Genomic DNA, 57,671 nt, shown 5'->3' on the forward strand with positions numbered 1-57,671 from the left:
TGATTTGTGATTATTGAAAAAAACTGTTAGTATAGCCATAGAGTTTTTGTGGAGGTTCTTATTTTGATTCCTGTAGATTTTAAAGAACGAATGAAATCATATCTTGGTGAAAAAGAGTTTGATGACTTTTTTAGCTCTTTTGACAATGATGAAAGATATCACTCCTTAAGAGTAAATACTCTTAAATGCAACAAGACAGATCTAAAGTCTAAGCTTTTGTATATAGAAAAGGAAGTGCCTTGGGAAGAAAATGGTTTTTACTATGAAGATGCCCAGCCCGGTAAGCACCCATATCATGAGGCTGGTCTTTATTATATTCAGGAACCCAGTGCTATGGCACCAGTGCATTTTCTTGATCCAAGGCCCGGTGAAAAGATACTTGATCTTTGCGCAGCCCCCGGCGGGAAAACTACGCAGATAGCTTCTTATATGGATGGTGAAGGAATTCTTGTGACTAACGAGATAAACAGGGACAGAGCCAAAATCTTATCTCTTAACGTGGAGAGACTTGGAATTAAAAATGCCCTTGTGCTTAACGAGGATTCCGCGCATCTATCTGAGATTTTTGAAGGGTACTTTGAGAAAATACTTGTGGATGCGCCGTGCTCAGGCGAGGGAATGTTCAGGAAAAATGATAACGCCGGAGATGAATGGAGTCTTGATAATGTCAGAACCTGCGCAGTAAGGCAAAAAGAGATCCTGTCAAATGCAGCCAAAATGCTTCTTCCGGGAGGAAGGCTTGTATATTCCACATGTACTTTTTCTGCTGATGAGAATGAAGAAACAGTTTTTGATTTTCTTTTTAATAATCCTGATTTTCATACCGTAAAGGTTGAGAAAACAGGTGGAATAGAAAACGGAAGAATAGAGCTTATTTCTGATGAACTTTATGAAAAGTGTGCATCTATTGATCCTGTGAGAGCAGAAAAGTGCAGAGAAGAAGTCTTGAATTCTATGAGGTTATGGCCTCATAAGCTGCAGGGTGAGGGGCATTTTTTGTGTGTGCTTGAAAGAGATGGAGAACTCACAAAGGAAAGCATGAATTCCTATGTGCCCGGAGGTAGGAACGTAGCTGCAAAGCCGGAATGCACCAAGGTTTTTGAAACTTTTGTAAAAGACACTCTTGTTTTTGATAAAAAGAGCTTTGAAATAAAAAGGGGAAAAATAGCTTGTGAACTCAATGGTGGAAGGAGTCTTAACGGACTCATATACATGTTTGGTGATCAGCTGTATCTTTGCCCGGAGGATATGCCTTCAGTAAATGGACTTAAGGTCATGAGAGGTGGCCTTCATCTTGGGACGATTAAAAAAGACAGGTTTGAGCCTTCTCATGCTTTAGCGCTGTTTTTAAAGCCTGAAGATGTATGCCTTTATAAGGACTACCCTTCTGATAGCTCTGAGATAAAGAGTTACCTGAATGGCCAGACCATGAAGATCACAGATGATACGTCAGATACTGCATCTGGCCAGGTGAAAAAAGACAGCAAGGGATGGGCACTTATAACAACTGACGGCTATAGCATTGGCTGGGCTAAAGCTGCAGGTGGTATGCTTAAAAACCATTATCCCAAGGGATTAAGAATAAATTACTAAATAGATTAAGACTAACTTTTGTTGGAGAACTGATGAAAAAATTACTTGTATATTTAAAAGATTATAAAAAGGAAACAATACTTGGACCTTTATTTAAACTTCTTGAGGCCTCATTTGAGCTTTTGGTTCCGCTTGTTATTGCGGCAATGATAGATAAGGGCATCGCAAGTGGAGATAAGGGCTATGTTATCAAGATGTGCCTTTTACTGATATTACTGTGCTTTGTAGGTTGTATCAGTGCTGTTACAGCGCAGTTTTTTGCAGCAAAAGCTGCAGCCGGTTTTGCTAAAAAGGCAAAGAAAGCTCTTTTTGATAATATTCAGAAATTGTCATATTCGGATATGGACAAACTTGGAACTTCTGCAATGATAACCAGGATGACCAGCGATATGAACCAGGTCCAGCAAGGTGTCAACATGACAATAAGGCTCCTTTTAAGATCACCTTTTGTCGTATTTGGTGCTATGGCTATGGCATTCACAATCGACTTCAGGCAGGCACTTGTTTTTGTAGTTACAATCGCGCTTTTGGCCTTTGTAGTTGTTTTCATAACAGGCTGGAGCATCCCCAGGTATGAAAAGATACAAAAAGGACTTGATACGCTTCTTAGGCTTACAAGAGAAAATCATACGGGCGTAAGAGTCATAAGAGCCTTTGGACTTGAAGATAGGGAAAAAGAAAACTTTGATCAGAACAATGACAGGCTCATGGGGCTACAGAAGTTTGTTGGCTCAGTGACAGCTCTTATGAATCCTGTGACTTATGCAATCCTTAACCTTTCTGTTGTATTTTTGATCTATAAGGGAGCTTTTTTGGTTGATGCAGGTGAACTTACTCAGGGAGAGATGGTTGCATTATATAACTACATGTTCCAGATTCTTGTGGAGCTCATTAAGCTTGCCAATCTGATCCTTACAATGACTAAAGCCATCGCTTCAGGCAACAGAGTTCAGGAGCTTATGGAATACAGATCATCTATGGAAGATGGCAGTGTCACAGAGTTTTCAGATGTGGAAGATCACGTTGTCTTTGATAATGTATCCATGAGCTATCACGGGGATGCAGAAGACAGTATTGAGAATATAAGCTTCGTTGCTAAAAGAGGCGAGAGGATCGGCATAATTGGCGGAACAGGAAGCGGTAAGTCTACACTTATAAATCTTATTCCAAGGTTCTATGACGTCAGAGAAGGTGCTGTTCTTATAGACGGACTAAATGTTAAAGAGTATAATCTTGAAGCTCTCAGAGAAAGAATTGGTATAGTTCCGCAAAAGGCAGTTCTTTTTCATGGGACTATCAGAGATAACATGAAGTGGGGCAAAAAAGATGCCACAGACGATGAGATTCGACAGGCACTTAAGATTGCCCAGGCAGAGGAAGTAGTAAAGGGAAAAGAGAACGGACTTGACTTTGTTGTAGCCCAGGGAGGAAAGAACTTCTCCGGTGGACAGAAGCAGCGACTTACAATTGCAAGAGCACTTGTGAGAAAGCCAGAGATTCTTATCCTTGATGACAGTGCGTCAGCTCTTGATTATCTTACAGATAAAAATCTGCGGGCAGCAATTGCAGGAATGGATAATCCGCCTACTACCTTTATTGTTTCTCAGAGAACATCCGCGGTAAGGGATTGCGATAAGATCCTGGTGCTTGATAACGGAAGTCTTGCAGGTATTGGTACACACGAGAAACTCCTTGAAAGCTGTGATCTTTATAAAGAAATCTATGATTCTCAGTACAAAAAGGAGGGTGCAGTATGAAAAAGGGAACACTAAAAAAGGTACTCAGATATGCAGCAAGATATAAGTTTTTGATATATTTATCAATGTTGCTGGCAGTGATAACAGCTCTTTTGTCCTTATATGTACCAATCCTTGCTGGAAGAGCAATTGATCATATTATTGGAAAAGGAAATGTCGATTTTACTATTGTTGGTGGCATATTGCTTAAGATGATCGTGACTATAGCTATTATTTCCGTTTGTCAGTGGATCATGAATAAGGCTAATAACAAGATAACCTTTCAGGTTGTAAGGGATGTGAGAAAAGAAGCTTTTGAAAGACTTCAGATACTTCCTTTTGAATATCTTGATTCCAAGCAGACAGGAGATATCGTAAGCAGGATCATTTCTGATGTTGATCTGTTCTCAGATGGACTTTTAATGGGATTTACCCAGCTTTTCACAGGCATTGTGACTATTGTCGGAACTTTAATGTTCATGTTCTATCTGAATTTTAAGATTGCACTGGTAGTAGTTGTTTTGACTCCTCTTTCTTTATTTGTAGCAAGATTCATTGCTACTAGGAGCTTTAATCTCTTTAAACTACAGTCAGAGGCAAGGTCTGATCAGACATCGTTTGTGGATGAAATGGTTGGAAATCTTTCTGTTGTTAAGGCCTTTGCTCATGAAGATGAGAATATGGAGTACTTTGATTGCATAAATGAAAGACTTGAGGAGACATCCATAAAAGCTACTTTCATTTCATCCCTGACTAACCCCGGAACAAGATTTATCAATAATCTTGTTTATGCGGCAGTTGCTTTGTTTGGAGCACTTACTTGTATTGCAGGGGGCATGACTGTTGGTGGACTTACTATTTTTCTTAGCTATGCCAATCAGTACACTAAACCCTTTAATGAAATCTCAGGTGTAGTTACGGAACTTCAGAACGCTCTTGCCTGTGCAGAGAGAGTTTTTGCCCTTATAGAAGAAAAGACCGAGATTCCTGATAGCGCTGATGCTCCGGATACTTTTGAGCCTTCAGGTGATGTTAAGTTTAACGATGTTTTCTTTTCATATGACAAAAATAAAAAGCTTATCGAAGACTTAAACCTTGATATCAGAAAGGGGCAGAGAGTAGCGATTGTTGGACCAACAGGCGCCGGAAAAAGTACGCTAATTAATCTTCTTATGAGATTTTATGATGTTGATGAAGGCGGCATTTCAATTGATGGAATTAACTTAAAGGACCTCAAGAGAAGACAGATAAGAGATAATTTTGGAATGGTTCTTCAGGAGACCTGGCTGCGTAGCGGAACCATAAAGGATAATATTACCCTTGGAAGAAGCGGCTTTACCGATGAAGAGATCATTGAAGCAGCAAAGGCTTCACATGCGCACAGCTTTATAAAAAGACTTCCTGAAGGTTATAATACCGTTATTTCAGAAAATGGAGGGAACCTCTCTCAGGGACAGAAACAGCTCCTTTGCATTACGAGAGTTATGCTCAGCATTCCGCCTATGCTGATTCTTGATGAGGCGACTTCATCAATCGATACAAGTACTGAAATACGTATTCAGAAGGCATTTAACAGGATGATGAGCGGCAGGACAAGCTTTATTGTTGCTCACAGACTTTCAACTATAAGAGAAGCAGATGTGATACTTGTCATGAAAAATGGACGTATCATTGAGCAGGGAAGCCATAATGAGCTTTTGGAGAAAAAAGGTTTTTATCATGAACTTTATAACAGTCAGTTTGCATAGACGCATATTGATGGTTTATTATGGATAAAGAGTTAGTGGTTTTTATTTAGGAGAAATTATATGACAAATCAAAAGAGACCTGTATTTGTAACCGGGCACAAGAATCCTGATACTGATTCAATCTGTGCAGCAATTACTTATGCAAATCTTAAAAGAGAAATAACAGGAGATGATTACATCGCCTGCAGAGCAGGACACCTGAATGAGGAGACTCAGTTCGTTCTATCTCATTTTGGAGTTGAGGTTCCTGCCTATGTAAAGGATGTAAGAACACAGGTTAGAGACATGGAGATCCGTATGCTTGACGGAATCAAGGATGACCTCTCGCTTAAGAATGCCTGGTCAAAAATGCGAGATGCAAGCGTAGTTACTCTTTGTGTTACAGAAGGTGATGAGCTTACAGGTATTGTAACAACTAATGATATCGTTGAAACATATATGGATGTTATTGATCCAAAGATTCTTTCTATGGCTCAGACATCTTACCAAAATATTGTTGAGACTCTCGATGGAGAACTAATTGTTGGTGAGATTGAGGATACACTTACCAAAGGAAAGGTAGTTATAGCGGCTGCTAATCCCGATATGATGGAAAATGTCATCGAAGAGGGCGACGTTGTCATTCTTGGTAACAGATATGATATGCAGCTTTGCGCAATTGAGATGAAAGCGGGATGCATCATAGTCTGTGAGGGCGCAAGCGTAGCCAAGACTATTCAGACTCAGGCTAAGGACCATGGAACCAAGATAATCTGTACTCCGCACGATACATTCGTCGTAGCAAGACTTATCAATCAGAGTATGCCTGTCTCTTATGTAATGAGAAAAGACAACCTGATCACTTTCCATATGGATGATTATATTGAAGACATTCAGGAAGTTATGGCATCTACAAGACACAGATATTTCCCTGTTCTTGATAAGGATGACCATTACATCGGAATGATCAGCCGAAGGAATTTCCTTGGTGCGAAAAAGAAACAGCTTATTCTTGTTGACCACAATGAGAAAAACCAGGCTGTTAATGGTGCTGATTCTGCAGAAATTCTGGAGATCATCGATCACCACAGACTTCGCACTATTGAGACTGCAGGACCTGTGTTCTTTAGAAACCAGCCTCTTGGTTCTACATGTACTATTATTTATCTTATGTACAAAGAATACGGAGTTGAGATAAATAAGACTATTGCTGGACTTCTACTTGCAGCTATTTTATCAGATACACTTATGTTCAGATCTCCTACGTGTACGAATATCGACAAGAAGGCAGGAGAGGAACTTTCCAAGATAGCAGGAGTTGACTATGAGGAGTTTGCAAAAGAGATGTTCCATGCAGGCTCAAATCTTAGCGGCAAGACTGCTACAGAGATCCTTCACCAGGATTTCAAGAAGTTTACAGTAGATGATCTCACAATTGGAATTGGACAGATCAATTCCATGAGTGCTGAGGAACTTATAGATATCAAGGAAAAGATCCAGCCTGAGCTTTCAAAGGTTGCAGATGATGACGGACTTGATATGCTGTTCTTTATGCTTACAGATATTATCAGTGAGTCTTCTGAGGTTGTATTTGCAGGAGCAAAGGCACAGCACACGCTTAATGCGGCTTTTGGAGTGAACATCGACGGAGACAGTGCAAGGCTCCCCGGCGTGGTATCCCGCAAAAAGCAGTTGCTTCCTAATATCGTTGAAGCTATACAAAGCTGAGATAGGTAGCGTCAGGTGCAGAGAGATATTTTCGCGTGTGTGTGCACTCATGCTGACGCTCTCGCTTCGTGAAAAACGTAGCAGTACTAAGGCAGAAAAATACTCTGCCTAAGCACTGACGTTTTTCAAGACAGCACAATCACACACACACTTTCAAATATTTCTCTGCACATGCATATACGTTTCTGAGGTTGAAAGGATATGGACGAATTAAGAGCAAAACTGTTACATGAAATAATAGGAATCTATGGGCCGGGACAGGGAATGTCCATAGCATCAGTTATAGTGCCGGCGTTCATAGGAGATTTTCAGAAGGTAGTATGTGATAGTAGTTCTTTTGATGAAGTGTCAGAAGAATATATGACTGAGGATAAGAAAATTCATCTTGAATTGTATGGCCGTAAGTTAATGGGGAAGGGTGTAAATAATTTTGCAATCACAAGGTGCGTCTTTAATGGCAAGGTTATTGTTAATGATTGATGCTTGTTAACAGATAAATGGTCAGAATTCAAGTTGAGAAAGCATAAAAAAGAAATAAATTGAGGATGTAAATCATAAATAATACTATGGAAGATAATAGCAATTTAGTTTGGAGATTAAAGAAGGAAGAGCATGTTGTTCAGGATGAATGGATAGATTTCAGAAGAAATGACTATGAGCTTCCAAATGGGGAAGTAATAGGTCCTGTCTATAATTATTCCAAACATAGTTTTTCGCTTATTGTTGCTACTGATGAGAATGGAGATTTTATCTGTGTTCGTCAGTACAGGCATGGAATAGATGAGGTAACAAGCGAATTCCCTGCCGGTGCTATCGAGTATAAGGAAAAAAGTGATGTTCCTTATATTACCAGTAAGAATATAGTTGCTTCGGAGGAAGATGCCTTTAAGGCTGCAAAGAGAGAACTTAAAGAAGAGACAGGATATGTTTCTGATAACTGGAAGCATCTTCTTACAACGCCTGCCAATGCCACATTATCAAACAGCAATGTCCATATTTATGCTGCGACAAATTGCAGGAAGGTTACCGGGCAGCACCTTGATGATACTGAGTTTTTAAATGTTCTGACTTTATCAGAAAAGGAGCTTAAGCAAAGAATATTTGAGGGTGATTTCAAACAGTCACTTCATGTGCTTGCATACTATCTTTTTAAAGATATGATGTAAGTTGGAGGGAAGACAGAGGGATAAAAAAGAAGCCAAAACACTTATAATTAAAGCGTTTTGGCTTCTTAATTTAGTGCCGGCAGTGGGACTTGAACCCACACGTGGTTACCCACAACAGATTTTGAGTCTGCATCGTCTGCCATTCCGACATGCCGGCCGATATAAGGCTGAATCATATAACTGACACAGCTTTATTAGTTTAGCATAGGTATCATGGATATTCAAGTGATTTTTTGAGTGTAAACGCGCGCTTTGTGCATACATTTAAAGGGATATATGTTATAATGGTAAAGTACTATCGATAAAAAGATAACAGAAGCGCGTCTACTCATGATTGAAATGAGGTATGCATGATATATCTGGTTTGTTTCTGTATAGCACTTGTGATGCTGCTGTTCATAGTAGCTTATGAGAAAGCGATAGATGTCAATCTTATCTTACTTATTGCTGTAGTAGCAGTAGGTAATGGTGGTTATTATGCGCTTTACTCTTCGCAGAATCTTGAGGAAGCAATCCTTGCAAATACTATGTCTTACGTTATTGGTATTTTTGCGCCAACAGTTCTTTTTCTTATTATTTGTAATATCTGTCACGTATTTGTTCCCAAGATTGTAAGCTCGATTTTGTATGCAGTTCAAATTGTTATCTTTCTTACTGTAAGTACAGTAGGAAAATCTGATATCTTCTATAAAACTGTAGAATATAGTACAGATGGCGGTGGTGCTTATCTTATTAAGACTTATGGCCCGATGCACTCAGTTTTCTTAGTCTTTTTGCTTCTTTATACTACGGCTGGTATCGTAGTCTGCATGTATTCTCTTAGTAGGAAGACTGTAGTCAGCAGAACTAATGTCAACATCATTCTTTTTATGGATATGCTTGTTGTAGGAGTATATCTTGTTGAGAAATTCATACATCTTGAATTTGAGCTTATCCCTATTTTCCTGACTTTTTCCATAGCTGTAATCATGGTGCCACTTATCAGAATATCTGTGTATTCCGTTTACAATAACAAGGACATTTTTGAGGATGAGATAAATAGTACAGGATACATTATTTTTAGCAGAAAGCTAAAGTATATGGGATGTAATGACTATGCGAAAGTTCTTTTCCCTGAGCTTGATAAATGGGAGCTTGAAAAAAAGATTCCGGGTAATGGAGGGCGGTTTAATACGTTCCTTAGAAAACCGCTAATGGATTATGTTAAAGAGAATACCACAAAAAAGACCCCGGTAAAGACTTATGGGTATAAGGGACAGATTTACAGATATGAAATAGCAAAGCTTATGAGCAGCAAGAAATGGTCAATTGGGTATCTTATAAAGGTGCACAACGTGACCGAGGTCATCAGGGAAAACGCAAAAGTACCATCGGAGCAGACTGATGAAGAGAAATCTCAGATATAAGTCCAGTGAAATATTGGAAAACCTGATCAGCATAGGGCTATTGTTTGTGCTTGCACTGACAATAGTTACCATGGGTATTGCTTTTTTTGACCGAAGAAATGCTGATGAAGCTTATATGGGGTCCTTTGATACGGACAGCTTTAATCAGGGATGGACAATTTCCGGCGATGACTCAGGTAAAAAGATTGAACTCCCCTGGGTTGTGCCTTCTGAATATGGTGATAAGATAACGATCGTCAATACACTGCCAAGGCTTCTTAATAATGGAATGAGCCTTATGGTCAGATCTAATATGGAAGATGTTCATGTGTATGTGGATGGTAAACTCAGAAGTGAGTATTCTACCGAATCCATGGAATACATGTCTTACTATATCCCCAGTGCATATCTTGTTACTACCTTGTATTCTTCTGATTCAGGAAAAGAGATAAGAGTGGTAGTTAAGTTCAAAACAAACAGAATAGTAAATGACATGAGCATAAGCTATGGCAATAACGTCTGGTTCAAGGTTATTAAAAATGGACTTTGGGTTAATATCAGCGCCATAATAGTTTGTGCTCTCGGAGCAGTTTTGTTTGTGACGTCACTGTTTTTTGGAAATTCATTTAGAGTTGGAGCAACCAAAAATCTGGGACTTCTCATGATGAATATCACGCTGTGGGTTCTTAGCGAGTCTACATTAAGACAGTTCATTTTTCATAGACCCTCATTATCAAGGTATTTTTCCTATTTTCTTGTGGAACTTATAGGGGCTCTGTCATGTATGTATTTTGATGAGGTGCAGCACAGAGTTTATCATAAGAGATATCTTGTGCTTGAAGGCCTTGTCCTTGGACAGATCATTATAAACATTCTTTTGACCATGGGAGGAATTTTTGATTTGTATCAGACCATGGCCATTTCCCAGGTATTAAACGCTGTCTGTGCAATTGTCTCTATCGTAAACATCTTTACTGATATCAGAACAAAAAGAGTCAGAGAATATCATATAACGGCTGTAGGTATGATATTTTTCATATTCTCGGCAATTATTGAATTTGCAGGCTATCATTTTGGAATGTTCAGTTCATTTGGCGCTCGTATATGTACGGGGCTTTTGCTTTTGATGGCGGCAACTGTCATCCAGACACTTTATGATGAGATAAAGCTTTACAGAAATACTGAAAAGAACCGTATTTCCATGACTATAAATACTATACAGACCATCGCAAGTGCTATAGATGCCAGAGATGAGTACACAGGAGGGCATTCTGAGCGTGTGGGATTATATGCCGAGAGACTTGCAAGAGAAATGGCAGCGGACTACGATTTTAGTGAGGAAGATATATTAACAATTCATTATGTGGGGCTTGTTCACGACATTGGAAAAATAGGGGTTGCAGATAATGTCCTCAATAAACCCGGTAAACTGAATGATGAAGAATATAGCCTGATGAAAAAACATACAGAAATAGGGTATGAGATCATGAATACTCTTGGAGAGGACATGAAAGTTCTTTTGGACGGAATAAGATATCATCATGAGAGATTTGATGGAAAAGGTTATCCGGATGGCCTTTCAGATACTGATATCCCACTGGTTGCACGAATACTTGCTATAGCAGACAGCTACGACGCAATGACTTCTGATCGTGTGTACAGAAACAGGCTGACAGACGAAGAAGTAAGAGAGCAGTTTGTTAATGGGGCCGGTACGCAGTTTGATCCTTTACTGGTAGATATATTTGTAGGTCTTTTAGATGATAAAGAAATAAGTGCTGTTACCCTAAATGATGTTAAGGATAATGGGATGTCAGGTAAAAAGAATTCTGGGCTTCTTGAGACAAAGCTTCAAAGTGATCTTTTACTAGGAAAAGAAAATATTCTCAACCCTTCTCATGTCAGAATGCTATGTTATGTTATGAAACTTATGGAAAAGAAGGGAAAACAGTATCAGTTACTTTTTGTAAAACCTTTGGGATATGAAGATCAGTATAGGCAGGTTATAAAAGAAATAACTGATGCACATGACGTCAATATTCAGTATACAGAAGGTCAATATATAGTTGCTTTTTATGATAAAGAAGAATCACAGATTGAAGAATATGAAAATGCGATTAATAAAGCCTGCCCGACAGCAGAAATAAAACGACTTTCGTGAAAATGTGATACACTATATATAGTATTATTATAAACGTTTCAAAGGGGCGCTTATGAAGCTGATATCTGTTAACAAACTTGAACCCGGAATGGTGGTTTCGGAAAATATCTATACCATAGATGACAGGCTTGTTCTTCCCAAGGGAACAGTGCTGGACAGTAAGGGTATAGAGAGGATAAAGTCACATTCTCTTTATAATATTTTTATAGAGGATGAGGTCAAACCTGTTCCTAAATCTGTTCCAATAAAGCCCAAGGCAGAGCTTTCCTATTCAGAGAAGCTAAAGAATTCCGAAGGGTTTATTAGATTCAAACAGCATCTTGAAGAGAACGCTGAAAAGCTTGAAGAGTCTTTTCGTATGATCGCTAATGATACTATGCCTCTTGATGTCGATAAGCTTACAGAACCTGTTTATCATCTCTTTGTTGAAGCTGGTGGAACAGCAGGCGTTTTTGATATGCTCCATAACCTTAGGGATAATTCCGATGCAGTATATATGCATAGCCTTAATGTATCTTTGATATGCAATACCCTTGCTACATGGATGAGACTTCCCAAGGAAAAGATACATCTTGCTACAGCAGGTGGTCTATTGCATGATATTGGGAAAGTGCTTCTCCCACCGGAACTTCTTACTAAAACTACTCCTCTTACACCCTTTGAGCAGAAGACCATGAATGAACATGTGGTAAAGGGGTATGAGCTTGTTAAAGACAAGGATATTGATGTTCATATCAAAAACTGTGTTTTGATGCACCATGAACTCAGGGATGGTTCAGGCTTCCCATTCCATCTGAAAAATGAACAGATAGATGAGATAGCATCAATCGTAACTGTAGCCAATGTCTATGATGAGATGACATCTCAAAGACTGTACAGATCTCAGATATGTCCATTCGAAGTAATTGAACAATTTGAGGAAGAGGGAATTGATAAGTATGATCCCAATACTATCATGACCTTCCTTAGTAATATAGTTAATACTTTTATTGCCAATAGAGTAATGTTAAATAACGGTAAGACCGGAGATATCATCTTTGTAAATCCAAATCATTTGGCAAGACCTGTTGTGAAGTGCGGTGATACTTACGTCGATCTTGCTACAAACAAGCAACTCTCTATTGTGGCTGTGATCTAGATTTTTCCTTGCTTTAAGGTAAATTTGCACAAATAGCGAATACTAAAATTGTAAAAAGCGTTTCTTGAAGAAAAAGGCTTTTTTGTATACTATTAAGATATGGAAACTGTAATATATATTAATGGTTTCCATATTTGCAAATAAAGTTATTAGTATATAAGAAGCCTCTTTTTTTAGTGGCAGAAAAGGGAAGATTATGACTGAGAAATCTAAAGTTATTTTTGGCAATGTAATTAGTGATAAAGATTACAGATCAGCGGTTAAGTCCAAGAAAAGCTATATAAAGAAATATGGTGATGATTCAAATGTCAACTACGGCTTTGATGTTGTAGATAATGAAGTTATTGGACCACTTCTTGGGGTGAAAAATGTTGAAGTTTCATCTAAGGCTCCTGTTTCGGAGATGGACAGGGAGAATGGGATCATTGTTGGAAATATAAGAATGGGATTTGGCCATTACAGAATCTCAATGGCAATGGCATCTTATGCCCATCATCTTGGATATACACCATATTGGATGGATCTTAATTCATATAAAGAGACAACCTGCACCAAGGTTATAGGTGCTCAGAACGACTTGTATTCTCTTGGATCAAGACTCAGCAAGAACCCAATTTTCAATAAGCTTGTCTGGGAACCTATGAACTATGAGGGATTCAGAGCTCTTTCATATAATGCCAAAGACCAGAAAAATGCCGAGCTCATGGCACCTGTATATAAAAATGTGCCTAAGGATATTCCTGTTATTGCAACTCATGCATGGCCTGCACAGGCAGCAATTCACGCAGGAATGAAATATGTAGTTAATGCTATTCCTGATAACTGGCCAATGGCTCTTCATTTATCTGAAGGCTCAGTTCATACAATACAGTGTAAGAATGCATATATGGGTTACAGAGTCCTCAATGGAATGAATAAAAAGAGCGTTTCAAAGCCTATGCCAAAGGACGCACTTGTTTATACAGGGCATTACATTGACTATGAGCTTGTATCAAATATTGAAAAAGACTGTGATATGAGAATTGCCAGAAAGAAAAATGGCGATCCTATGAGATTTCTTTTGACTATTGGCGGAGCAGGCGCACAGAAAGAGATATTTGCAGAGATCATAAAGCACCTGATCCCAAGTATAAAAGATGGAAAGGCTGTTCTCTACGTTAATGTCGGCGATTACAGAAACGTTTGGGATGAGCTTGTATCCGAGATAGATGGAATGAAGGCTCTTGCAACAGAGCATATGAATGATTGGAAAGATACACTTGAGTTTGCAGAAAAAGCTCTTGATCCTTCAAATCTTATTACAGGAATCCATGGTTTTTATCACAAGAATATTTTTGAGGCAGTTTACGCAACAAATCTTCTTATGAGAAGCTGCGATGTACTTGTGACAAAACCAAGTGAGCTGGCCTTTTATCCTGTTCCAAAGCTCTTTATCAAGAGAGTTGGTAAACATGAGATGTGGGGAGCAATCCATTCAGCAGAGATTGGGGATGGTACACTTGAGTGCAGAGATATACCGCATATCCTTCAGATGGTTGACCAGTTCCTTGAAACTGATCTTTTGAATGAGATGTGTGAGAGCATAGTTCTTAACAAAAAAATGGGTATCTATGACGGAGCAAAAAAAGTTGTTGAGCTTGCTGTAAAGCTTAAGGAGGGTAAAAACTAATGGAAAAAGCAAAACTGTCAGGGGCTGCGAAGGCGTCCTATGGACTGGGTGCTGTGGGAAAAGACATGGTATACATGCTTTCAGCATCTTATGTACTTTATTATTTTCAGGATATTTTAGGGGTAAGCGCTGCTGCAATGGGTGTTATCCTTATGGTGGCACGTGTATTTGATGCGTTTAACGATCCTATCATGGGAGCGATAGTTGCCAAGACCAAGACCCGTTGGGGCAAGTTCAGACCCTGGCTTCTTATAGGAACGATCACAAATGCAATCGTTCTTTATCTTATGTTCTCAGCTCCGCCAACTCTTTCAGGAAGCGGGCTTGTGGCTTATGCTGCTGTAACTTACATAGTTTGGGGTGTTACCTATACAATGATGGATATCCCATATTGGTCAATGATCCCTGCCTTTACTGAGGGCGGAAAAGAGAGAGAGGGCCTCACAACACTTGCTCGTTCATGTGCAGGAGTTGGTTCTGCTATTATCACTATCATCACAGTAATGTCAGTATCTGCTCTTGGTAGAACCTTTGGACCTGCAGGAATTTCAGACAGAGAAGTTGAAAGAATCGGTTTTTCTTACTTTTCAATTGCTGTAGCTGTTCTCTTTGTATTATTTACAGTTATCTGCTGCATCAATGTAAAAGAAAAAGCTACAACAGATATGAAGTCAGCTTCAATAGGAGAGATGTTCAAGGCTCTTATCCAGAATGACCAGGCTATGGCAGTAACTGTAGCAATCGTAATTGTAAACTGCTCAATTTATATTACATCAAACCTTGTTATCTATTTCTTTAAATATGATTTTGGCGGAACAGGCTGGAGAGGTGACTATACTCTGTTTTCTACTTTTGGCGGCGGAATACAGATCCTTGCAATGATGCTTTTATATCCATTACTTAGAAAGTTCTTTTCATCAATTCAGATTTATTATGTCAGCCTTGGAATGGCTATTGCAGGATACATTTCACTTCTTGTTCTGGCATCAACATCTATGAGCAATGTATTTCTGTTATTTATACCGGGATTCTTTATCTTTGCTGCAAATGGTATGCTTGCTGTTATAACAACAGTATTTCTTGCCAACACTGTTGACTACGGTGATCTTAAGAACAAGCGCCGCGATGAATCTGTTATTTTTTCAATGCAGACATTTGTAGTTAAGCTTGCTTCCGGAATCTCAGCTCTTATTGCATCTTTAGCACTTCAGATCCTTGCACTTTCACAGGATGTTGAGGAAACTGCTGAAAAAATTGATTACTCACTTGGAGTAGAAGCTGCTCAGAAGATGGGACTTAGAATGACGATGACTCTTATTCCTATCGCGGGTCTTATCTTTGCAATCTTCTGGTTTAAGAAAAAATACATTTTGACAGACGAAAAACTTCAGGAAATTTCTGTTGAACTTGTAAAAAGGGAAACTGAAAAAATGAAGTAATTCATAATTATACGAAAGAAGGGTTATGTGTGGAAAATTGCCGCACATAACCCTTTTTTAAATTATAAAATAATTATAAAATCACAAAAAAATACCGAATTATGATAGATGTTATGATTAAAAACGCGTTATAATTTGTAACAGTATTGTAAGAAGTATTACAGGATTGATAGAAATGAATATTGATTCATTTCTTTAGGGCGGATCAATCAATACTTCAAGGGTGGAAAAACAGTACTATTTGGGATTTTTTAACGGCTTTTTATTTTCTTATTTAATGGGAGGGGAATTGTATGAGCCATAGTGCGGCTAAAGTTGCGTTCGTAGCGTCTTCAGGTGGTCACCTGGAGGAAATTTCCAGATTAAAAGAAATAGAAAAAAAATACGATTGTTTTCTTGTTACAGAAAAAAGTGATTTTGAGGTCAAGGATTTTTGTAACAGACATTATTATGTCCCACAGATGAATAGAAAGCAGGCACAGTTTCCTATTAAGTTTATTTATCTGTTCCTTAGGACAATACAGATATTACTTAAAGAGAAGCCTGAATTCATCATTACAACAGGAGCTCTTATAGCGTATCCATTCTGTGTGGTAGGTAAGCTCTTGGGAAAAAAGGTCATTTATGTAGAATCTTTTGCCAGGGTTAACCATCCGTCAATGACAGGAAAGCTTGTATATAACCTGTCGGATCTTTTCATGGTTCAGTGGGAAGATATGCTTGAGAATTATCCAAAATCAATGCTTGGTGGCGAAATATTTTAAATTTGCATCGTGGGGGTGTTGTCTTGATTTTTGTTACGCTTGGAACACAAAAATTTCAGATGAACAGACTAGTTAAGGCGGTTGATGAACTTGCCGGGAAAAATACGGTTGGAGAAGAATTTTTTATTCAGACAGGATCTTCAACTTATAAGCCAAAAAATTGTAAGTATGTTGACTTTATTGATTCTGAAGAATATGCAAAAAAAATATCAGAATGCAGCATACTTATCACACATGCGGGTGTAGGCACCATAATTACCGGGACCAATGCCAAAAAGCCTGTAATAGTAGTTCCAAGGCAGAGCAGATTTGGAGAACACGTGGATGACCACCAGGGAGAGATAGCAAATGCTTTTTCATCAAAAGGATGCGTGCTTAGCTGCGAAAATATTGATGAGCTTGGCGATTATATTGAAAAAGCAAAAACTTATGATTTTAAGCCTTATGTAGTAAAGGGTGGAAATATTGAAGATATAATTCTGAATTTCATGGGAATGTTTGATTAAGGGTTGGAGAAGTATGAATCGTAGGAATAAGGGAGCAAATACCAACGCTATACAGATGTGCATAGATATTTTTTTGATATCTGTCGTGTACTTCATTGAAAAGATGGTTTATGGCAACTATTTAAGAGAAAGTACATATCTTAAATGCTTTGCCCTTGTTATCGTCTTTGGAGTCGTATATATCCTGGCTAATAAAGAGGCCAGGATTTATAATGTCACATTGTTTTTCTATATGGACAGATTCTGGAAGATACTGACAAAGTCCTGGTTTTTGGCATCAATTACAACAATAGTATTTATGTATGTTTACAATCCCGGGCCGGGAGCAAGGCGATTCCATTTTCACTATCTTTTGTTCACTTATATTGCAATATGTTTGAACATGATAGTGAGTAGATTCCTGCAGATGATCACAACTACCTATAAGGCTCCAAGAGCAGCTTACGTTGGGACTTTTGAAGAGTTTGAGAAGTTTAACTATTTCCTGAATAAGACAAGCATGAAGATAGAAAATGTCGGATACATTTTGGAAAAAGGAGAACTTGAGAACAGAGTATTTAATGTTTTAGGAAATCTGTCAGAGCTTGAAAATATTATCAGAAAATATGAGCTTGATCAGGTATATTTCATGCAGCATACAGATGATAATCTGGCGCAGATCCATGAGTATGTAGATATCTGTCTTGAGATGGGAGTCACAGTCAAAGTGGTTATAGACGCTGACGGCCATCACCTTATGAACAGGCCAAACAGTTTTGTAAGTTCAGTTGGAACTTATCCGCTTATTACATATCATACAGTAACTCTTAATACTTATGAGCAGCTTGTGAAAAGACTGATGGATATATTTGTAAGTCTTGTTGGAATAATAATTACTTTCCCAATCATGCTTATTACAGCAATTGCAATAAAGCTTGATTCAAGTGGCCCTGTTTTATTCAAACAAAAAAGAGTTGGTCAAAATGGAAGGACTTTTGAAATATATAAATTCCGGAGCATGTGTATTGATGCAGAGGAAAAGAAGGAAGAACTCCTATCGCAGAACGAGATGGACGGATTCATGTTTAAGATAAAAGATGATCCAAGAGTCACAAAGGTAGGAAGGTTCATCCGAAAAACCAGTATTGATGAGCTTCCACAGTTTTTTAACGTTTTAAAGGGAGATATGAGTGTGGTCGGCACAAGGCCGCCGACATTGGATGAAGTATCACAGTACAAGAGGGAACAATGGCGAAGAATCAGCATTAAGCCCGGAATAACAGGAATGTGGCAGATAAGTGGTAGAAGCAACATCACTGATTTTGATGATGTTGTAGAGCTTGATCTGAAATATATAGACAACTGGAGTATTTTAACAGATGTCCAGATAATACTGAAAACAGTTGGAGTTTTGTTTAGGAGAAAGGGAGCGTATTAAGGGGAATATCATGGCGATAAATAGAAATGATGTTATTAAATTAAAAAAGGATCTCAATGTTACAGACCTTTCAGGAGAAAAGGTCATGATCGATTTTGATTCCGGCAAATACTTCATGATAAAGGGTTCCGGAAATGATATATGGGATCTGATTCAGAAAGAGATAACGGTGGATGAGATCATAAAAAAGCTTTTGGCAGAGTACGATGTGTCAGAGGATGAATGTGAAAAGGCAGTTCTTGAGTTTTTGGGGAGATTAAAAGAACTGGATTTTATTTGACTCGGTATAGAAAAAGTATTGATGGATTTTATTATTGCTAGTTGGGAGAAGTTAGATGTTTAAGATAATCATTAACAATTTACATTTAGAGAAGATACTTTGGATCATTAAGACAAAACTGAAATATATGATCCTTATAGGACTGATTTGTGGAATATTAGCTGGTGGGTTTACCTATGTAACAAGGCAGAACACCTATGCTTCAGAAATTTCTTTATACGTTTACAGCAATCCGGATTATATAAATGATAGTGGTATAAATTTGTCGACTGGTGAGATTGGAGCGGCTAGTAGCCTTCTGTCTTCATATCTTCATATCTTGAAGAGTCAAAGCTTTTTGGAATCTGTTATAGAGGCTGCAGAGCTGAAAGAACAAGAATACACGCCCAATGGACTAAAGAAACAAATTTCTGCATATGCTGTTCAGGGAACCGCTGTGTTCAATGTAGTTGTATATGACAGTAACCCTTATAATGCAATGTTGATAGCCAATACAATAGGGAAGCTTGCTCCTGAAAAAATTATCAGCATTGTTAAGTCAGGTGGCATAGAGGTTCTTGACGAAGCAACTTTTCCTACAACACCTTATCAGACAACAAGCGTCACAATGGTGACCCTTGCAGGAATAGTTGTTGGAGGAGGTTTATCAGCAATATGGTTCTTACTTATGGGCCTTTTGGATTCGAGGATAAGAAGGGTCTATGAGGTAGATGATAAGTTTACGATTCCGATTCTAGGAAAAGTTCCCCTGTTAGATTCAGAAAATATCGTTGTTAGTGGTGAAAGTCCATTTGTTTTGAAGGAAGCCTATAACGAGATCAGAGCGAATATGCTTTTTCTCGGGAAGGGGGAGAAGTGTCCTGTTTTTACTATTACTGGTGCTGATTATGATGAGGGCAAGACGGCTAACAGTATAAATATTGCGAAGCTGTTTGGTGCAATGGGCAAAAAGGTACTTCTTATCGATGCGGATCTTAGAAATGGTGATATAAGAGAAAGACTAAATTTACCGGAAGGAACAGGGCTGAGTGAGTATCTTGCCTCTATAGCAGATTTGAATATTCATAAGGATATGAATGATAGACTTGATGTCATTACTGCAGGAGCAATGCCTCCTAATCCAACGGATCTTCTTATAAGTGACAGGTGGAATGATCTTATTAAAGACTGTAAGGAAAAATATGACATGATAATTATTGATACTCCTTCAGCAGGAATTGTTGCTGATGCAGTTGAACTTGCCGGGGTATCAACCGCATATATTTTGGTAGTAAGAGAGTTTTTGACAAGGCTTGAAAGAGCGGAAATGGTTGTCAGGAATTTAGAGGCAGTAAATGCCAATATTTGTGGGATTATCTATAATGGGATTTCAATGAAATCAGAGGATTACAATCATAAAGCATTTGCTGATGGTGGGGATTATGGTAAGCGTAATAGTTCCGGTGTACAACACCGAAAATTATTTAAGAAGAAGTCTTGATGCACTGGTGGGGCAGACAATAGATCATTCATTGTTGGAAATAGTAATAGTTAATGATGGATCAACAGACAGTTCACCTGACATCATAAATGAATATAAAGAAAAATATCCTGATATTATAAAGGCTTTTTCTAAAGAAAACGGTGGGCAGGCAACTGCAAGAAATCTTGGCATAGAAATGGCCAGAGGTGAGTACATTGGCTTTGCAGATTCAGATGATTATGTGGATGTAACCATGTTTGAAAAAATGTACATGGCAGCCGTCGCAAATAATGCCGATCTTGTAGAGTGCCATTATCACAGCATGTTAGAACTTGAGAAGTATGACAAAAACGGATTTCCAAAGTACAAGGAAATAGGTACTAATGGACATATTTCCAATCACGAAAATGTCAGAGAATTGTTTTTGAATCCACAGGTTTCACCTTGGAACAAGCTATACAAAAGAGAAGTTTTGATAGATGGTGCTGTGAGATTTCCGGAAGGAATGATATATGAAGATACCTCTTTTTATGTCAAAGCTTTACTGTTTATTAAAAAACATGTTTACGTTGATGAAAAACTTGTTTACTACTGCATCAGGAAAAATTCTACAATGACTGGAAATGCCGGAAGCAGAGTGGCAGATATTTTTAAAGTCCTTGATGATATTTTGGTATTTTACAGAAAAAAGGGATTGTATGAAGAGTATAAAAAAGAACTTGAGTATTTCTGTGTGAAGATAGCGTTTTGCAGTAACTTGAGCAGAGTTGGAAGAGTAGAAAACGGAATAATGAGAAGAGAATTATATGATAAGACTTTTTCTTTTATTCAGAAATCTTTTCCGTTTTATAAAAGAAATGACTATTTTAATGGAAAAATAGGATTTTATGTAAAGTCTGTAAATAGGGCAAATTGCGGAGCATATGCAAAAATTCTGTCTAAGGTAATGGTTGGATGATAAAAAAGATATCTGTAGCGATGGCTACATATAATGGAGCAAAATTTATAGAAGAACAGCTTGATTCAATATTGAATCAGACATTACCTGTAGATGAGATTGTGATCTGCGATGACATTTCAAGCGATAATACAGCAGAGGTCATTACAAAGTACATATCTGATAAAAAACTTCAAAATAAAATTCACTTTACGGTAAATGATAAAAACCTTGGATATGCTTCGAATTTTGTTAAGGCTCTTCGTAAAACCACTGGCGATTACATATTCTTTTGTGATCAGGATGATATCTGGATTTCTGACAGAGTAGAGAAGATGGTAAAAGTTCTTGAAAATAATACTGAGATATGTCTGTTAGGATCTGAATTTGAACCCTTTAAATGCGATAAAGATGCACCGGATCCTCACAAATGGGAACTTAAGAAGTTTAGAAATGATGATTCAATTGAAAAGCTTTTGTTTAATTCTGAAAACATATTTATAGGGTGTCAGGGGTGCACAATGGTTATGACCAGAGATTTTATAAATCGGGTTATTGTTTTTTGGTATGAAGGGTGGGCTCATGATGAATTTGTCTGGAAGATGGCTTTGTCTGAAGAATCGTTATATTTTTACCATAGAAAAACTATAAGGAGAAGACTACACTCAAATAATGTCACACTTCATAAAGAACATGATAAGGGAAAACGGCTTAAGTATTTGAGTGATTTAGAGAAAAGTCACAAGCAGACAATTGTTTTTATTGATCATCTGTATAGGAAGAACAAGATATCTCAGCAGGAATATGAGAGAAAAACGACCTTGCTGAATAAACATATAAGGGCGACTCAAATGAGAGAGGATCTTATTGGCAGAAAGAAAATTTTTAACTCCATAAAGCTTTTGGGCTTTTTGGATTGTTATCACAAAAAACGTGCAGTACCTGTGGAACTTCTTATGGTACTGAAATAGGTTTGGAAATTAGGTATGGAAGTAAGTCTTGGTTTGAAGAAGGGGAAAAGTAAATATATAAAAGAACGAGAAACGAAATTGTTTTACAGGAGTTCTGTGCTCTTTATCTTTGCACTCTATGTATTGCCACCATATTTTGGCATTCGATTACCGGGCTTTGATATGACTGCTTTGAGATTTATGACATTGGTTATACTTTTGCTTATCTTTGCAGATCATAAGAGGGCTAATGATTTTCTTGAGCTTATAAAAGAGGAGAAGATAACTCCGTTCTTGTTATTTTACATTTTTGTTTTAGGATACACGATGGTATTCAGGGCAGATTTTAATTGCTTTTTCAATCCCTTTATAGAAATTTTGCAGTTATATTTATTGATCTATGTCATTAGAGAAAGCGTCGGTGTTAATAAAACAGTAAAAATGTTGATTGCTTATCTCTACCTTTTTGTTGTTTTGGGCATTGTTGAAGCAGTGACTCAATTTTCACCTTTTTTGTTGCTTCAGACAATACATAGGGGAACACTATATTCAGGTTCATTTGTTAGAAACGGAAGCTACAGAATAATGAGTAATGCTGGGCATTCACTGGGATATGGACTGTTTTTGGTAACGGCTATGCCCTTTGCAGGAATAGACCTGGAGGCAAATGAATACAATATTTTTAAGAGACCATTATTGCTGATAGGAACAATAATCAATATTTTTTTGACAGGATCAAGGTCAAGCCTTGGAATAATGGTGCTTGAATTTGCATTGATGTTTATATTCACTGAGAAAAAATACATTAAGATGAATATTGTTTCCCTGGTTGTATTTTCTTCTTTGTTCATGGCTGTTGTGTTTGCTACTCAGTCTACTTCATTTGGAAAATACATAATGCTTCAGATTACATTGCTCATTGATACTCTTTTCGATACTACTTTTTCCATAAAGTATGGCGCTGATCTGACTAATATGAAAGGCAGTTCTAACTACAGACGTCACATATGGAGGATTTTCTTTTTGAAGTGGCTTAATCCTATTCTGGGCCAGGGAAAAAAGAGGGGATTCATGTCAGTTCTTGACGACGGCAGCGTTATCAGATCAATAGATAATTTTTATGTATATCATTATGTTATGTATGCTTATCCGGGGTTGATTTCCTATTGCTTATTCTTGATTTCAATGGGATTAAGAATGATCATTGAATTTTTTAGAAGTAAATCTGCACTAGTGAAAATGGTGCTGATAGGAACTATTGGCTACTATATTCATTTATCAGTAGTAGATGCTTTGATGACGTTGAAGTATCAATATGTTCTTTTCGCCATTTTTATATGTCTTGATTTGCCTAAAAATGAAAAAAATCTCACAAGTTCTTATTTTGGAAAGAAAAAGTCTGTTTATATAAAGGAATGATATAGGGGTTTGGAGCTAAAGATATGCGGATGGAATTATACAGCATATTATTGTTATTTGCAGGGCAGTTAGATGGAATAAAGCTGTCAGATATATTAGTAAGTGTGTTTTTGGCTTTGCTTATAACTTTCGTGTACGAAATTACATGTATGGTAAAAAGAAAGCAAAGATCTGTTTTGTATTTAATTTTGCTTTTTCTATCGATTCTATATTTTGAGATTACAATACTGATCACTATTATACGCAGGGAACCAGGGACTTCCTACCATTCAGGTAAAATTGTTCCGTATTTTCAGTGGGGAGTTATTAATGGAGATGTTTATGGACAAAGACAATTTTTCTATAACCTTCTCAATGTGTTTTTGTTTATTCCCATAGGCTTTATGCTAAAAGGATTAGAGCAGAAGGCCAGTGGTTTAAAAGATGATGCTATGACTGCACTAACAGGTTTTTTAATTAGTTTTTGCATAGAGTTGTTGCAGATCATCACCAAAAGAGGGACTTTTGAAATAACAGATATACTCACAAATTTCATTGGTACCTGCTTGGGAATAATTATTTATGAATTATTAAAGAGGTTATTTAGGCATGAAAGAAGTAAAAAACAAAATATCAACTAAAGACAAAATAATAATCGGTCTTACGATTGCTGCGCTTATCTTACTACTTTTGCTGATTTTTCTGGCAAGAAAAAATGACAGGATTATAACTGAAACACTTGTTGAAAGTGAAAAAATGGTAAAAGAAGATATTGCATCTACTGAAGATGGGGTAATGCAAAGTGCACTTATCCTCACAGAGGTAAATGGAGATAAGTGGATTGAAATATATAATAATTCAAATGCAGATTACGATATTTCAGGCTATTCAGTTTATCTCTCAGGAGAAAAAATAGCTGAAATTGAGGATGGATCAAAAGCTTTAAAAAACGATTTCTATGTTTTAGAACTAAATGCTAATCCTGGAAAAAACGACGGAGCTTTTCTGAGTTTAAGGAATAGGAAAGGCGAAGATGTTTTATCATCGAGTATTCCTAAATTAAATGCAGGACAAAGTTATGGCAGAAGGACAAAAGATTCAAATGAGTTAGGATACGTGACTAGCTCAAAAGGAAAAGAAAATGAGAACCCTGATGATTTTGTAATGGTAAATTATGGAGGAATAGGCATTTCTTCACCCGGTGGATTCTATAATACTGAGTTTGATCTGACCCTTGAAGCCTCAGATGGTGAAAAAATATATTATACTCTTGATGGTACGGAACCCACTGTTGAAAGTACACTATATGAAGAGCCAATAAGGATAAAAAGTCTTTCTGGCGGAAAGTACGTATATGCCACAATGGCAGTAGAAGGTGCAGATGGCGTTTATCTTCCCGGCTCAATTGATAAGGGAATGATATTAAGGGCTATTAAGGTTGATGCATCAGGCAATATAACAGGTTCAACTACTCAGTCATATTATGTCGGATTACTTAGGAAAAGCGAATATGCAAATTTACCAGTTTTATCAATTGTTGCTGAGCCACATGATTTATTTGATTATTTTGATGGCATGTATATTGGTGGAAGAGCCAGAGAGGACGGTGTTACTCAGGGAAACAACTGGAATGGTAATTTCAGATTGGGATGGACCAGAAATGCTAAAATAGAATATTTTGAACCCGGAAGAGGTAAAAGTCTGGAATCAGATGTCGTTATTAATATTTTTGGAGATGATTATAAATCATATAGACAGAAGGGATTCAAGATCAAGATTTCAGAAGAAGAATACAATGGTAAATTTGCGGGTTCATCGATTTTGGATAGCATAGATGCAAGAAATTATTTGACTTTAAGCACTCATTATAATGACAGTGATATGAAAATCAGAGATTATGTCATTAATTCTCTTATTGAAGATTCTAAAGTTACAAATGGCAATTTTACGCCATGCATTGTTTTTATTGATGGTGAATTCTGGGGATTGTATTCTTTTGTCAATAGTTGGGATGAAAAGTATATAAGGAATAAATATGAAATTAATGGCGGGTTAGATATTTATAACGCAAATGACTATTCACCGGTCTTCGAGGATTTATATGAATTTGTTGTACTTAATGATATGAGTGACAGAGAAAACTATAGTACTTTTAAAAGCATGTGCGATATTGACAGCTACCTTCAATACATGTGTTTCAATATTTACGTTGGTAATTACTTATATAATTCAAAAACCGGTTTGGCATGGAGAACATCAGAAAAGGGTACAGGAACATATGATGATGGAAGATGGAGATGGGGACTTCCGGGGATGGATCTGACTATGGGAATAAAAGGTGAGAGTTCTTATAGTATTGATACATTTCTTTTTCCTAATTATGCAAATGATCCATTTCTTAATTCATTGCTTATGAACAAAGAATTCTGCGACAGCCTTGTTAAAACCATGGATGAGATTTCAACTAACTATTTTAGTGAGGACAGGTATACAGAAGTTATTGATAAGTACTCATCACTTTTGAAAAAACCTGTTATTGCATCAAGGAACAGATTTTATGGGGGATATAATGATAAAGTCTATTCAGATGGTGTTGATATCATAAAAAAATATCTTGATAACAGATATTATTATATTTCAATTTATACCAAGGAAGTTGCTGAAAAAGGTGGGGACATTAACGTGATTCAGGCAGAGAGAGATAGGATTAACGGCGTGGTTCCAGAGCAAGCTGAACAGCAACAGTAATTAGCACAATGGAGTAGGTATGATTAACACGCAATTAATCATGGTGGATACAAGTAAGCTGATCAGAGCTTGCTTTGAAAAAAAGAGTTTTAATGAGCTATCAATAGACAAAAAAGAATTATTGAATATAGCTTTGTCAGGAGATATGCAATATCTGCTGCTGTATCCATTATTAAAAAATGAAACGGACATAGAATTTGCTGACAAAATAAGAGATATTTTAAAGCACATCACCTTTATTGCATATGCACAGGCTACATGTGCAAAACAGATCACAGAGCTTTTTGAAAAAGAAAAGTTAAGACACCAGCTTTTAAAGGGGAGTGTTATCAAAAATATATATCCAGCTCCTGAAATGAGACAAATGAGTGATGTGGACATCATTATTTTTGATGAATCTCTTGATAGAGCTGCAAAGCTTTTAGAATCAAAAGGGTATGTGAACCGCGGCCTTGAGAAACATCACATGATTTTTACATCTCCTTTTGGGGTATGTGTGGAGCTTCACTGGTGCCTGTATGATCAAAATGTCGACTATGGGCAGTATCTTTATTTTAAAGATACATTCAGATCACGGCTTGTAGAAAATCTTAGCTATACCTATGAATTTGGAGTTGAAGATTTTTATATTTATATGATCGCACATATGGCTAAGCATTTCTTTGAGACAGGCTGTGGAATCCGCAATCTACTGGATATATATGTTTATACAAAAAAGTATGATAAGCAAATGGATGAAAGATACCTGACAGGTGAATTGAAAAAATGCGGACTTTATGATTTTGAAAAGAATATGAAAGTACTGTCATATATATGGATGGAACAAAGAGAATGTCCTACATTTTTTGAAAATCTTTTTGAATATATGGTTCAGTGTGGGATATATGGAGAACGAAAAAATGGAGTTTGGGGACAGCTTGCAAAAGAAACTGAAGGAAATAAGGCAATTTCTAAAATTCGATACTATTTTCCCTCTATAGATTTTATGAAAGAAAAATATCCATGGCTTTCAGATAAGTCATTCCTGCTCCCGATTGCATGGATACTTCGTGGAACTTCAGGCATGTGGAGTAGCCAAAGTGGAGAACATGCCCAGCTCATAAAAAGGGCAGATAAAAGTGAAATTGAAAAGATGCTTGAAATATATCATAGGATGAATCTGGATTTTAGAAAATACAGTAAGGAAACCAAAAGTGAATAAGGAAATATTTCGTGGTATAAAAGCGGATGGAGTAGCGCTCTTTAAGTATGGTATTTTTCGAAAGAGAATTGATAACCGCAAAGATAAAAAGAAAAAGGATTATCTGGCAATAGCATGTATTATCAAAAATGAAGGCAGATATATAAAAGAATTCATTGAGTTTCATTTTTTGGCAGGAGTTGAAAGGATATATGTTTTTGACAATGGCTCTGAAGATGGGACGCGAGATGTTCTGGCTCCTTATATTGAGGATGGAAGAGTTGTATATTTCTATTTTCCTGGTGAAAAAATGCAGTTTGTAGCCTATAGATATGCCGTCAGATATTGCAGAAAGTATACCAGATGGCTTGCACTTTTGGATGCAGATGAATTTTTGTTTTCTCCTTTGGGTGATCTGAAAGATATTTTGAGAAATTATGAGAATGAAGTGGCAGTAGGAGTCAATTGGGTAAGTTATGGACCAAGTGGACATGAAAAGCGTCCGGAGGGGCTTGTTATCGAGAATTATTACCAGACTTTTGCTGATAAAGACCATCTTTTTAACAGGCATATAAAGAGTATAGTTGATCCTAAAAAAGTTAAGAGTATAAGATCACCTCACTTTTGCAGATATATAGGAGACAAACTTGCGGTGGATGAAAATTATAAGCCAATTGATGGAAAGGTAAGAAATGCCCCTTATAAGTCAAGAGGTTTTACAGATAGAAACAGTGTAGAGAAACTCAGGATCAATCATTATATTACGAAGTCTTTAGAAGATTTACGTGAAAAGGGAAAGCGCGGTTATCCTGACGGGATGCCGTCCAATGTGTACGAGGAATCGGTGCAAAGATTTGATGTGCCGCTAGTAGAAGATAAGAGTATTGTGAGATTTATTGCTCCTTTGAAGGAGAAAATTAAATAAATGGCAGGATGGTTGTGACATGGCAGTAAGTCGTTCAAAAAGAACTGTTCAAAATATGATTTTTGGATTCATGTATCAGATTGTAACTGTAGTTTTGAACTTTGTTTCCAGAACAGTTTTTATTCATACTTTAGGAGCTGAATATCTGGGGCTAAACACAATATTTTCTGATGTATTAAGCCTCTTATCAATGGCGGATTTAGGATTTGGCCTTGCCATGAGTTATAGCTTCTATAAACCTTTGGCAGAGGGCGATAAAGAAAAGATAAAATCCCTTACGGCTTTTTTTGGGAAAGTATACAACATAATTGCTATCGCAGCGACTGTTGTGGGACTGGCGCTTACACCTTTTTTGAGATACATAATAAAAACCGAGCAACCGGTTCCTCATTTGGAAATATATTATTTCTTTGGTTTGGCAGGTGTAATTATTTCATATCTTTTTGTGTATAAGACAACTCTTTTGGTTGCTGATCAAAAAGATTACATGATCGGTAAAATAAGAATAATAAGATCTCTTGTTGGGACAATCATTAAGATATTTGTTCTGGTCGCATGGAAAAACTATATATTATATTTAGCTGTAAATGTAATTGTTTCATTTTGCGGGAATTTCGCTGCTTCGAGAAAAGCAATAAAGGAATATCCATATATCAGGGATCTTAAAAGTGCAAAAGAATTAGATAAAGAAAGTAAACACAACATATTTGCAACACTAAGATCCATTATGCTTTACAAATTAGGAATGCTCCTTTTCCACTACACGGATAATATTCTTATATCCATGCTGTTGGGAGCAGCTGTTGTAGGTGTTTTCTCCAATTATTGGATGCTCAGCACAAGGCTTATTTTGGTTGAACAGATAGTATTTGCGTCCATGGTGGCCAGCGTTGGAAACCTTATGGTAAAGGAGTCAGAAAAAAAGAGATTGGAAGTTTTTGATTCCATGATGTCTATAAGCTATATTTTTTGTGGAATACTGACATGCGTTTACGGACTTGTAGCAGATGACATGGTTCATGTATGGCTTGGCAATGAGTTTCAGGTATCTACTTCAGTGGTAATAGCAATTGCGCTTAACACATATTTTACCAGCGTACTTCATCCTGTAGCTATTATCAGAGAAGCAGCAGGTATTTACAATAAAGTAAAGTACTGTATTATGTTTGGCTCTATTCTTAACATTGTTTTGTCAATTGTTCTTGGATTAAAGCTTGGGTTGGTAGGAATAATACTTGCATCAGTCATTTCGAGAATTGCTTCATATTATTGGTTTGAGCCTGTTGTCATTTATCGTGACTTCTTTGGAGGAGGTTGCATAAAATTCTTTTTTGAGCTGTTTAAAAATTTTATATTGGTTCTGGTGGTTATTTTGGTGCTGCACTTAATTTCAAGAAATTTCGTTCCTGGTAACTGGTTTGAACTAATTATAAAAGGTGGGATAATTGGCGTGATCTGCACCATCATTTTTATGGGAGCATATATCAGAACGCCCGGAGCTCAGAATATTATCGTGAAGATTAAAAGTCTTTTAGGAAGGAACTAGTGTAATGAAACGGAAGCTAAAGGTATTTGCATTTAAGCTTATAAGAGTCATTGGAAGATTCTTCTATAGAAGACGAATATGGCTTATTAACGATAGGGCTATGCTGGCAGGAGATAATGGAGAAGCGTTTTTTAGATTTCTTTCTAATAAGGATGTTGATGCTGTTTTTGCCATAAAAAGAAAGAGTCCTGATTATGAGAGAGTAAAAAAATACGGTGAAGTTGTTGAATATGAATCATTAAAACATAAATTTTTATCAAGTGTTTGCGATTGTCATATAGGTTCGATCACTATACATATGGATGATCATGAAGAGGCACCTCAGATATTCTTGCAGCATGGGGTTATATTCAGTGATTGTTCGAGCTATCTAAATCCTGCAAGCCATGACAAATTCTATATATTAACAAGTGCTGAAAAGGAAAAAAATGGTCTATGCACTGGCAGATATACAATAAAAAATGACAATATCTGGCTTACAGGGCTGCCAAGATTTGATTACTTAAATGATAACTCGAAAAAAAAGATAGTAATTATTTTTTCATGGAGGACAGATATTCCATTGCTGACCCGTGAAGAAGTGCTGAATTCTTTATATGTAAGGACTATTCTTAGAATTTTTGATGATGAAAGAATAAACAGGGTGTTAAAGGATGCAGGGTATGAATTATATATAAAACTTCATCCTGAAGTTCAAATACTTGAAAGTATTCTTCCAGAGAGGATTAAAAACAGAATTTACAGAGAATCATTTAATAAATTATATGAAGAAGCCTCTTTACTAATAACGGATTATTCTTCAGCAATTTCTGATTTTGTTTATTTGAATAAACCTGTTCTTTACTATCATTTTGATAATGGTGAATATTATAATGGCCCATTTAAAGCAAAAGGTGATTATGACTATGAAAAAGATGGTTTTGGTCCGGTGACTTATTCATTTGATGATTTTGCAAATGAACTGGAAAAAATAATAAATAACCATTGCATAATGGAAAAAAAATATAAGGATCGTGTAGATAAGTTTTTTGCATATCATGATCGGAACAATTGTGAGAGAGTTTACCAGAACATTAAGAGACTAATAGGATGAGTTTTTATTATAAGGCGTATGGATTAAATATACATTCAAATATTGAGTTTTCTCAGTTGCTCACTGTAAATGTCACAGATGATAAAGCTGATTTAGATATAAGTGTTGAAGAAAGCGAAATTCTGTCTGTGGACGGAAAGACAGAGCTTGTAGGTAAGCCTTTTTACGGAAAGACAATATCAGGGCAATGGTTTATTAACCAGGTAGGTAAATTCCTTGTTGAAACTAAAAATGGAAAATCTAATATAAAATGTACTAAGTACAAAGACGCGGACTTAGATATTGTTAAATGTTTTGTTTTAGGAATCTGTATTGCCATAGTTTTTACGCAGAGAAAGAAAATAGTTTTGCATGGTAGTTCACTTATGTATAAGGGCTGTACTTTCATGATATGTGGAGACAGCGGAGCAGGTAAATCTACTCTTTCTACAGCATTTATAGAGAATGGAGCACTGCTTTTAGCAGATGACATATCTGTTCTTGATGAGGAAAATGGCGAAATATATACCTTTCCCGGATTCCCTGAGCAAAAGCTCTGTAAGGATGCTGTACTAAGGCAAAAATATGAAATTGAAAAGCTTAGATTTATAAATGATGAAAAGGGAAAATATGGTGTAAACAGAACCAATGTTTTTGCAGATGAAAAGAAGAAAGCAAATGTTATGTTTGTGATTCACTCTAAACATGCCAAGGACATGGATAACAGCATGATCCAAAATGGGATTGTTGCTTATGAAGTATGCGGCGCAGATAAAGTCAATGCCATAACAGATTGCTTTTTTCTCAGAGAACTCTATGGAGATATTTTACTTCTGCCACCTGATGAAATGGAGAAATGTTTTAAGATGGCAAAGCAGATGAAGATAGTTGATATAACAAGAGATAGAAATAAAGATACTTTAAAACAGTTGAAAGATATTATTATAGACAATTTGTTTTGATTTAGATAACAGGGGAGAAAAGTTTTGTCGGCGATTTGGGGATGTATAAGCAGGAAAAACAACAGAATAGATGATTTAAGCCAGAAGATGAAAGAAACATATCTTGAATGTGCAATTGACAGATATGATGAGAAGTTTTTTGACGGGGGCTTTTTTGCTTGTGGTCTTCAGTATTTTAATTGCAGGTCGAGAAAAGATATTCTTCCTATATATGATGTCCAAAATGGACTTATTTTTACCGCGGACATTATACTTAATAACAGGGATAATACAGTCTTTGAAATTTCCAATGAACTTAAAACTAATAATGGATTAAGCCTTGCTTTTTTGAATGAAACTTATAGTGAGATGTCTCTTAATGAAATACCGGACGGGGCATTAGCTTATTTGGCATGGCTGATTTGGAGAGAGAAGTTTGTTGATCATATCCAGGGGCTTTTTGCTATAGCTATATATGATATGACAAAGAAAGAATTTTTTCTTTTCTCTGACCATATGTGCAATAGAAGTATTTACTATTTCGTAAATGATGATATGCTCTTGTTTTCAACTCTTCCAAGGGCAATCTTGGAGGTGATGCCGAAGGAATTAAAGGGAATCAATGAAAAGTGGTTTGTAGCATGTGAAGCTGATAGTATGCCTCAAATGTATTATTTTCCTTCGCTTACCCCTTTTGATAATGTATATCAGTTAACAAGGGGAGAACTTTTAAAGGTAAAAATTTGTGCTGAAAATAAGGGTTTTACCAAAAGAATAGTTGATTATTGGAATCCAAAATTTAAAAGAAATAAAGGTCATGGTCTTAATTATAAAGATATATTTATAAATACTTTCACGGAATGTGTAAAAGATACTATTGATACAGATGGGGATGTTGCTATCGCTTTAAGCGGTGGCCTTGATTCTACTTCCGTTTGTGCTATTGCTGCGAGGCTTTTAGCAAAGCAGAATAAGAAAATATATTCATATACATCTGTTCCACTACCGGGGTATAAAAGTGACTATGATGCTTCTGTTGTGGTTGATGAATCAGAAGGTGTCAGAAAAATGTGCCAGATGTATGACAATATTGTTCCTGAGTTTGCTGCTTGTGAAGAAAAGAGTGCTTTTACTGAAATGGAAAGGCTTGTCCATATGCTTGCTATTCCGGTTAAAGTGTGTAGTAATGCGGTCTGGATAGATGAAATTCAGCAAAGAGCCCGCAAGAGAAAGTGCAGAGTGTTTCTTAACGGACATTTTGGAAATTCGACTGTCTCAAATGGAGGAGTCCTTGGCAGAGTATGTGATGAGATATTATGTGGAAACTTTTTTGAGGCCAAAAGACAGCTCGCATATTATGGAGAAAAGCACGGAATAACCCGAAAAGAACTTGTATGCGGTACGCTAAGACAGTTATTAAAAGGAATTTTTCTAATCCTTAACTGTGACAGGGCTTTTATTAATAGTTTCGATGACAGGTATATTAAGAAAGGCCTTGTTAATAAGCATAAAATAATTAGCTACCAAAGAAAAACATATTTAAGGCTGGGGTACTCAGAACTAAGAAGCAGAAAGAATGTTATGGCGTTTGTTTTGGATAAAGCTGCACTACAGAATGTATGTGTTTATGATACGGCTTTTAGCCTCTATTATGGGATCATAACAAGGGATCCTACCAAAGATAAGAGAATTGTGGAGCTTGTAGGAAACATGCCTTCTTGCGAATTTGCAGATAAGGGAATTGAAAGACGGCTTATAAGAAAATACATGGCTGGTTTCATTCCTGATTCCATACGTATGGAAGATAGAAAAGTAGGTCGACAGTCAGCGGATATGACTTACAGACTTGGAAAAATTGGTGAAAAGAGTATAAATACTGATCCTAAATCAAAGATTTATAAATATTTTGATATATTTGAGGTAAAGAAGTTATTTGATAGTGATATTACAAAAGACAATGCGACAGATATTGTGCGTATTATGGTAGCTGATAAATTTTTGGAAGAGTTTGGATGTGTCTGATGAATAAAAAAAGACCATGATGACCATGGCCTTGGTGATGGGTTATGGATTAATCGGATCTACGATGTCTTTTCTGTTATCGGTATTCATTCCGGTGCCGCTGAAAGAATGGTAAAGATTTCCATCCTGAGCTCTGAATGTATAGTCAGGATTAATTTGAATAGCAGAACCACGAGCGGTTTTATTTATATCAAGTTCTTCAATGATAGGTTTATTCCAAGTTTTCATAAACATTCCTCCGTACACAAATAGCTTATAAAAAAAAGCTAGCATTTTAAAGAGCTTGTGTAAAGAATTCTAACAAAAATGAAAGAATTAATTATTGCAAAGGTGTTTTATGGGACTTTTTTCTAGAGGATACAGATTTTTACGATACAACGAGCATAAAAGAGAAACATTAAAAGCATATTTTTGGTCTGGGGTTTACAGGTATCAGATTCTTTATAAACCAAGTAAAGAGCTTAAGCCCAAATGGGGGATTGCAGGTGAAGAATCATCAAGAAATGCTTCATTTGACAACTACAGATATGCAAAAAAGGTCTCGTACGCTGTAAATCAGGTGTGCAGCAAGACAAAATGGGAGAGTAAGTGCCTTGTAAGAGCACTTACAGCTCAGAAACTATTGGCGGATAAAGGTATTGATTCCACTTTATATCTTGGATGCAAGGAAGATGAGAACAAAAAAATGATTGCCCACGCATGGATTAGGTGTGGAGAAGCATATGTAACGGGTGGCAATGGTACTGCTGATGGTTATGCAGTAGTAGAAAAGTTCAGGGCTGGAATAAATAATGAGTAAGATTCAGAAACTTAAAAAGTATTGGAATAAAAGAGACGAAGCAAGAGAATACTTTAAATGGGTATTGGGGTACACAAAGCCATATGTTCCAAGGCTTCTTTTAATACTTGTTTTTGACATTCTGGCTACTTTATTATCAGTCGGAATGGCAATAATAGGAAAGGAACTGATAGACAGAGCAATTGAGGGCAGATTATCACAGCTTTGGAATATTATTGCCTTATATGTACTTGTTATATTTGGAAGTGCAGCTCTTTCTCTGGTTAGTGGCCTGTTTTCAACAGTGGTATATGAGAAGTTTGGATTTGGAATTAGAAAAAAGGTATACAGAAGAATCCTTGATACAACCTGGCTTGATATATCCAAGTATCACACGGGAGATCTGATGACAAGGCTTACCAGTGATGTCTCTGCTGTGGCAGATGGTATTTCAACTACGATTCCTACAGTACTTAGACTTTTAATAGAGCTTATAGTTACTTTTTTCACACTGGCATATTACGATCTTAAGCTCGCTCTTTTTGCACTTCTTGTGGCACCTGTAGCAATGCTTTCAAGTATGATTCTTGGAAATAAGCTTAAGTACTTACAGGTTAAGGTACAGCAGTCTGAGTCAAAATATCGCTCATTTATGCAGGAGAGCCTTGCAAATATTCTTATAGAAAAGTCCTTTTGCCTTGAAGATTTCTCTGAGGAAAAGCTTACCCAGATGAGAGATGAAAGATTTTACTGGGTATTTAAAAAGAACAGGACCAATATGTTTGCGCAGGCAGCAATGGGGATTTCATTTCAGCTTGGATATGTAGTGGCTTTTACCTGGGGAGTGATATGTGTCGCCAATAAGACAATCACTTATGGTACAATGACAGTTTTTTTGCAGCTTGTTAATAGAGTTCAGGCTCCAATTGTAAGCCTTGCGCAGGTAGTTCCCAGAATCATTTCAATGCTTGCATCTGCGGGGCGAATCATCGAATTACAAAATCTTCCAAAGGAACACTTTCAAGGAAGTTCGATACAGCCTGAAAAGATTGGAGTTAAAGTTTCTAATGTATCCTTTGGATATAGTGATGAACTTGTTTTTGATGATGCTACTACTGAAATAAAGCCTGGAGAGTTTACAGCAATAGTGGGAAAATCAGGCATTGGTAAGACAACACTTGTAAGACTCATAATGGCATTTACCAAGAATATGACCGGAAATATTGAGTTTTTTAATGATGAAGGTCAGAAGATGAAGGCAAGTCCTGATGCCAGAAAGTTCATTGCTTATGTTCCGCAGGGAAATACTCTGTTTAGCGGAACAATAAAAGATAACATCCTTATGGGAAATATGGATGCTAGTGATGAAGAAGTGATTAATGCTTTAGAAAGTGCAGCTGCATATGATTTTGTGAGAGAATTCCCAAAGGGGATTGATACTTTGATCGGAGAAAAAGGAATTGGTATATCTGAAGGACAGGCACAACGAATTGCCATTGCAAGAGCGCTTGTCAGACGAGCACCATTTATGATCCTTGATGAGGCTACTTCTTCACTTGATGAGAGTACAGAGCTTAAGGTGCTTGAAGGAATAAGAAAATGGAGACCATCTCCGACATGTCTATTGATAACACATAGAAGATCAGTCTTGCAGTATTGTGACAGGGAGATTGTGATTGAAGATAAGAAATTGAGGGATGCATGATGAAAAAAATCCTAATGATAGATGATGACAGAGAAGTGTTAGAAATAAATAAGAAATTTTTAGAAGAAAAGGGCTGCAAAGTCAAAATATGTAGTGTTGCTTCTAAAGGTGAAGATTTAGTTAAAAGCTTTAATCCGGATTGCATTTTGCTCGATGTAATGATGCCGGTAATAGATGGGATTACTCTGTGTAGAAAAATAAGGAAAATAACTGATGTACCGGTGCTCTTTTTATCCGGAAAAGTGATGGAAGAAGATAAGCTCGACGGGTTTGATGCAGGTGCTGATGATTATATTGAAAAGCCATACAGCTTAAATGAACTATATGCCAGAATTCTTGTTCATTTGAGAAGAAGTAGTAAGGGGGCAAATGCTAAATCTGAGAAGATGATAATCGATATGGGGCCGTTTTTATTGGATAAAGAAAAGCATAAGCTATTCTACAATAACGAAGAGATACTTCTTTCTATAAAAGAATATGATCTTATATTGTATCTTGCGCAGAATATAGGTAAAGAAGTTCTATTTGAAGACATTGGAGTTAAGCTCTGGGGGACTTATACAGAAAATGATCGTAGAACAGTTATGGTCAATGTATCAAGGCTTCGAAAAAAGATTGAAGCTCAAACAGGGGTGGATAATCTGATAGAGACTGTTTGGGCAAAAGGGTATAAATTGGTAAATCTTAAGTGATGAGGGGATTATGAATAATAAAAAAACGTTTGAGGAGCCATATGTAGCTTCTGATACAGTGGCTGAACTGTCTAAAAAACTTTTGGAAGCTAATAACAACCTTAAAAAGGCTGAGACAGAGCGAAAGATGATGCTTGAAAATGTATCCCATGACCTTAGGGCACCGCTTACAGCTATCAGAAGTACGGTTGATTATCTTAAGCAGCATTTCGAAAATGGAGCAGAAAAGCTTAGCAATGATGAAATAAAAAGCTATCTTAAAATACTTGATAACAGAACAAATACCCTTGAAGTACTTATACAGGATCTGTTTTTTATGACGTGCCTTGAGAGTGGAAGAGAAGAATTTAAATTTGAAAAAGTACCGCTTTCACAGTTTTTGGAGGAGCTTTTTTTTGCCACAGAAATGGATGAGAGATTTGAAAAGTACAATTTGATTTTAGATGTACCAGATAATCTTGATGTTTATATAAATGCGGATGTGGCAAAACTTAGCAGGGTATTGGATAACCTGTTTAATAATGCCAGAAAGTACTCAGAAGAAGGGACAAATATAACGCTTGGTGCATATGTTAAAGATGATAAAGCATTCTTTTATGTGAAAGATAATGGATATGGGATTCCACAGGATGCACTTCCTTATATTTTTGACAGGACATTTAGAGCTACAAAGTCCAGAACGCCTGAAATGGAATCAAGTAACGGACTCGGGTTGTCTATAGCAAGGACTATAGTGGGAACCCATGGAGGATCCATATTTTGTGAGAGTAAAGAGGGGGAAGGAAGCATTTTTACAGTTGAGATACCGGCTGTAAAATAATGTTTTGAAGTAATCAATGAATTGCGTTGAAATAAAGCGTGAAGAAAAGATAATACCGATAGTAAACTATTTAAAAGGTTATGCTATCATAACAATAGCTATAATGCATGTATTTTTTTTAATGGGGAATACTCCTTCGTTTATATTAAAACCGGTAATGTTGGGCGGAAGCGGAGTCCATGTTTTTTTCTTCTGTTCAGGGCTCGGACTCTATTATAGCTACCTACATCAAAAGACAGGATACCTGGAATTTTTGAAAAAAAGGTTTTTTAAGCTTTATCTGCCCTATATTTTTATTGTTTTCATAACATTTTTGGTACAGGGTGTTTACTATGGTGATGATAAATATCGGGTTTTACTTAGCCATGTTTTGTTATATAAAATGTTTATTCCGGCATATGATGAGACCTTTGGAGCACAGTTTTGGTTTATTTCTACAATATTTCAACTGTATTTTGTTTTTATTCCTATGTGCAAGATAAAGAATAAGACACAAAATTCAGGATTATTTTTTTCTGTATTTCTTGCTATAAGCCTGTTATGGTGGTGCATTTGTTATTTTTTTGGTGTGGGATCCATAAGGGTTTTTAATAGTTTCTTTTTGCAATATATATGGGAGTTTGCACTTGGATTTGTTATAGCAGAAAGCATATATAAGGGTAAGAACATTAAATTGCCTATTAGGGGACTGTTTGTTTCTGCTGTTTTGGGACTTGGTTTACAGTTTGCAATGAGCCTGCAAAATGGTAACTTAAAGCTGTTTAATGATATACCAGCTTTTATTGGATATATTTCACTGGCACTACTTTTGTCAAAATGCAGCATTATATATGAAATAGCAAGGAGAGTTTCATTTTATTCCTATGAATTGTTTTTGGTTCATGTTCTGATTTATTCATCAGTCCTGCATTTTATAGGAAATTGTGGATATTTTATACGTTTGGGCTGTGGTGCCTTTGCTTTTATAATATCCTTTGTAGTGGGATATTATTATAAAAAGTTCTGTATTTTTGCCAGTAAAAAAATGAGGAGTAAAGTGTTATGGAACCCAAAGTAAGTATTGTAGTTCCTGTGTATAATGCAGAAAAGTATATATCATCTTTTATAAAATGTATAAATGATCAAAAATACCATAATCTGGAAGTGATTTTTGTTGATGATGGAAGCAGTGATAATACACCGGAGATTCTTGATGAATATGTCAGAAAAGATGACAGATTCGCGATCATCCACAAAGCTAATGGGGGACCAAGCAGTGCCAGAAATTACGGTATGGACAGAGCAACTGGGGAATATATTGCATTTTTTGATATAGATGATGAATTTTCAGAATATGTCATTTCTGATAATGTGCAGATGGCAATCCAAAATGATTCAGAATTGGTTATGTGGAATTTTAAGATGGTATGTCTCGACATACAAAAAGAATACATCAGAAAAGTGGGCAATTCATTTAGCGGAGATTCAGAATCTTTTTTTACCAAATATCTGATTTCGGTTTTGGATAATGAAATGTTTAATCCGCCTTGGAACAAGCTTATAAAAAGATGTGTACTTAAGGAAAATAATATTCGTTTTAATGAAGATTATTCGATTTATGAAGATATTTTGTTTTCCTATCAGCTTATGCAGAGAGTCAATAAGATTTCTGTTAATGATAACGTTTATTACGACTATATAATTAAGGAGTCTGGAAGTTTATTAAGAAAATTTCATGGCGAATGTTTCAAAGTAATACTGGATATTTATAAGGAGTCATTAAATTATGCTGAAGGATTCGATAACAATTCTGTCCAGAAGGAACGATTAAAAAAACAGATGATTTATCTTACAAAGGGTTATATTAAGCAGGTATGTACCAATTCGGAACTCTCCTACAAGGAGAAAAAGAAATATCTGTCAGAAATAGCGAATGATCATATTTTTGTAGAGCTTAGTGCAGAATTCGATAACGGTAAAAAGGCGCTTCCTGCCAAATGGATGATGCGCCAAAAATGGTTTCTGATGTTGATTGTATTTTATAAAGTATTGCAGTATGTGAGATGAGGATACGGGAGATGGAAAAAGTAAGGAAAGTTTTTAGTTCGGTAGAGTTTCACTGCCTTTTGGCAGCAGTTGTTTTTATCACTATATGTTCAAAATCATCATTCTTTTATCCATTAAATGATTGGGGAGATGTAGACTGTTACTTCATAATAGGCCAGGGAATGCTTAAGGGCCTTGTTCCTTACAGGGATTTGTGTGACCAAAAGGGAATAGTTATTTTCGGCCTTTATGCAATAGCTAATTTTATTTCAACTACAAGCTTTTTTGGGGTGTATATTCTTGAAATAATAAGTGCATTTTTTTATCTGCTGATAACAGTGAAAACTGCGGAACTGTTCTGTGGAGTACATAGGTACTCTCTGCCACTTTGTTTTATTGTTGCAGGAAGCGTATATTCTTCTGCGTCTATCTGCCATGGAGGGAGTGCCGAGGAACTGTTATTACCTTTGTTTGCATATGGAATGTATCTGTGCATAAAACAAATTGCAAATAAAACTATTCCTTCAGGGAAAGAGATGTTTGTATTCGGGATATTTGCCGGTCTTATTTTTTTTAGTAAATTCACATTATGCGCCTTTTACCTGGCACTTATTCTGGTCATGATCATAGATGCTGCATACAACAATAATGTTGCTTTGCTTTTTAAACGGGCTGGACTGTTCATTTGTGGTTGCATTCTGGTATGTATCCCTGTCATTGCTTATTTTGCATATAATCACGCATTAGGGGATATGTTTACAGCATATTTTTATAACAGCATTTTTCATTATATTCCTGATGACCCCGATATTGATTTTCTGTTCAGAACAAGTACTTTCTTCAGAAAACGAAATATTTTACCTATAATTCTTTTGGGGCTTAGCTTTATTTATTGCATCATAGAACGTAAAAAAATGATTCTTTTTGGACATATAGTTGTTTTTCTTAGTATTTTTTATATGCAGTTTTTCGTTGGCTTTCCTCAAAAGTACTATGGAATACCATTGTATTCGCTGATAGCTGTAGGCTTAAACATTGTTGTAGATTTGTTTGACAGATGGAAAATCAATTCAAAGAAATATATAAATGCCATTATCCTTGTCGTGATGATTGCTATAGCATTTATTTTTACAAATAATAAGTACATGCTGTTTCAAAAAAAAGAAGATACGAGACAGTTCATACTTGCTGATAAAATGAATAGCTATGGATATGATGATTATCATATGCTCAGCTATAATAATCTTGATGATGGTTATTATTTTGCAACAGGAAAATTTCCAAATTTCAGAGCTTTCATCCAGTCCAATGTAGATGATGGCACTTTGATAAATGAACAAAATGCTTTAATAGATTCAGGAAGCGTTGAGTTTATTGTGACTAAAAAAATCCTGTGTGACACAAAAGACTATGAAAAAACTGTTGATAAATATGGTAAGAAAAAAGAAAAATATATCACTGCATTTGATAACTTCAAATATGAATTAGTGGATGAAACAGAACAGTTTTATGAGGATGAATACTTCCTTGTGAAATTATATAAGCTAAAAGACTAACTATACATGCTTTCTGCCTTTTACTTTGGTTTTAATAACGTAAAAGGTAACAGGCAGATGCATTCCGCTTATAGTGTAAAGAACGGGCCAGATATCTGGCATCGATAGCTTTATCACAGGAGTGTGTGCAAGATATGAAATGTCAATGCTATATATCTCAATGAATAAATAACTAATTGGTTTAAAAGCCAAAAAGTGCAGAGCCATTATCTCTAAAGAACTTTTTCCAAATAGTTTTAATACATTTAAGTTTGAAATAAGTTTAAACTGAGATATTGATATCACAAAGATGATGGATACGATCATGGATAAATAGTCCATAGGTGGATTTATTGGCCCATAGATTCCTACCATAATTGTATTTCCAATTATTATGGATATGACTAGGCTTACTAGTCCTATGATATAGAGATGCTTGATTATTAAGGCATTGATATCATATTTCCGGTACAATACTCCAAGATAGTAAATAATAAAAGAACGAAATGCAGCCGGAATATTAAAAAAATTGGGAGTGTATCCCAAATACGGCAATAGGAGAATTACTATCGCAACAATCCCGTTTATTATGTAGCGAAACTTGCCGCCAAATATTTTTGTTGAAAGTGAATCAACAAGTATGTACAAAACAGATATGATGATAAGGGAACGTAAAAACCACATAGGACCTGTAAGAGGTTGTATTTTTCCTAATAAGACTTCGATTAAGGCAAATACAAAAGACTGCAAACTGGTTAAAGAGTGGGAACTATCTAAAATATGAACTTCGACAAGTAAATTTTGAAATATAAGGAAGAATAAATTATATATAATATAAGGGATGTAATAGGCTTTTAACTTCTTTAGTATTGCAATGAAGGGGCGTTCTACACTTTTTTCGTTGTATAAAAAGCCGTTGATAAAAAAGAAAGTTGATACATTAAAGAAACTTAACCAGTTTAAGAGAATCGGATGGTTTGTTTCTAATGCATTTGATGAATTAGTAATCGCATGACTTAATACTACCGCGAGTATAGCAATTCCTTTTGCTGTATCAATATAATCAATTCTTTTCCTCATTGTTTTATCCTTTATTTTTATTACTGAATTATAATTATGAATGTATTTTGTTTTTTAATCAAGTGCTTAAAAGGGGGACTATTAGTCGTGAGTGAAAAAACTAGAAACAGACTTGGGGGATTATTATATATTTTTTCCATCATTCATATACTATATTCATTTTATTTGGCAACATCTCCGACAATATGGTTTGACGAAATATATTCTATGCTGTTTGCGTTCAGACCTGCTAAAGATTTGATTGCTTTGACTGCACGAGATGTTCACCCTCCACTTTATTATTTAATTTTGAGAGGGGCTTTATTGTTGGCAGATAAAATACTGCCATCTTTGGAGTCTGAGTATGTTGCAAAGGCAACCTCAATAATCCCATATATTCTTCTAATAATATATTCGATTACTTTTGTAAGAAAACGATGGGGCTTTTTATCGTCAGGATTGTTTATTTTTACATTATGCTTTATGCCGGAAATAATGCAAAAGACAGTAGAGATACGCATGTACAGCTGGGCGCTATTATTTGTTACAGGTTTGGGACTTCATTTTACAGATATAATAACGAGCAAATTTGAGGATGGGCGAAGACAGATTTCAAATTATATAGCAATATTTATATACTCAGTTGCTTCAATATATACCCATTACTTTGCTGCAATTGCAGTATTTTGGATCTATATAGGGGCATTACTGATAATTGGTTATGATTGCATAAAGAAATGGAATAGGGACCTTAATGTATCAAAAAAGTGTTTAACAAGCATAGTTACTATTGTGGTTGTCGGAGTAATCGCTGTGATTTGCTATATTCCATGGCTATCAGTTGTTGTTTCGCAGGTTGGTACTGTAAAAGATGACTATTGGATTTATCCGCTTAGTATTAAGGCGCCATATAGTAGCGCAATGTTCCTTCTTAGAGCTAATTTTCCAGTTTTGGTCATAGGAACATGCCTTGCTCTTTTACTTGTATTGATTTTGCTTTATTTACTGTATAAAACAATTAGTAAAGCCAAGCATGGAGATAGGGAGAGCGTGTTAGTAATCTATCTGTTTTGCATATTGCCAATGGTAGCACTTACTGGTTATTTCTTGTCATGGATAATAAGACCTATTTTTATTGACAGGTATCTTGAACCGTCAATTGGCCTGTTTTGGCTTTCTATAAGTATCCTGCTCGGTAAGACTGCTGAAAAGGAATATGAGAAAAACAATTATCAATTGAGAGCATTAGCAGTTTATGCAGCTCTTTCTATTCTGGGCATAAATGCATTTGTTGATTCATATGATTTTTATAGAAGTGAAGAGGAAATTAGGAAAAAAGGAATTGAATTCAATGATATGCTTTTATCAATAGATGAAGATACCATTATATTAACTAACTCTGATCTTATACAATCTGTAGTAACGTATTCATTAAATACTGACAGGAGAGTGTTTGGTAAAGGGGAGAGTTATAATCAGGTGGCGGATTATAATACATATATGTATATGTCAGAAATAAAAACACTCATATCCGAGATGCTTCCTGGATTTTGCTACATAAAAGATAGTGATGAGATAAAACAATTTATTGATGATGGAAAAAAAGTATTGCTAATGACTTATTCGGGAGAGAGAGAAGAGGTTACCAATAGTTTGAAAAATGAGACCGATTTGGATACTGAAATTGTAGGAACTTATTTCTATGATCATTATGATATAGATGTTTTGACGGTTAAATAGTGATGAGCTGGCTTTCTAGCCAGCTCATTATTTACATGTATTTTTTGGATTTGAGATAAATCAGCTTGAATATTATAAAAACAATAGTACAATGCGAAAATGTAAAGGACAAAGCGGCAGCATTTTTATCATAAATTTTAACTTTCCCTAATTTTTTTAATTCCTTTTTGTCAGAATATAGTTCTCTAAGATCACGCTTTTCTCTAATTATCGCTTCAGCCTTTTTTAAGTAGCAAAAAACGAGCATCTGTTTGCAGTATGATTGAAGCTTATCATAATGGTCATTTTTAATCACATTTGTATATGCGATGACTTCATTATTCCAAAACGTATAGGAGCGAGTGTGTGTTTTTGTGAGACTATCTCCATACTGCCTGTAAAAGTATAGCTTTTTGCTTGTGTAGGCTACTTTATTACAATTCCTTAGTAGCTTTATATTAAATAATCCATCTTCGCCAATGTTAATTTGTTTATCAAAGAATACGTTCTCCAAAATCTTTTTGCTATATATCTTGTTCCATAAATATCCATAGATACGAGGGACATTACTGTTTCCGCCTACTACTGAATCAATGACATTGTTATTACCTACTATGGCAGAAAATGAGCAGCTTTCGGTAGATAATCCATACTCATTGACATCGAAACCCACTTCACAGGCAGATACATCAGCTTCAAAACGAAGCATATTGTCTATCATTATACTGAACATATCTTTGTCCAATAGGTCATCGGAATCGATAAAGGAAATAAGCTCACCTGATGCTTGCTTGAGACCATAATTTCTTGCAATCTGACTTCCCTGGTTTTCTTGTGTTAAGAGACGTATTCTGGTGTCTTTAGACTTGTATTCACTGCATATAGATCCACTATTATCAGTGGAACCGTCATTTATTAAAAGTAATTCCCAGTTTTGATAGCTTTGGTTAATAACACATTCTATTGCTTGGCTTAAATATTTTTCACTGTTATAAATAGGCATAATGACTGATAAAAGAGGCTTATTCATCTTTGCTCCTGGAACAATATTTATTGTATTCTTTGATATAGATCTAATAATTCTTGCATATCATTGAAAGCATATATTCTGGCATAGTCATCTGAATAAATAAGATTTTCATCTTGCAAGGATAGGCACTGAAAATCTTCAAGACCGATTAAATCATTTGCTGTTGCGTATTCAGGATTATAAGCAATAACTACAAATTCTTTTTCTGGTAATGATTCTTTATGATATTTGACTTGGAGCAATTCAGAAATGCTTTCTAGAGGGTTTTCTGCAAAATTCTCAGTATTACTAACACTCCACATCTCCATTTTACCTGCAGTCATTTCGGTTATTAAATCAGAAAGCCATTGAGTTGCAAAACCTTGAGTGTAATTGGATTCTTTCAAAAAATTAGCGGCATCCATATAAACTGAATAATCCTTGCAATAGGGGATTCGTACATCATTTGGATGAATGTAGGTGCATAAAGAAGAAAGTGAAATATGTGCAACTACGAAAAATATAACTATTTTGCCAATCAATTGATTGAGCTTTTTTTCATTATATTTAAAAATCAATCCCCAAAATGGTATAAACAAAGGTATTATAGGAGTCCAATATGTAATTGGTGCCATTGAAAAGCTAAATGCCCCAAAAAAACAGGTAAATACTAAGTCGAAAACAGCTAACAATGTATAAAATCTTAGTTTGGGAGGAAGTTTATAACGGTTTTTTAACAGGCTAAATACAGATAAAAACATTAATCCTACTGAAAAAATGCCAAGCATATTTGCAATTCCAAATGGCTTTAATGCGAAGACATATTCATACTGACCAAATGAATCTACAAACAAAGTGAGAAAATCAAGGATCTTCGTAAATGAGAATTTTGCCCAGATAAAAGATTGACCATGGAACTGTAAAATTCTATTGATCAGGATTATGTTCAAGATTAAGCCAATTCCATAAAATACACTTGCTAAAATTGATGTTTTGATAAAACTAACAGTGTCAGCTGGTAATTCATTTACAGATACAGAGTCATTGCGTTTTAGGTTATCATATATCTCGAACAATACTGTAAGGATCAGTGGAGCATAAAGCACCATAGCCTGCCTGATCCCATAGAATCCTGATAACAGATTGACCAAAATAAAGAAAATAAACAATATTTTGGGGTGTTTAGATTTAACAGTACACTGCTTGATAATAAGACCAATAGAAATAAAAGTCAGAATAAGAACACGATCATAATAAACACCATATATTATCATGTAGCCATATACCTGACTAAATGGCAGAAGCAGTATCCATGCAGTGTAGAGCCCAACGTTATAAAGATCTATAGTATGCATCATAAAGAGATAACTGGCTACAAGTAATATGAGCATAACGCCGCTTGAAAACATGCGGATCAATAACCAGTTATCACTAAATAATCCATAGAAAAGTTTGTATAGTATTTGAACGTCAATTACTCTGATTTCAGATGAATAGAACCAGTTTTTTGAAAGGATGCCACCTTCCATGTTGAGATGTCTTCCAAGTAATATCTCAGCTGATGTATCTGAATTCATGAGCCGAAAATAGTTATGTTTAATAAAAAACATAGAAAATAAAAAACTGCATATCATTAAAATAAAAGGAATAACTTTTGTGATGCTGAAAGCTTTTTTTGGATGTGCCCCCATATAAATGATCCCCCCACGAATGCGATATGTTTTAAATGATACATCATTTTATGAGTTATGTCGATATTATAGGCTTTATCGTAGCAGTGTCATCGTAGCAGTGTTATTGCAAAAGTACATATATCAAAATTGCCATAAAACGAGTAGGGTTAGTTTCTGTTTATTGCGATAAGAAGATAGTCCTCTTCAATAAAACTATGTGGAGATTCATATACTATTGAAATATCTGAGTGCGATTCTTTGACATATTCTGCCATTCCTTTAATTTCACATTTGTCAGTTGATACTATGGCATATACTTGCTCTTTATCCATAAATTGAGAGTTTATTTTTTTAAATAAATCTGAAACTGTCATTTTATTTGAGTTTTTAGGATTTCTGTCTGTATAAGTAGATTTTTTATCATTAAATATATTATAGATAGAATGCCTATCATCAACCTGCACTATTACAGATGTATCAATATCTGGAGATAAAGACAGTATAATTGAATCTTCTGGCAGATTATTTATGGCGTCTGCAACATTTTTGCTGTAAGAATATACCATATCTTTTCTTAAATCTTTGATTAAACGATCAGAATATTGATAGTTCCAGGAAAATAGTAAAGCTATAGTAATAGTTATAATGAAAATGTTTTTTAATGAGAAATAATTGGAATTAGAATCATAGCTAACAATCAGAACAAATATAAATAAGTATATCCATGTAATCAGTCTGTTGTTACCAGTTGGGTATATATAAGCATAAATGAATGCCTGCCATATTATACCGACAGCTATTGTTATTAATGGTATACGAGACTGTTTATTAATTATAAACAAACCAAGAAATGATAGATGGATAAGCAAAAATACCGGGATAAAGGCTTTTCCGAATAAGATTTCAAAAGAATATTTGTATTCTCCAAGTGGCTTGCGTATAAAATCAAATAAAGAAATGATGTTACTTTGAGTTGTTGAGGTATATCTGAATTCCCACAATAGGAAAAGTGCACTGATAAGCAGGAACGATAATCCGATTATGTTTTTTATTATTACTTTTTTATCGGTATCTCTTTTTATTATGCTAATTAAAGTTTCTATAAACCATGCCATGCCAAGTGCTGTAACAAAACCACCCATAATCACCAAAGTCTGTAGGAGCATAGATAATAAAATGCAATATAAAATAGGAAAATCTTTATGGCGGTTGTAAGTGGCTGAAATACATATAATTAAAAGACCTGCAAGGCTATAACTTCTGGCAGGAACCACAAAGAAATATATGTAAGCAGGTGTAAGTGCGAGAGCTGCCTTGAGTAATGTGGGAAGTTTTACATTAAAGAGAAAAATAAAAAGTGAAACAGTCATGATTCCCCATGAAATATACTTTAAACCAGCAAATGGGAATCCGAACTTGGCGAAAGGCATCAATAATAAAAACCATAAAAGAGGATGGCCTTCATAGGATGTTACAGTAAAAAGAGAATCCGGTGTAAGCGAGCAGTCCCTTGCTATGAGCCATGCCTGAGCCTCGTCTCGCCAATACTCGTGATTTATGGCTAGTATAAGATTAAATATTGAAACTAATATAAAAAGAATAGTTAAGAATAAATGACTTTTTTCTTGAATGAGACGTAAAGCTTTTAATTTCATATACATTGTTGTATATCCTCTTTTTTGCCTATTCTAATTATTTGGTGAACTCAATATTCTTTTATATAGATTTATGAATTCATCCATATTGTCAAATCCATATATCCTGGCATAATCATCTGAATAAATCAGGTTCTCATCCTGACTGGAAAGAGTATTATAGTAGTTGTGATCAAACTGGATAGTTGATTCTAAATAATCATTATTGTATGTCAAAATAAAGAACCTGTTCTGAGGTAGATTATTTCTATGATCCTTTGATTGCAACCACTCATATATTGAGGAAGGCTGACTTACGTCTGTGTCTGAAATGTAGTCAGTGGTCCACATTTCAATTTTTCCTGATGACATTTCAGTGATTATATCAGAGAGCCAAAATGAAGCAAAGCCTTCAGTGTAATTATTCTCTTCCAAAAAAGCAGTAGCATTCTTATATACTGAAAAGTCTTTGGAATATTGTATCTGTGGGGCGAGTGGTTTTAAAAATGTACAAAGAGAAGACAGCACAACGTAAAAATAGATCACTATTATTGAAATGCGCCCGAATAAATTTGTTATTAGATTCTTATCATATTTGAATAATAATCCCCAAAATGGAATGGTCAGAGAGGTTATAGGAACCCAATACAATATAGGGGTTGTACTGGAGGTAAAAGCAATCAGGAATAAACTGATAAAAAAATCAAAAATCACAAATTCAGTGTATATGCTAATTATATAAGGGGCATTGTCTATATTTTTTAGCAGATTGATCACAGATGCAAATATTGCTATTACAGCGAATATTGATAAGACGCTTGATATACCAAATGGTCGTAGTAGTGAAACTTTCTCAAACTGTCCAAATGAATCAAAGAATAGACTTAATGCATCTAATAAATTTGAAATAGAAAATTTATTCCAAGGGAAATCGCGCCCCAAAGAAAAATATAGATTAGTTATTATAAGCTTATTGAATAAAAAACCAATCAAGTAGCAACAAGAAGAGAATGCGATTATCCTAAAAAAAAGAATATTTTTTTTATTTAGATTTGCGAGTGACAAAGAATTGTTTCTCTTAAGATCAATATACAGTCTTCGTAATGAAGTAAGAACGAGTGGGGCAAAACATAGCATTGCCTGTCGTAATCCTGTAAAACCTGAAATTATACTGATTAGAGCTAAAAACAAATAAATGATATTATTTTTTGAATGCTGGGATTCATTTAATAGTCTAAAAACAAGCCCTAATAAAAGAAAGGACAAAATCAAAACGCGGTTGTAAAAAACACCATATATAATTACATAGCTGTAAGTTGGACTAAAAGGAAGAAGTAAAATGAATGCAGTATATAGTCCTAATTTATATAAGCCAATGGAGTGCATCATAAAAAGGTAGCTTGCGGCTAAAAATATCAGCATAACAGCACTTGTGCACATGCGAACAAGTAACCAGTTATCATTAAAAAGCATAAAGAAAACTTTATATAGAATTTGCACATCAAGTAACTTTATTTCTGTTGAATAGCACCAGTTTTTGGACAGAATGCCGCCTTCCTGTGATAGTAATTTTCCAAGTACTAACTCAGAAGCAGTGTCGGAATTCATTAATGTATAATAATTACACTTTATAAAATACATAGAGAATAATATACTGAAGAGCATGAGTGCCCATGGAATGATGTTGATAATATATGATTTGATGTTTCTTTTCATTTTTCTCCCCCACATGATTGTAAAATGCACTAGATGTTTTTTATTATGAATATAGATATGCTTCATTTCAAGTGGAATATCGAAAAATCAAAAAAAATCTTGATGAGGATTTATAAATAAATGTATAAATTTGAAATATATGGATTGAATATAAATTCAGATATAGAGTTTGAACAATTGCGACCTTGGTGTACAGGCGATAGAGATGCTCAGAATGAGATCATTGTAAAGAAAGAAAACATAAAGGACGAAGTAAATCTGCTGCTCAAGGATACTGACATGGTGTATAAGATAACATATGAAGTCTCATGTTTCAAAAACAGTAGGGGATACTTTTTGATAAAAAATGGTAGTGAGATCTATTATGAGCCAAGAGAAAATAAATCCGTATATGAATTAAAAACCTTCATCCTGGGGTATTGTATTTCTATGGTTTTATTACAGAGAATGATAATTACTATTCACTGTAGTGCGGTATGCCCGCCTAAGGATTCACCTTCAGAAGGGGCATTTCTTATAGCGGGGATGCCGGGAGCCGGTAAATCTACTATCACCAGAAAACTTTTGGAAAAGGGCTTTCTTTTAATGGCAGATGATGTTGCCGCAATCAAAAAAGAAGAAGATGCTTTAGTTTATCCGGCTTTTCCATATCAGAAGTTATGCAGAAATGAGGTTGAGAAAAGACACCTTGATATGCGTGAGCTTGTTCATGTGGCAGATGATGAGGATAAGTTTTTTGTACCTGTAAGAGAAGCTTTTGAAAGCACGCCGCAAAGATTAAAGGGTATGTTTATTCTGATGATAACTGATGGCACAGATGTTGAAATTCAAAAGCTTTCAGGGCTTTCCCAGTTCATGACTATCAGGCAAAATCTCTTTTTACACAGACTAAAAGGTGAGTGGGAAAGCAAAAAAGAACTGATGGAACTATGTATGGAAGTTGCAAAAGATTGTCCTGTGTACGTAATAGCAAGGCCGGATGGTATAGATACAACAGATGATATCACGCATAAAATAATCGAGATAGCAGAGAGGTTTTAGATAATGTCAGCTATATGGGGACATATTGATTTTAATAGTAATACTTGCACGATGGAGACAATGGTCTCTGAGTATAAGAGGAAATGCAAGCTTGACAGAATCAGAGAAATCCATTATGAAAATACACTTTTTGGCTCGGGGCTTCAGATTATAAATGATGAAGACGAATATGAAGAGATGCCATATGTACTTGATGACGGAGGTGCTGTTATAACTGCAGATAGTATTCTGGATAACAGAAAAGAGCTGCTAAACGAGCTTGATTGTGACGAAGACATGATTCCTGATGGGAGGCTTATCTGCCTTGCCTATAAAAAATGGCATTATGATCTTGTAAAGCATCTTGAGGGAATCTTTGCTATTGCTATTTATAATACGATAGATAAAGAGCTTTTTTTAGCTGTTGACCACAGCGCCAGCAGATGCCTTTATTACTACAAGGCAGCAGGATCCTGTACATTTTCGACGCTTATTTCTCCTATAATACAAACCAATAAAGAAATTAAAAGAAATGAGGAATATTTAAAGGAGTTTCTGGCACTGCCGGGGCTTGTTAATACTGTTTCTGCAACTGAAACTCCATGGGAGAATGTATATCACTTTGAACCCGGAACATATGTGGTAATAGATACAAAAGCTTCTTTTGAAGGAGGCATTAAGTACGTTAGATACTATTCGCCGTCAAGGGTATATGAAACAAAAGATATTTCAAAGCTAAAGGATTTATTTATACAGACATATTCTGATGTGGTTGCAGGCTGTATCAGAACAAATGGTAAGGTTGGGATAACACTGAGCAGCGGCTTTGATTCTTCATCAGTGGCATCCATGGCAGCGCCTCTTTTAAAGGACCAGGGAAAAGAGTTGAATTCGTATACCTACGTTCCGTACTACAAAGAAGAAGCAAAAAAGCGTTATCCCAAGATTGCGGTTACAGACGAAACTGATTTGGTTGAAAAAATAGCAAAAATGTATCCCAATATAAAAACACATTATGAGGATAACGATGGGAAGTTATTTTTGGACTACATAGATGAAATTGTTGATGTTCTTGAACTCCCCATAAAAGCTTTTGTTAATATGCCACTTCTTATGAGCATTTACAAAAGAGGAAAAAAAGATGGTAACAAGATATTTCTAAATGGGCAATATGGGAATTTTACAGTGTCCTTTGGCGATATTGGAACTGCACTTAATCAGCTTTTTATTGATCACAGATATTTTACCTTTTTTAAATATTTCAACAATTATTGTAAGAACGCTGGAAAGAGCAGAAAGAAAAACATCTTTCCTCTTTTAAGACAAGAGATCAAGGGAAAACAAAAAGTAGATGTAAATATAGAATATATAAAGAAAGAGGCTAATGTTTTTGTAAATAAAGATATAATAGATGGATTTGACTTTTACAGTAAAGGAGAAATTGCGAGGCTATTTGAAAGTGCTTTTTCGCAAATGACAAGGAACTCATATCCAATAGAATTGTATAACAAGTCAATGCTTTCATATATTGGTGAAGCAGAGACAAAACTTGGTCTTTATGCTGGAATTGTGATAAGAGATCCTACAAGAAACAGAAAGGTATTGGATTACTGTTATTCGTTTCCGTTTGAATTCTTTAGCTACAATGGAGAGCCGAGATATCTTATCAGAGGCTTTTTAGGAGACAGGATTCCAAAAGCCATACTTTATCCCTACGTGAAGCGAGGAATTCAGGGAGCTGATTGGCTGGACAGATTAGAGGCATCAAAAGAGGAAGTGTTTGCAGAACTTGATAAAATGCTAAGGCAGGGTATGGAAGATAAGTATTTTGATATTGAAAAAATTCATAAATTTCTTATAGAGAGAAGGCCATTTGATGTCGATAATTCAGATGAATATCAGCAGCTTTTTATAACGTTTGTTTTCGTAAAAAACCTGATAAATATCCGATAAAACGTAAAGACTTACAGTTGTGATAGATTTGTTTACATGTCGTAATTTTTCTTGTACTATTTTAAAAAATCAACACAAGGGAGAGTAAAAATAGTATGAAGAATTGGGAAAAACCAGAGATCAATTGTGTAAATATATCAGATACGGAATCCAATTTGTTTGGTGCGGGCGGAGACGGAGTCGTATATGGTATTGTGGAACTTGGTGAAAATATTGTGATTACTGCAGAAGGTGGAACAAATTCACCATGTAATACAGGATCCAGAGTTAAAATATGGGTTAAACGCGATTGTGAAAGTGCAAGTTAAATCTGATTTATTAGTTACATCTATAAAAAGGATTGTAATGACAGAAACCGCGCGTGTATACTATAGATGACTGAATATTATTTGGCATAATGGCGGTGAAGAAATGGTTAATACACTGGTTTCAATCATCATGACTGTCTATAATCGTGAAAAATATGTGAGACGAGGCTTGGACAGTATTGTTGCGCAAAAGAATGTAAACATTGAACTAATCATTGTTGATGATGGAAGTACTGATGGATCACCGGCAATACTCGATGATTATGCCCGAAGGTATGACTTTATCAGGGTGATACATAAGAGTAATGGTGGACTATGCTCTGCCAGAAATGTTGGTTTAGACAACGCCATAGGAGATTATATTTTTTTCATAGATGATGACGATTTCTTGTCTGAAAATGCCATTCATGATCTGCTTAAGATTAGTCTTAATAATGATGCAGATTTAGTCATTGGAAATTATGCACGTTTTAATGATGGTTGTGAATATGATGGTGTCTTTGAAATTCCTCCAAAGTATTGCAATAAGCTTCTTACAAAGAGAGAGGCGTGTGAATTATTTCTTTTCTCTGAGAACAGTCATGTTCTTGTTGCTTCATGGGGAAAACTTTACAAAAAAAAGGTGTGGGAAGGTGTTAGATTTCCTGAAAACATACCCCAAAGTGAAGATCAGTTCATATTTCCTAGAGTAATAGAAAATTGCAATTCGATATACTTTACTGATGAGATTGTTTACAATCAACTGCTATCAGAGGCGAGTATGACGAGAAGAAGATTTGATAGAAAACGGCTCTTTCATACAGAAGGCATGGCAGTTATTATAAGATATCTGATAGAAATGGGGTTTTATGATATTGCATTATATAAGTTTGGGTTAGGCACCAGGAGCATCATGTGTTATCAAGATATTTTTCATGATGATGAGAGTATACAGGAGACAAGTCGGCTAATCAGTATATATAAAGCTATAGCAGGTGAATTAGTAAAACATGTTGATCTAAAAAATAAACTGCGAATGATACTATTTATATCTAATTATGGATTATATAAAAAGCTGCAAAGAATGCATGCAAAAAATACATGATGGAGATGTAATAGCGTAATCATTAAACAATCTATAACTTGTAGTAATGAAGCCCCTGCCAACCAGGCAGGGGTTGAATATATTATGTATATGCCAGATATAGAATATCAATTTTTTTCGAAAGAGCATTTGTCTGGAAGAATAGTTTCGAATGCATCAATTATTTTCTTTTGATAGGATTCGAATGTATTTTCGTCATCACTGGCAGGAGCGTCATTGATTACTAAAATAGGCTTCTGCTGACTTTTTATCCTGCTGCATACCAAATCTGTTTGTGCATCGCTAGATAATTCACAGTAATCACCTAATTTATTTATGTTTATTGGTGCAAAGCTACCTGTCATGAATCGCCAATAGCGAAAAAGCCATTGTGTAATATCAAAAGGGGTTCTGAATTTGTTCATGCAGGATCTGTCAAGATTATCATATTCTAATTCCCATACTTTGATGAATGTGCTTTTATTATATGGAATAGTTAAATGCTGATCTTTAAATCCTACAACTCTTTTGAAGAAAAACTTATTCATATTGGTGAGCATGTTTTTTAAACCATATTCAGGATTTACCCATTTAGTGAAAAGAGATAGCTTTTTTTTCTTGTCTCCGAAATGTTTATTAATTATACCAACATTGTTGAAGATAGCATGTCTAAATACATTTGTAATATCATAGTTAAACATGATTTCAGATAAAAGCATATCGCATGGGAGATTGTTTTTAAAAAACATTTCCTCGTTTGCAGGAGAAATAACAAATACATCATCATTAAACAATATGAAATTATCAGAGAGGTCTTTAATGCGATGTATGTTCATCTCAATGACATTTGAATTGTATGTAGGTAAGTATTTTGCTGGGATGTAATCTTTATGATTAACAATAACTATTTTCTCATGATCTGTGTTAAGCCAATCTGGGACGTGACCCCAGGTAATAAAATAGATTTTATTTATCCATGGCATGTACTTTTCAACGCCTCTGAACCAATAGCGCATCAGGCCCCAATCCCTAAACCTGTAACTTGATTTTGAACCATCATCAAAAGTGTCTTTTTTAACATCATATTTTCTCTTTTCTGCAAGCCATTCAGGGTCGCTGCCATCGACCCAGGGTATTACTATATCTATTTTTGAATTAGACATTTTGGGATAATTCCTTTCGACTAGTATTTGTAGTAGAAAAATCAGCGGATAATCAGTATATTGCAACTGGTCTTAGTGCTGGATAACAAATATTATTATACAAATAAAAATACAGGCAGTAAATAATAAAAGCGCCTTTTCGTTATGTTTATTCTTTTTTAACTATAGCAATCTTTTACTGTGTGCTACAATGATAAAAAGTGTATGAAAAAACACACTAGGAGATCCTATGATCAGTGCCCAGAACATTGGCAGCATAACCTTTAATCTTGCTGCGCTAGTCATAAGTATGACCTGTGTTCTATATACATTGATGATGAGGACAAGGATAAAGTTCAGTAACAGGCTTTTCATGTCCCTCATATTGATTGTTATTATAGATTCTCTTACAGGCATACTTTGCGAAGTTGTTGTTTATTCAGGGCTTTCTTATGGAGCAAAGCTCTTTTGTTTTTATGCCTTTCAGTATCTATACTTCTTTACGCATTTTGCCATTGCCCCAATCCTTGCTTTATACATCATTATTTCCTGCGGAGTCTCTTTTAGATTTTCCAAAAGAGCGCGTTTTTTACTTGCATTTCCTTTTATTCTCATGGAACTTATGGTGGCAGTAAATCCATTCACAAACATTGTTTATAGTGTAGATGAAAACATAGTTTTTCACAGAGGTGTTGGAGTATATATTGCCTATTTTGTCAGTGCGTTCTATGTCATGTTTTCTATAGTTGCAATGGTTTTGTACTGGAATGTCTTTAACAGGATGAAAAGATTTGCCATTGCATACTTCTTTATTCTTGTTATAGCAGGAACACTTATTCAGATGGTCGTTTTCAGTGTCAGATGTGAGCTTATGTGTGAGGCAATAGGGCTTCTGGGTCTTATGATCATGTTTGAAAATGATGAGGACAGGATTGATATTTCCACCTGGGGCTATAACCGAAACGCATTCTTGCATGATGCTGGCATATATTTTAAATATAACAGGCACTTTTATACTATCTGTATTCGCATTCAAAATGGCGATGTTTACAGGAAAATAGCAGGCTATGAAGAATACGAAAAGGTTCTTTTCATGGTCGTGAAATTCTTAAGCAGTATCAGTCCCAAATATGAAGTTTACAGGGTGAGCAATGACTGTTTCTTTTTAATCTGCCCTGATATCGATGAAACAGAGGCGGGGAGAGTATCAAAGCAGGTCTTTGACAGGTTTCAGAGGGAGTGGCTAAGGAAAAACAGCAGTTTCCTGTTAAAAGCGTGTATTATACGCGCATATTCGCCAAAACAGTTTGGGAACATCGGATATCTTCTTCTTTTGTCTGATTCTGCATTTGAAAAAGAGCCTGACAGGATTTATTCACAAAATGACCTTGATTTTATTTTGAGAAGGGCCAAGGTTGAGATTGCGGTAAAAAGAGGTATTGAAGAAGGCAAGTTTAAAGTCTCTTATACGCCTATCTACTCCAAGGATGGCCTTATTATCTACGGTGCGAGGGCTGAGCTTGAGTTTACTGATGATGAGCTTGGGTATATAGATAAGTCGGAGTTTTTGCCTATAGCCGAGGAAACAGGCCTTATTGAAAGGCTTGGCTGGCTCAACATTGAGGAAGTTTTTTACTTCCTTGGAGGTGGTATCACGGAGGAAATGGGACTTGAGTTTATCATAATAAACCTTTCTGCCGTGCAGGTTATCAGGACTGATTTTGTAGATAACGTAAAAGCGCTCATAGAAAAATATGGAGTAAATCCAGGGAGAGTTATCTTTAACCTTACGGAATCTGCAGTGACTTCTGATGAAAAAATAATGAGCAATGTAATAAAAGAGCTGGTGGATATAGGCATAAGGTTTGGTATTGAGAACTATGGAAGTGGCTTTTTTACCAATCAGAGTTCGGCGTCACCTCTTTTTGAA

Annotated in this window: 47 protein-coding genes and 1 tRNA gene (1 of these 48 running past the window's edge); 40 read left to right on the forward strand and 8 right to left on the reverse strand. The window is 35.6% G+C overall.

Features of this window, described 5'->3' with window-relative positions:
* The first annotated feature begins 63 nt into the window (after nucleotides 1-63).
* From E7303_RS04970 to E7303_RS04995, 6 genes are all read left to right on the forward strand, one after another.
* Nucleotides 64-1,593 carry an RsmF rRNA methyltransferase first C-terminal domain-containing protein gene (locus tag E7303_RS04970; protein WP_292144123.1) on the forward strand — a complete coding sequence of 510 codons (1,530 nt, stop codon included), beginning with the start codon at nucleotides 64-66 and terminating at the stop codon, nucleotides 1,591-1,593.
* Nucleotides 1,594-1,625: 32 nt separating this feature from the next.
* Nucleotides 1,626-3,350 (forward strand): ABC transporter ATP-binding protein, encoded by a 1,725-nt coding sequence (locus E7303_RS04975; RefSeq protein ID WP_292144124.1) that lies wholly within the window; start codon nucleotides 1,626-1,628, stop codon nucleotides 3,348-3,350.
* Nucleotides 3,347-5,077, forward strand: coding sequence for an ABC transporter ATP-binding protein (locus E7303_RS04980; RefSeq protein ID WP_292144125.1), 1,731 nt, complete (start codon nucleotides 3,347-3,349; stop codon nucleotides 5,075-5,077). Before E7303_RS04975 ends, E7303_RS04980 begins: the two co-directional genes overlap by 4 nt.
* Nucleotides 5,078-5,137: 60 nt before the next feature.
* The gene (locus E7303_RS04985; protein WP_292144126.1) at nucleotides 5,138-6,784 is read left to right on the forward strand and encodes a putative manganese-dependent inorganic diphosphatase; all 1,647 of its coding nucleotides are present in this window, start codon (nucleotides 5,138-5,140) and stop codon (nucleotides 6,782-6,784) included.
* Nucleotides 6,785-6,985: 201 nt separating this feature from the next.
* Nucleotides 6,986-7,264 (forward strand): hypothetical protein, encoded by a 279-nt coding sequence (locus E7303_RS04990; RefSeq protein WP_292144127.1) that lies wholly within the window; start codon nucleotides 6,986-6,988, stop codon nucleotides 7,262-7,264.
* A gap of 86 nt (nucleotides 7,265-7,350) precedes the next feature.
* On the forward strand, nucleotides 7,351-7,950 hold the full coding sequence (locus E7303_RS04995; protein WP_292144128.1) for an NUDIX hydrolase: 600 nt from the start codon (nucleotides 7,351-7,353) through the stop codon (nucleotides 7,948-7,950).
* A 74-nt stretch (nucleotides 7,951-8,024) separates the two neighbouring features.
* On the opposite strand, the gene E7303_RS05000 is transcribed toward E7303_RS04995, so the two are convergent.
* Nucleotides 8,025-8,107, reverse strand: a tRNA-Leu gene (locus tag E7303_RS05000).
* A 193-nt stretch (nucleotides 8,108-8,300) separates the two neighbouring features.
* Here E7303_RS05000 and E7303_RS05005 point away from each other — a divergent pair.
* From E7303_RS05005 to E7303_RS05105, 21 genes are all read left to right on the forward strand, one after another.
* Complete coding sequence (locus tag E7303_RS05005) at nucleotides 8,301-9,356, forward strand: histidine kinase N-terminal 7TM domain-containing protein (protein WP_292144129.1); 1,056 nt, start codon at nucleotides 8,301-8,303, stop codon at nucleotides 9,354-9,356.
* Nucleotides 9,334-11,496 (forward strand): HD-GYP domain-containing protein, encoded by a 2,163-nt coding sequence (locus E7303_RS05010; RefSeq protein WP_292144130.1) that lies wholly within the window; start codon nucleotides 9,334-9,336, stop codon nucleotides 11,494-11,496. The genes E7303_RS05005 and E7303_RS05010 overlap by 23 nt, the downstream gene beginning before the upstream one ends.
* 52 nt (nucleotides 11,497-11,548) lie before the next feature.
* Nucleotides 11,549-12,634 carry an HD-GYP domain-containing protein gene (locus tag E7303_RS05015; RefSeq protein WP_292144131.1) on the forward strand — a complete coding sequence of 362 codons (1,086 nt, stop codon included), beginning with the start codon at nucleotides 11,549-11,551 and terminating at the stop codon, nucleotides 12,632-12,634.
* 196 nt (nucleotides 12,635-12,830) lie between these two features.
* Entirely contained in the window at nucleotides 12,831-14,303 is a 1,473-nt protein-coding gene (locus tag E7303_RS05020) for a DUF6937 domain-containing protein (RefSeq protein ID WP_292144132.1), read from the forward strand.
* A complete protein-coding gene (locus E7303_RS05025; protein WP_292144133.1) occupies nucleotides 14,303-15,742 on the forward strand; it encodes a glycoside-pentoside-hexuronide (GPH):cation symporter in 1,440 nt (479 codons plus the stop codon). Before E7303_RS05020 ends, E7303_RS05025 begins: the two co-directional genes overlap by 1 nt.
* A 293-nt stretch (nucleotides 15,743-16,035) precedes the next feature.
* Nucleotides 16,036-16,506 (forward strand): PssD/Cps14F family polysaccharide biosynthesis glycosyltransferase, encoded by a 471-nt coding sequence (gene pssD, locus E7303_RS05030; RefSeq protein WP_292144134.1) that lies wholly within the window; start codon nucleotides 16,036-16,038, stop codon nucleotides 16,504-16,506.
* A gap of 23 nt (nucleotides 16,507-16,529) precedes the next feature.
* Nucleotides 16,530-17,012: a PssE/Cps14G family polysaccharide biosynthesis glycosyltransferase gene (gene pssE, locus E7303_RS05035; RefSeq protein ID WP_292144135.1), complete on the forward strand. Its 483-nt coding sequence runs from the start codon at nucleotides 16,530-16,532 to the stop codon at nucleotides 17,010-17,012.
* Nucleotides 17,013-17,025: 13 nt separating this feature from the next.
* Nucleotides 17,026-18,429, forward strand: a complete 1,404-nt coding sequence (locus E7303_RS05040; RefSeq protein ID WP_292144136.1) for a sugar transferase — start codon at nucleotides 17,026-17,028, stop codon at nucleotides 18,427-18,429.
* Nucleotides 18,430-18,439: 10 nt separating this feature from the next.
* A complete protein-coding gene (locus E7303_RS05045; protein WP_292144137.1) occupies nucleotides 18,440-18,709 on the forward strand; it encodes a lasso peptide biosynthesis PqqD family chaperone in 270 nt (89 codons plus the stop codon).
* Between the two features lie 55 nt (nucleotides 18,710-18,764).
* Nucleotides 18,765-20,189: a polysaccharide biosynthesis tyrosine autokinase gene (locus E7303_RS05050; RefSeq protein WP_292144138.1), complete on the forward strand. Its 1,425-nt coding sequence runs from the start codon at nucleotides 18,765-18,767 to the stop codon at nucleotides 20,187-20,189.
* Complete coding sequence (locus E7303_RS05055) at nucleotides 20,131-21,129, forward strand: glycosyltransferase family 2 protein (RefSeq protein WP_292144139.1); 999 nt, start codon at nucleotides 20,131-20,133, stop codon at nucleotides 21,127-21,129. The genes E7303_RS05050 and E7303_RS05055 overlap by 59 nt, the downstream gene beginning before the upstream one ends.
* Nucleotides 21,126-22,079 (forward strand): glycosyltransferase family 2 protein, encoded by a 954-nt coding sequence (locus tag E7303_RS05060; RefSeq protein ID WP_292144140.1) that lies wholly within the window; start codon nucleotides 21,126-21,128, stop codon nucleotides 22,077-22,079. Before E7303_RS05055 ends, E7303_RS05060 begins: the two co-directional genes overlap by 4 nt.
* A 564-nt stretch (nucleotides 22,080-22,643) precedes the next feature.
* Nucleotides 22,644-23,477 (forward strand): O-antigen ligase family protein, encoded by an 834-nt coding sequence (locus tag E7303_RS05065; protein WP_292144141.1) that lies wholly within the window; start codon nucleotides 22,644-22,646, stop codon nucleotides 23,475-23,477.
* Between the two features lie 23 nt (nucleotides 23,478-23,500).
* On the forward strand, nucleotides 23,501-24,097 hold the full coding sequence (locus E7303_RS05070; RefSeq protein WP_292144142.1) for a VanZ family protein: 597 nt from the start codon (nucleotides 23,501-23,503) through the stop codon (nucleotides 24,095-24,097).
* On the forward strand, nucleotides 24,066-26,204 hold the full coding sequence (locus E7303_RS05075; RefSeq protein ID WP_292144143.1) for a CotH kinase family protein: 2,139 nt from the start codon (nucleotides 24,066-24,068) through the stop codon (nucleotides 26,202-26,204). Before E7303_RS05070 ends, E7303_RS05075 begins: the two co-directional genes overlap by 32 nt.
* Before the next feature lie 19 nt (nucleotides 26,205-26,223).
* On the forward strand, nucleotides 26,224-27,405 hold the full coding sequence (locus E7303_RS05080; RefSeq protein WP_292144144.1) for a nucleotidyltransferase domain-containing protein: 1,182 nt from the start codon (nucleotides 26,224-26,226) through the stop codon (nucleotides 27,403-27,405).
* The gene (locus tag E7303_RS05085; protein WP_292144145.1) at nucleotides 27,398-28,309 is read left to right on the forward strand and encodes a glycosyltransferase family 2 protein; all 912 of its coding nucleotides are present in this window, start codon (nucleotides 27,398-27,400) and stop codon (nucleotides 28,307-28,309) included. Before E7303_RS05080 ends, E7303_RS05085 begins: the two co-directional genes overlap by 8 nt.
* 19 nt (nucleotides 28,310-28,328) lie before the next feature.
* Nucleotides 28,329-29,855, forward strand: coding sequence for a lipopolysaccharide biosynthesis protein (locus E7303_RS05090; protein ID WP_292144146.1), 1,527 nt, complete (start codon nucleotides 28,329-28,331; stop codon nucleotides 29,853-29,855).
* Between the two features lie 4 nt (nucleotides 29,856-29,859).
* A complete protein-coding gene (locus E7303_RS05095; RefSeq protein WP_292144147.1) occupies nucleotides 29,860-30,948 on the forward strand; it encodes a CDP-glycerol glycerophosphotransferase family protein in 1,089 nt (362 codons plus the stop codon).
* Complete coding sequence (locus E7303_RS05100; RefSeq protein ID WP_292144148.1) at nucleotides 30,945-31,889, forward strand: hypothetical protein; 945 nt, start codon at nucleotides 30,945-30,947, stop codon at nucleotides 31,887-31,889. Before E7303_RS05095 ends, E7303_RS05100 begins: the two co-directional genes overlap by 4 nt.
* Before the next feature lie 24 nt (nucleotides 31,890-31,913).
* Entirely contained in the window at nucleotides 31,914-33,890 is a 1,977-nt protein-coding gene (locus tag E7303_RS05105) for an asparagine synthase-related protein (protein ID WP_292144149.1), read from the forward strand.
* Nucleotides 33,891-33,932: 42 nt separating this feature from the next.
* On the opposite strand, the gene E7303_RS05110 is transcribed toward E7303_RS05105, so the two are convergent.
* On the reverse strand, nucleotides 33,933-34,118 hold the full coding sequence (locus tag E7303_RS05110; RefSeq protein WP_292144150.1) for a hypothetical protein: 186 nt from the start codon (nucleotides 34,116-34,118) through the stop codon (nucleotides 33,933-33,935).
* A 109-nt stretch (nucleotides 34,119-34,227) separates the two neighbouring features.
* On the opposite strand from E7303_RS05110, the gene E7303_RS05115 reads away from it, so the two are divergent.
* From E7303_RS05115 to E7303_RS05145, 7 genes are read left to right on the forward strand one after another with little or no spacing between them, the layout of a single operon-like run.
* The gene (locus tag E7303_RS05115; protein ID WP_292144151.1) at nucleotides 34,228-34,689 is read left to right on the forward strand and encodes a lasso peptide biosynthesis B2 protein; all 462 of its coding nucleotides are present in this window, start codon (nucleotides 34,228-34,230) and stop codon (nucleotides 34,687-34,689) included.
* Nucleotides 34,682-36,373, forward strand: a complete 1,692-nt coding sequence (locus E7303_RS05120) for an ABC transporter ATP-binding protein (protein ID WP_292144152.1) — start codon at nucleotides 34,682-34,684, stop codon at nucleotides 36,371-36,373. The genes E7303_RS05115 and E7303_RS05120 overlap by 8 nt, the downstream gene beginning before the upstream one ends.
* Entirely contained in the window at nucleotides 36,370-37,065 is a 696-nt protein-coding gene (locus E7303_RS05125; RefSeq protein ID WP_292144153.1) for a response regulator transcription factor, read from the forward strand. Before E7303_RS05120 ends, E7303_RS05125 begins: the two co-directional genes overlap by 4 nt.
* Nucleotides 37,066-37,075: 10 nt before the next feature.
* Nucleotides 37,076-37,885 carry a sensor histidine kinase gene (locus E7303_RS05130; RefSeq protein ID WP_292144154.1) on the forward strand — a complete coding sequence of 270 codons (810 nt, stop codon included), beginning with the start codon at nucleotides 37,076-37,078 and terminating at the stop codon, nucleotides 37,883-37,885.
* Nucleotides 37,886-37,901: 16 nt separating this feature from the next.
* Nucleotides 37,902-38,942 (forward strand): acyltransferase family protein, encoded by a 1,041-nt coding sequence (locus tag E7303_RS05135; protein ID WP_292144155.1) that lies wholly within the window; start codon nucleotides 37,902-37,904, stop codon nucleotides 38,940-38,942.
* Nucleotides 38,927-39,931: a glycosyltransferase family 2 protein gene (locus E7303_RS05140; protein WP_292144156.1), complete on the forward strand. Its 1,005-nt coding sequence runs from the start codon at nucleotides 38,927-38,929 to the stop codon at nucleotides 39,929-39,931. The genes E7303_RS05135 and E7303_RS05140 overlap by 16 nt, the downstream gene beginning before the upstream one ends.
* An 11-nt stretch (nucleotides 39,932-39,942) precedes the next feature.
* Nucleotides 39,943-41,466, forward strand: a complete 1,524-nt coding sequence (locus E7303_RS05145) for a hypothetical protein (protein ID WP_292144157.1) — start codon at nucleotides 39,943-39,945, stop codon at nucleotides 41,464-41,466.
* Here E7303_RS05145 and E7303_RS05150 read toward each other — a convergent pair whose 3' ends face one another.
* Nucleotides 41,467-42,525 (reverse strand): acyltransferase family protein, encoded by a 1,059-nt coding sequence (locus E7303_RS05150; protein WP_292144158.1) that lies wholly within the window; start codon nucleotides 42,523-42,525, stop codon nucleotides 41,467-41,469.
* Between the two features lie 87 nt (nucleotides 42,526-42,612).
* On the opposite strand from E7303_RS05150, the gene E7303_RS05155 reads away from it, so the two are divergent.
* A complete protein-coding gene (locus E7303_RS05155) occupies nucleotides 42,613-44,244 on the forward strand; it encodes a hypothetical protein (protein ID WP_292144159.1) in 1,632 nt (543 codons plus the stop codon).
* Nucleotides 44,245-44,275: 31 nt separating this feature from the next.
* On the opposite strand, the gene E7303_RS05160 is transcribed toward E7303_RS05155, so the two are convergent.
* The 4 genes from E7303_RS05160 to E7303_RS05175 form a co-directional block, all read right to left on the reverse strand.
* The gene (locus E7303_RS05160) at nucleotides 44,276-45,253 is read right to left on the reverse strand and encodes a glycosyltransferase family 2 protein (protein WP_292144160.1); all 978 of its coding nucleotides are present in this window, start codon (nucleotides 45,251-45,253) and stop codon (nucleotides 44,276-44,278) included.
* A 20-nt stretch (nucleotides 45,254-45,273) separates the two neighbouring features.
* Nucleotides 45,274-46,923 (reverse strand): hypothetical protein, encoded by a 1,650-nt coding sequence (locus tag E7303_RS05165; protein WP_292144161.1) that lies wholly within the window; start codon nucleotides 46,921-46,923, stop codon nucleotides 45,274-45,276.
* A gap of 149 nt (nucleotides 46,924-47,072) precedes the next feature.
* Nucleotides 47,073-48,566, reverse strand: a complete 1,494-nt coding sequence (locus E7303_RS05170; protein ID WP_292144162.1) for a hypothetical protein — start codon at nucleotides 48,564-48,566, stop codon at nucleotides 47,073-47,075.
* Nucleotides 48,567-48,593: 27 nt separating this feature from the next.
* A complete protein-coding gene (locus tag E7303_RS05175) occupies nucleotides 48,594-50,255 on the reverse strand; it encodes a hypothetical protein (RefSeq protein ID WP_292144163.1) in 1,662 nt (553 codons plus the stop codon).
* Between the two features lie 120 nt (nucleotides 50,256-50,375).
* Here E7303_RS05175 and E7303_RS05180 point away from each other — a divergent pair, with 120 nt between their 5' ends.
* The 4 genes from E7303_RS05180 (at nucleotide 50,376) to E7303_RS05195 (ending at nucleotide 54,620) form a co-directional block, all read left to right on the forward strand.
* Nucleotides 50,376-51,296 (forward strand): hypothetical protein, encoded by a 921-nt coding sequence (locus E7303_RS05180; RefSeq protein WP_292144164.1) that lies wholly within the window; start codon nucleotides 50,376-50,378, stop codon nucleotides 51,294-51,296.
* A 3-nt stretch (nucleotides 51,297-51,299) separates the two neighbouring features.
* Nucleotides 51,300-53,228 (forward strand): asparagine synthase-related protein, encoded by a 1,929-nt coding sequence (locus tag E7303_RS05185; RefSeq protein WP_292144165.1) that lies wholly within the window; start codon nucleotides 51,300-51,302, stop codon nucleotides 53,226-53,228.
* A 95-nt stretch (nucleotides 53,229-53,323) separates the two neighbouring features.
* Entirely contained in the window at nucleotides 53,324-53,536 is a 213-nt protein-coding gene (locus tag E7303_RS05190) for a hypothetical protein (protein ID WP_292144166.1), read from the forward strand.
* Between the two features lie 103 nt (nucleotides 53,537-53,639).
* Entirely contained in the window at nucleotides 53,640-54,620 is a 981-nt protein-coding gene (locus E7303_RS05195; protein WP_292144167.1) for a glycosyltransferase family 2 protein, read from the forward strand.
* 107 nt (nucleotides 54,621-54,727) lie between these two features.
* Here the strand turns inward: E7303_RS05195 and E7303_RS05200 are convergent, their stop codons facing one another.
* Complete coding sequence (locus E7303_RS05200) at nucleotides 54,728-55,762, reverse strand: stealth family protein (RefSeq protein WP_292144168.1); 1,035 nt, start codon at nucleotides 55,760-55,762, stop codon at nucleotides 54,728-54,730.
* Nucleotides 55,763-55,991: 229 nt separating this feature from the next.
* Between E7303_RS05200 and E7303_RS05205 the strand changes: the two genes are divergently transcribed.
* A protein-coding gene (locus E7303_RS05205; protein WP_292144169.1) for an EAL domain-containing protein crosses the window boundary here: on the forward strand, nucleotides 55,992-57,671 show its beginning. The gene runs 2,109 nt beyond the window's last position; the window shows 1,680 of its 3,789 coding nt (coding positions 1-1,680); it begins with the start codon at nucleotides 55,992-55,994; its stop codon lies off the right edge, out of view.

This window comes from Butyrivibrio sp., assembly GCF_015056685.1.
Lineage (GTDB): Bacteria > Bacillota > Clostridia > Lachnospirales > Lachnospiraceae > Butyrivibrio.

Excerpts from the sequence above, each read along its gene's own strand:
- E7303_RS04975 (WP_292144124.1), top strand. The coding sequence starts at position 1,626 with ATGAAAAAATTACTTGTATATTTAAAAGATTATAAAAAGGAAACAATA.
- E7303_RS04980 (WP_292144125.1), top strand. The coding sequence starts at position 3,347 with ATGAAAAAGGGAACACTAAAAAAGGTACTCAGATATGCAGCAAGATAT.
- E7303_RS04985 (WP_292144126.1), top strand. The coding sequence starts at position 5,138 with ATGACAAATCAAAAGAGACCTGTATTTGTAACCGGGCACAAGAATCCT.
- E7303_RS04990 (WP_292144127.1), top strand. The coding sequence starts at position 6,986 with ATGGACGAATTAAGAGCAAAACTGTTACATGAAATAATAGGAATCTAT.
- E7303_RS04995 (WP_292144128.1), top strand. The coding sequence starts at position 7,351 with ATGGAAGATAATAGCAATTTAGTTTGGAGATTAAAGAAGGAAGAGCAT.
- E7303_RS05005 (WP_292144129.1), top strand. The coding sequence starts at position 8,301 with ATGATATATCTGGTTTGTTTCTGTATAGCACTTGTGATGCTGCTGTTC.
- E7303_RS05010 (WP_292144130.1), top strand. The coding sequence starts at position 9,334 with ATGAAGAGAAATCTCAGATATAAGTCCAGTGAAATATTGGAAAACCTG.
- E7303_RS05015 (WP_292144131.1), top strand. The coding sequence starts at position 11,549 with ATGAAGCTGATATCTGTTAACAAACTTGAACCCGGAATGGTGGTTTCG.
- E7303_RS05020 (WP_292144132.1), top strand. The coding sequence starts at position 12,831 with ATGACTGAGAAATCTAAAGTTATTTTTGGCAATGTAATTAGTGATAAA.
- E7303_RS05025 (WP_292144133.1), top strand. The coding sequence starts at position 14,303 with ATGGAAAAAGCAAAACTGTCAGGGGCTGCGAAGGCGTCCTATGGACTG.
- pssD (WP_292144134.1), top strand. The coding sequence starts at position 16,036 with ATGAGCCATAGTGCGGCTAAAGTTGCGTTCGTAGCGTCTTCAGGTGGT.
- E7303_RS05040 (WP_292144136.1), top strand. The coding sequence starts at position 17,026 with ATGAATCGTAGGAATAAGGGAGCAAATACCAACGCTATACAGATGTGC.
- E7303_RS05045 (WP_292144137.1), top strand. The coding sequence starts at position 18,440 with ATGGCGATAAATAGAAATGATGTTATTAAATTAAAAAAGGATCTCAAT.
- E7303_RS05050 (WP_292144138.1), top strand. The coding sequence starts at position 18,765 with ATGTTTAAGATAATCATTAACAATTTACATTTAGAGAAGATACTTTGG.
- E7303_RS05055 (WP_292144139.1), top strand. The coding sequence starts at position 20,131 with ATGGTAAGCGTAATAGTTCCGGTGTACAACACCGAAAATTATTTAAGA.
- E7303_RS05060 (WP_292144140.1), top strand. The coding sequence starts at position 21,126 with ATGATAAAAAAGATATCTGTAGCGATGGCTACATATAATGGAGCAAAA.
- E7303_RS05065 (WP_292144141.1), top strand. The coding sequence starts at position 22,644 with ATGAGTAATGCTGGGCATTCACTGGGATATGGACTGTTTTTGGTAACG.
- E7303_RS05070 (WP_292144142.1), top strand. The coding sequence starts at position 23,501 with ATGCGGATGGAATTATACAGCATATTATTGTTATTTGCAGGGCAGTTA.
- E7303_RS05075 (WP_292144143.1), top strand. The coding sequence starts at position 24,066 with ATGAAAGAAGTAAAAAACAAAATATCAACTAAAGACAAAATAATAATC.
- E7303_RS05080 (WP_292144144.1), top strand. The coding sequence starts at position 26,224 with ATGATTAACACGCAATTAATCATGGTGGATACAAGTAAGCTGATCAGA.
- E7303_RS05090 (WP_292144146.1), top strand. The coding sequence starts at position 28,329 with ATGGCAGTAAGTCGTTCAAAAAGAACTGTTCAAAATATGATTTTTGGA.
- E7303_RS05095 (WP_292144147.1), top strand. The coding sequence starts at position 29,860 with ATGAAACGGAAGCTAAAGGTATTTGCATTTAAGCTTATAAGAGTCATT.
- E7303_RS05100 (WP_292144148.1), top strand. The coding sequence starts at position 30,945 with ATGAGTTTTTATTATAAGGCGTATGGATTAAATATACATTCAAATATT.
- E7303_RS05110 (WP_292144150.1), bottom strand. The coding sequence starts at position 34,118 with ATGAAAACTTGGAATAAACCTATCATTGAAGAACTTGATATAAATAAA.
- E7303_RS05115 (WP_292144151.1), top strand. The coding sequence starts at position 34,228 with ATGGGACTTTTTTCTAGAGGATACAGATTTTTACGATACAACGAGCAT.
- E7303_RS05120 (WP_292144152.1), top strand. The coding sequence starts at position 34,682 with ATGAGTAAGATTCAGAAACTTAAAAAGTATTGGAATAAAAGAGACGAA.
- E7303_RS05125 (WP_292144153.1), top strand. The coding sequence starts at position 36,370 with ATGATGAAAAAAATCCTAATGATAGATGATGACAGAGAAGTGTTAGAA.
- E7303_RS05130 (WP_292144154.1), top strand. The coding sequence starts at position 37,076 with ATGAATAATAAAAAAACGTTTGAGGAGCCATATGTAGCTTCTGATACA.
- E7303_RS05135 (WP_292144155.1), top strand. The coding sequence starts at position 37,902 with ATGAATTGCGTTGAAATAAAGCGTGAAGAAAAGATAATACCGATAGTA.
- E7303_RS05140 (WP_292144156.1), top strand. The coding sequence starts at position 38,927 with ATGGAACCCAAAGTAAGTATTGTAGTTCCTGTGTATAATGCAGAAAAG.
- E7303_RS05145 (WP_292144157.1), top strand. The coding sequence starts at position 39,943 with ATGGAAAAAGTAAGGAAAGTTTTTAGTTCGGTAGAGTTTCACTGCCTT.
- E7303_RS05150 (WP_292144158.1), bottom strand. The coding sequence starts at position 42,525 with ATGAGGAAAAGAATTGATTATATTGATACAGCAAAAGGAATTGCTATA.
- E7303_RS05160 (WP_292144160.1), bottom strand. The coding sequence starts at position 45,253 with ATGAATAAGCCTCTTTTATCAGTCATTATGCCTATTTATAACAGTGAA.
- E7303_RS05165 (WP_292144161.1), bottom strand. The coding sequence starts at position 46,923 with ATGGGGGCACATCCAAAAAAAGCTTTCAGCATCACAAAAGTTATTCCT.
- E7303_RS05170 (WP_292144162.1), bottom strand. The coding sequence starts at position 48,566 with ATGTATATGAAATTAAAAGCTTTACGTCTCATTCAAGAAAAAAGTCAT.
- E7303_RS05175 (WP_292144163.1), bottom strand. The coding sequence starts at position 50,255 with ATGAAAAGAAACATCAAATCATATATTATCAACATCATTCCATGGGCA.
- E7303_RS05180 (WP_292144164.1), top strand. The coding sequence starts at position 50,376 with ATGTATAAATTTGAAATATATGGATTGAATATAAATTCAGATATAGAG.
- E7303_RS05185 (WP_292144165.1), top strand. The coding sequence starts at position 51,300 with ATGTCAGCTATATGGGGACATATTGATTTTAATAGTAATACTTGCACG.
- E7303_RS05190 (WP_292144166.1), top strand. The coding sequence starts at position 53,324 with ATGAAGAATTGGGAAAAACCAGAGATCAATTGTGTAAATATATCAGAT.
- E7303_RS05195 (WP_292144167.1), top strand. The coding sequence starts at position 53,640 with ATGGTTAATACACTGGTTTCAATCATCATGACTGTCTATAATCGTGAA.
- E7303_RS05200 (WP_292144168.1), bottom strand. The coding sequence starts at position 55,762 with ATGTCTAATTCAAAAATAGATATAGTAATACCCTGGGTCGATGGCAGC.